The sequence below is a fragment of the Kitasatospora sp. NPDC042419 genome (assembly GCF_056437345.1).
In genome coordinates this window covers 111,490-166,567 of the sequence record NZ_JBWKAW010000007.1, presented here as the reverse complement: position 1 = coordinate 166,567, position 55,078 = coordinate 111,490, and the positions used below count along the sequence as shown (strand labels likewise).

The window sequence follows — 55,078 nt, the reverse complement described above, 5'->3', positions numbered from 1 at the left end:
CAGTATCGCGCACAGCAACGGCCGGGGCCGCGACTCTTGAGAGTCGCGGCCCCGGTCTTTTCGCGTGCTCGCGGACGCCGAGGGACCGCTGCGGATCCGCCGCCCCCGGGGGACCGGAGGGGTTTCAGGACACAGAAGAGCCGCGTACGGTCGCCCTCACCGACGGCCGTACGCGGCATCTCCTCCTGCCGGGGTGCTCTGCGCACCGCTCTCGCCCGTCCGCGTGTCAACGCGGCCGCGGCCTCCCCGGCGGCACCGGCTCCCCGTCCCCAGGGGATCCCGTGCCCGTTCCTCGGGCCGGCCCGGAGGCCGGCCGTTCCCAGTGGGTGGATCAGTGGCTGATCAGATCGGCGACCGCCTGGGCCTGGGTCGCCATCTGCTCCCAGCCCCCGAACAGGATGGCCAGCAGCACCGCGCAGGGCAGTGCCATGGCCACCGCCACGGCCGGGTGCCTGGTGGGCTCCGCGGCCTGGGGCTGAGTGAAGGCCGGCCGACGGCGTCGGGAGGTGGATCCCGTGAGCTGCGCTGCCATGCCCTGACTCCTGATTCGTGAGCGATTTTCCGGTGAAGTGGACGCGGTGGACGGCTTACCTCGGGGGACGAGCTCCCCGTCCACCGCTGAGGACAACGCTATGGCCCGAGGGGGTCGGCGGACGTCATGCCGTCGTACTGTTCTCCGGGCCTCCCGGAGGATGACGCCCGGACCTGAGGACTACTACCGCAGGGGGAGACGCCCTCCACCGCACCCCCGGGGGAACCCTGAGGGGCGACCCCGAGAAACGTTTCGGCGACCCGTCACCCCGGGGTCAGTCCAAGATCGGACAATCGGACGATGGCTTGAGGTGTTGCGTATCAGCACACCGCAGCGGGCAGTCCGTAAGCTGTGCCGGACAGGAACTGACGATGCCCCAACCGACGGGGCCTCACCCACGGTCTGACGGGGAACGAAGATGGCGATGATGCGGCTGAGGCGTGAGGACCCCCGCATCGTCGGGCCGTACCGCCTGCACCGGCGGCTGGGAGCCGGCGGGATGGGAGTGGTCTACCTCGGGTCGGACCGCCGGGGGCAGCGCGTCGCACTCAAGCTGATCCGGGCCGAACTCGCCGAGGACATCGAGTTCCGCACCCGCTTCGCCCGCGAGATCTCCGCCGCCTCCAAGATCCGGGGCGGCTGCACCGCCCGCGTCATGGGCTCCGACATCGAGGCCGACCGGCCCTGGCTGGCCACCGCGTACGTCCCCGGGCCGTCGCTGTACAAGCGGGTCGGCGACGACGGACCGCTGAGCTGGCCCGAGGCCGCCCGGATCGGCGCCGCGCTGGCCGACGGACTGGTCAAGGTGCACGAGGCCGGGGTCGTCCACCGGGACCTCAAGCCGTCCAACATCCTGCTCTCGCCGCGCGGCCCGCGCATCATCGACTTCGGCATCGCCTGGTCCCGCGGGGCCAGCACCCTCACCCACGTCGGCACCGCGGTCGGCTCCCCCGGCTTCCTGGCGCCCGAGCAGGTCCGGGGGGCCGCCGTCACGCCCGCGACCGACGTGTTCGCCTTCGGGGCGACGCTCGCGTACGCGCTCACCGGGGACACCCCGTTCGGTTCGGGGGCCTCCTCGGAGGTCATGCTCTACCGGGTCGTGCACGAGGAGCCCGACCTCTCCGCCGTACCGCCGCAGCTCGCGCCGCTGATCCGCGCCTGCCTCGCCAAGGAGCCCGCCGAACGGCCCGGCGCGGCCGCCCTGCACGAGCGGCTGAGCGAACTCGCCGCGCGCGGCACCACCGCGGGCGGCACGCCCGGCGGGCCCGGCGGGCCCTTCGGCCGGAGCAGGGGCCCGGCCGACGGCGGCGCGGCACGCGACGGAGCGGCGGAACGGAGCACGGCGGAGCCCGGCGGCGCAGCCGCGGCCCGCTCCGTCGGAGCGGCCGGACCGGTCCCCGCACGGAGCGCCGAAGGACGGCCCGGGGCCGCCGCCCGGCCCGGAGCCGGAGCACGCCCGGCCGGTACCGTCCCGCCGGGCCCGCCGGCCGCCGCCCCGCGCGGCGTTCCGGCCCCCGGCCGGGCACCGGACCCGGCGGCCGCGCGCGCCCGGGCCGCGGCCGTGGGCCGGCCCGCCGGACAGCCCGGGGGCGCGCAGCGGCGCGGAGCCCCCGGACAGGGCGCACAGGCCGCCACCGCCCCCCTCCCCCGCCCCGACGCGGCCCAGGCCACCCGGCCGATGCGCGAGCGCCAGCAGACCCCGCCGCCCGGCCGCCCCGGCGCCCCCGCCGGGGCACGCGAGCGGGAGCAGCGGCCGGGACAGCCACGCGGGCGGGCCCAGGACCGGCAGCACACGCCCGTACCGGGCGGCCGTCCGGGAGCGGCCCGGCAGCGACTGCTGCGGCAGCGGCTCGTGGTCTTCGTCACCGTGACGGTGGGCGTCGCGCTGGCCATCGCCGCGGCACAGGGGTGCGAGAACCGGGAGAACCAGGGGCTGCGGCCACCGGCTCCCGCCTCGGCCCCGGCCGCCCCGGGAGCGGGCGAGCAGCCGGCAGACGGTCAGGCAGCGGGCGGCCAGGCGGCCGGCGGGCAGCCGGCGGGTACGGCGGCGGCCCCGCCGACCGCAGGCGGCTCGGGGCTCTCGGCCGACGGCATCACCCAGTCGTCCACGCCGCTCGCCGCCGCGGCGCGCGCGAGCGCGGCAGCCGGCGACAGCGCACTCGCACCCCCGCAGGGAGCGGGTCCGGCCGTGGACTGGCCGAACCGCGCCTACACCGATCCCGCCAGCGGGGCGGCCATCACCCTGCGCGACGGACGCTCCGCGGGAGCGGGACCCCAGGTCGTCCTGAGCGCCGTACTCCCCGCGCGGTACAAGGGGGCGCCGGCGGCCCTGGTGGTGCTGCGCCGGTCGGAGGGCTCGGTGCCGGTCGACCTCGTGCAGCTGTTCTCCTTCAACGGGGACGCGCCGGTGGCGCTGGCCTCCCGGTCGTCCGCCGCGGATCCGCAGGCGACGGCCACCTGGCGGCTGGAGAACGGCGCGCTGGTCCGGGAGGAGCGGGCCGCCCAGTCGGGTTCGGCCGCCTCGACCCGCTACACGGTGCGCGCGGACGGCACGCTGGAGGAGTCCTGGCCCGGCTCCGGCTCGACCACGCCGGCCGTCACCCCGCCCCCGGCGGCAGCGCCCGCTCCCCCCACCGCTCCGCCCACCGCCCCGGTGGGCTGACGCGGGAAGCTGGGAGCTGGGAGCGGGACCGGCTGCCCCCGCTGCGCGCCTGCGGCCCGGCTCGGGGTCCGGACGGCGTACGGGGCCTTGGCGGCCCGGAGCCCGTTTTCGAGTCGGAGGACGGGACGGGTACCCGGGCCAGGTGCTCGGGTCGGGTGCTCGGGCCAGGTGCTCGGGTCGGGGACGACGGCCGGGGACGGGGTACCGCCCAAGGGCCGGGACCGGGACCGACCGGGTGCACAGGAAGTCGGACCGGCCGACTTCCTGTGCGTCGCGTACCGCGGGCGTCAGGCGGCCGTGACGGCGTAGAAGGCGACGGCCGCGGCGGCGCCGACGTTGAGCGAGTCGATGCCGTGGGCCATCGGGATGCGGACGGCGTGGTCGGCGGCCGCGATGGCGCCCCGCGTGAGGCCGTCACCCTCGGCACCGAGCATCAGGGCGGCCTTGGCCAGACGGTGGGGCGCCAGAGCGGCGAGGTCGACGGCGTCCTCGGCCGGGGTGAGGGCCAGCAGGCTGAAACCCGCGGCGCGGACCGTGTCCAGAGCGGTCGGCCAGGGGTCCAGGCGGGCGTACGGCACGGCGAAGACGGCACCCATCGAGACCTTGACCGCGCGCCGGTAGAGCGGGTCGGCGCAGTCGGGCGAGAGCAGGACGGCGTCCATGCCGAGCGCCGCGGCGCTGCGGAAGATCGCGCCGAGGTTGGTGTGGTCGACCAGGCCTTCGAGGACGGCCACCCGGCGGGCGCCGGCCAGCAGCCCGGCGGCGTCCGGCAGCGGCTTGCGCTCCATCGAGGCGAGGGCTCCCCGGTGGACGTGGTAGCCGGTGACGGCCTCGGCCAGCGCGGGCTCGACGAGGTGGACGGGGGCGTCGGCGTCCGCGATGAGGTCGGCCATCACGTCCAGCCACTTGGCGGTCAGCAGCATCGACCGCATCCGGTAGCCGGCGGCGAGGGCGCGGCGGATGACCTTCTCGCCCTCGGCGATGAAGAGACCCTCGGCGGGTTCGCGGCGACGGCGGAGTTCGACGTCGGTCAGGCCGGTGTAGTCGGCGAGGCGCGGGTCGGCGGGGTCGGTGATGGTGCTGGGTTCGGACACCCTGCGATCTTGCCAAGCCGGGCCGGGGAAGGCCAAACGGCCCAAGGGTCGAGGGTGGTTGCCCTTGGCCCCCTGCCAGGCGGAGTGCAAATATGACGTATGGCCCGATTTCCGGGCCGATCATGGGCTCCGTCGGCCGCTGGTGCATCCGGTTCCACCACCTCCTCCCGATCCACCGGTACCGCCGGCTCCGCCGGTGGGCGCCCACACGGTCGGCACCAGCACTCCCGAGCAGCCCGGTCCGGGCCGGCGAAGAGCCGGTCGGTGGCGGGGCAGGTGTTCGCGCTGCAGGTCGTGGTGGTGCTGCTGCTGGTGGCGGCCGCCGTGATCGCGCTGGTCGTGCAGTCCCGCAACGACGCCCGGCAGGAGGCGACCAACAGATCGGTCGCGGTCGCCCAGACCTTCGCCAACTCCCCCGGCATCGTCGAGGCGCTCCGCTCCCCCGACCCCACCGCGATCCTGCAGCCCAAGGCGCAGTCGGTCGCGGTCAACTCCGGGGTGGACTTCGTCGTCGTCCTCGACACCGCCGGCATCCGCTACACCCACCCCAACCCGGCCCGGATCGGCCAGAAGTTCGTGGGGAACTACGAGCCCGCCCTCCAGGGACAGGTCGTGGTCGAGCAGGTGGTCGGCACGATCGGACCACTGGTGCAGGCGATCGTCCCGGTGCACGCGCCGGACGGCCAGGTCGTCGGGATGGTGTCCGCCGGCATCACGATCGCCAACGTGAGCAGCGCGAGCGAACGGCAGCTGCCCGTGGTCCTCGGCGCGGCGGGGATCGCGCTCGGCCTGGCCACCTGCGGGACGGCGCTCGTCAGCCGACGGCTCCGGCGGCAGACCCACGGCCTCGGCCCCGCCGAGATGACCCGCATGTACGAGCACCACGCGGCCGTGCTGCACGCGGTCCGCGAGGGTGTGCTGATCGTCGGCGGCGACGGGCGCCTGCTGCTCTGCAACGACGAGGCCCGACGGCTGCTGGACCTGCCGGCGGACGCCGAGGGCCGCCCGGTCGCCGAGCTGGGGCTGGACCGCGCGCCCGAGGAGCTGCTCACCGCCGGGCGGGCGGTCACCGACGAGGTGGTCCTCTCCGGCGAGCGGCTGCTCGCGGTGAACGTCCGGCCGACCGACCAGGACGGCGGGCCGCCCGGCTCGGTCGCGACGCTGCGCGACTCCACCGAGCTGATGGCGCTGACCGGGCGGGCGGAGGTCGCGCAGCGGCGGCTGCGCCTGCTGTACGACGCCGGGGTGGCGGTGGGCAGCACGCTGGACGTGACGCGCACGGCGGAGGAGCTGGCGCAGGTCGCGGTGGGCCGCTTCGCGGACTACGTCACGATCGACCTGGCCGACCAGGTGCTGGAGGGCGAGGAGCCACCGCCCGGTCCGGCGCTGGGGCGGATGCGCCGGGCGGCGTTCGCCGCCGTCCGGGACGGCTCGCCGTTCTACCCGGTGGGCACCGTGCTCGACGTGGTGCCGTCGACGCCGCTGGCGGGCGCCCTGCACAGCGGTCTGCCCGCGATCGAGCCGCGGCTGGCGGAGGCCTCCGCGTGGCGGGAGCAGGATCCCGAGCGGGCGGCGCAGGTGCTGGCGTACGGGGTGCACTCGCTGGTGCGGGTGCCGGTGAAGGCGCGCGGGGTGCTGCTGGGCGTGGCCCGGTTCTGGCGGGCGGAGCGGACCGACGCGTTCGAGGAGGACGACCTGGCGCTGGCCGAGGAGCTGGTCGCGCACGCGGCCGTCTGCATCGACAACGCGCGCCGGTACACCCGCGAGCACGCGATGGCGGTGACCCTGCAGCACAGCCTGCTGCCGCGGAGCCTTCCGGCGCAGAACGCGCTGGACGTCGCGCACCGGTACCTGCCCGCGCAGGCCGGGGTGGGCGGGGACTGGTTCGACGTGATCCCGCTCCCGGGCGCACGGGTGGCGCTGGTGGTCGGCGACGTGGTGGGGCACGGGCTGCACGCGGCGGCGACCATGGGGCGGCTGCGGACGGCGATCCACAACTTCTCCACCCTCGACCTGCCGCCGGACGAGCTGCTCGGGCACCTGGACGAGCTGGTCAACCGGATCGACCAGGAGGAGTCGGCGACCGGCGGATCGGCGGCGGTGACGGGTGCCACCTGCCTGTACCTGATCTACGACCCGGTGTCGCGGCGGTGCACGCTCGCCAGTGCGGGACACCCGCCGCCGGCCCTGATCGCGCCGGACGGTCGGGTGGTGTTCCCCGAGCTGCCCACCGGGCCGCCGCTGGGCCTCGCGGTGCTGCCCTTCGAGACCGTGGAGCTGGAGGTCGAGGAGGCCAGCCGGCTGGTGCTCTACACGGACGGGCTGGTCGAGGACCGCGAGCGGGACATCGACGTGGGGCTGGAGCTGCTGCGGACCGCGCTCACCGGGCCGCCCCGGACGCCGGAGCAGACCTGCGCGGACGTGCTGGGGGCGATGCTGCCGGCGCGGCCGCAGGACGACATCGCGCTGCTCGTCGCGCGGACCCACGTGCTGCCGGACGACCAGGTCGCGGAGTGGGACGTGCCCTCGGACCCGGCGGCGGTGGGCGGGGTGCGGGCTGCGGTGGCGGAGCGGCTGGAGGAGTGGGGGCTGGAGGAGGCGGCGTTCGTCACCGAGCTGATCCTGAGCGAGCTGGTGACCAACGCGATCCGGTACGGGACGGGGCCGATCCGGGTGCGGCTGCTCCGCGACCGGGCGCTGATCTGCGAGGTGTCGGACACCAGCAGCACCTCCCCGCACCTGAAGTACGCGGCCACCACGGACGAGGGCGGGCGCGGCCTCTTCCTGGTCGCCCAGTTCGCCGACCGCTGGGGCACCCGCTACACGGCCACCGGGAAGGTGATCTGGACGGAGCAGCCGCTGGAGTAGCGGGTGGGTGTGGGCGGGTGCTCTGTTGTGTTGTGCGCTTTGCAAAGCAAGTTCTTGCTTTGCAAAGCGAGCAACCGAGCACCGGGGAGCCTTTGAGCTGGTGGTATGCAGCGCACTTTGCAAACACCGGGTGTTTGCAAAGTGCGCTGCAAGGTTCGCTCAGGGAGGAGGGCGAAGCTCAGGGGTGAGGGCGGACGGGCTCAGGCGCCGGGCGAGGTGGCGGGGGTCAGGACGTTGACGACGTCGCCGATCACGATGACCGCCGGGGGCTTGATCTGCTCGGCCTCGACGGTGGCGGCGACCGTGGCGAGGGTGGCGTCCACGCGGCGCTGAGCAGCGGTGGTGCCCTCCTGGACGACGGCCACCGGGGTGTCGGCGGACCGCCCGCCCTCGATCAACCGGGCCGCGATCGCACCGATCTTGTCGACGGCCATCAGCAGCACCAGCGTGCCGGTCATCCCGGCGAGCGCCTCCCAATTGGTCAGCGAGCGCTCGTCGTCCGGCCCGACGTGGCCGGAGACCACCGTGAACTCGTGCGTCATCCCCCGGTGGGTGACCGGCACGCCGACCGCCGCCGGCACGCTGATCGAGCTGGAGATCCCGGGGACCACCGTCACCGGCAGCCCGGCCTCCGCACACGCGAGCAGCTCCTCGCCGCCGCGCCCGAACACGTACGGGTCGCCGCCCTTCAGCCGGACCACGAACTTGCCGGCCTTGGCGTGCTCGACAAGCGTCCGGTTGATGGCCTCCTGGGCCATGAAACGGCCGTACGGGATCTTCGAGGCGTCGATCACCTCGACGTGCTCCGGCAGCTCGGCGAGCAGCTCGCGCGGGGCCAGCCGGTCCGCCACCACCACGTCCGCGTCGGCGAGCAGCCGACGGCCGCGGACGGTGATCAGGTCCGGGTCGCCCGGGCCGCCGCCGACCAGGGCCACGCCCGCGCCGTGCGCACGGTACTGGCGGGCGGCGAGGGAGCCGTCCCGCAGCCCCTCCACGATCGAGTCGCGCAGGGCGGCGGAGTGGCGCGGGTCACCGGTGAGGACGGCGACGGTCGCACCCGCGTCGCGCCCGCTGGCGGGCGTCCAGGCGGTGGCCGCCGCCGCGTCGTCGCTGCGGGCGCAGAAGACCCTCCCGCGCTCGGCCTCGGCGCTGACGGCGGCGTTCACCGCGGGGTCGTCGGTGGCGACCAGCGCGTACCAGGTGTCGGCGAGGTCCCCGTCCCGGTAGCGCCGCTCGTGCCAGGTCAGCTCACCCGCGTCGGCCATCGCCTGGACCGCCGGTGTGGTGGCGGGGGATATCAGGTGCACGTCCGCACCGGTGGCGAGCAGGGCGGGCAGCCGCCGCTGGGCGACGTGTCCGCCGCCGACCACGACCACGCGGCGGCCGGCGAGCAGCAGGCCGACCGGGTACGGGGTGCGGCCCTCGGTGCTGGGGTGGGGGGTGGGCGCGGTCATCGGCGGTGCTCCTGGATCGGGTGAGGGTGGTGTGGGGGTACGCCGCCGCACCGCCCCGCGTACCGGCGCGCCCTCGGGCCGGTACACGGAGCGGTGCGGACAGGCATCAGGCCTTCTCGGTGACCCCGGCGGAGTCGAACGTGGCTACATCGTGCATCGCCCGGGCCGCACTCTGCACCAGCGGCAGGGCCAGCAGGGCACCGGTGCCCTCGCCGAGCCGCAGGTCGAGGTCGATCAGCGGCCGCAGGCCCAGCTTGGTCAGCGCGGCCTGGTGGCCGGGCTCGGCCGAGCGGTGGCCGGCGATGCAGGCCGCCAGCACCTCGGGGGCGATCGCCTTCGCGGCGAGCGCGGCCGAACCGGCGATGACGCCGTCCAGGATCACCGGGGTGCGCAGCGAGGCGGCGCCGAGCAGGAAGCCGGCGATGGCCGCGTGCTCCAGGCCGCCGACGGCGGCGAGGACGCCGATCGGGTCGGCCGGGTCCGGCTGGTGCAGGGCCAGCGCGGCGCGGATGACCTCGATCTTGCGGGCGTGCGTCTCGTCGTCGATGCCGGTGCCGCGCCCGGTGACCTCGGCCGGGTCCAGGCCGGTGAAGACCGAGATCAGGGCGGCGGAGGCGGTGGTGTTGGCGATGCCCATGTCGCCGGTGACCAGTGCCTTGTTGCCGGCCGCGACGAGGTCGCGGGCGGTCTCGATGCCGACCTCGATGGCCTTGAGGGCCTCCTCGCGGGTCATCGCCGGGCCCTTGGTCATGTCGTCGGTGCCCGGCTTGACCTTGCGCGGCAGCAGGCCCGTGGTGCGGCCCTGCTGGATCGCGTCCGGCAGTTCGGCGGCGACGCCGACGTCGACGACGCAGACCTCGGTGCCGATCTGCCGTGCGAAGGCGTTGACGACCGCTCCCCCGGCCAGGAAGTTGCCGACCATCTGGGCGGTCACCTCCTGCGGCCAGGGGCTGACGCCCTGGGCGTGCACGCCGTGGTCGCCGGCGAAGACCGCGACGCAGGCGGGCTCCGGGATCGGCGGCGGGCACTTGCGGGACAGGCCGGAGAGCTGGGCGGAGATGATCTCCAGCATGCCGAGCGAGCCGGCCGGCTTGGTCATCCGCTTCTGGCGGTCCCAGGCCTCGCCGAGCGCCTTGGCGTCCAGCGGGCGGATGCCGCGCAGGGTCTCGGAGAGCACGCTGTGCGGCTCCTCGCCGGGGAGCGCGCGGTTGCCGTACTGCTCCTCGTGGACCACCCAGGACAGCGGGCGCTTCTTGGCCCAGCCCTGCTGCTGGAGCTCGGGCTCGTCCGGGAAGGCGTCGACGAAGCCGACGCACAGGTAGGCGACGACCTCCAGGTGCTCGGGCAGGCCGAGCTCGCGGACCAGCTCCTCCTCGTCGAAGAAGCTCACCCAGCCGACGCCGAGGCCCTCGGCGCGGGCGGCCAGCCAGAGGTTCTCGACCGCGAGGGCGGACGAGTACGGGGCCATCTGCGGCTGGGTGTGCCGGCCGAGGGTGTGGCGGCCGCCGCGGGTGCGGTCGGCGGTGACCACGATGTTGACGGGCGTTTCGAGGATCGCCTCGATCTTGATTTCCTTGAACTGCTTCGCGCGGCCCTTGGGGAGCGAGTCGGCGTACGCCTCGCGCTGGCGCTCGGCCAGTTCGTGCATCTTGCGGCGGGTCTTGGCGGAGCGGATGACCACGAAGTCCCAGGGCTGGGAGTAGCCGACGCTGGGTGCGGTGTGGGCGGCCTCCAGGACGCGGATCAGCACCTCGTGCGGGATCGGGTCCGGGCGGAAGCCGTTGCGGATGTCCCGGCGCTCGCGGATGACCTGGTGGACGGCCTCGCGGCCGGCCTCGTCGTAGCCGGGGGCGGCCGGGCCGCGCGGCTCGGCGGGCTCGGCCGGTTCGGCGCCCTCGGCGGCGGCGATCGCCTCGGCGGTCCCGGCGGTCCCGGCGGCCTCGTCGGGGGTGGCGGTGGGGTCGGGGGTGGCGGTGCCGGCCTCGGCCTGCTCCTCGGCGGCGGCGCTCGTGGGGGCCTGCTCCTCGGCGGCGGCCTCGGCAGGCACGGCCTCGGTGACCTGCTGCTGCTCGGCGGCCGGCGGCTCGGTCGCGGGAGCCTCGGCGGTGGGTGCCTCGGCGGTGGGTGCCTCGGCGGCGGATCCCTCCGGCGCGGTCTGCTGCTCGGCCTCGACGGGAGCCTCGGCTTCCGGGGCCGGGAGCGCGGCCTGCTCGGCGGCGTCGGTCGCGGGGGCCTGCTCCTCGACGGCGGCGGCCTCGGCAGGCGCGGCGGGCGCAACTGCCTCGGTCGGCGCGACCGCGTCGGCCGGGGCGGTGTCCGGCACCGCGACGGGCTGGCCGGACGGCATCTCACCGGTGCCCGCGGCGGTCGCGGCGGCCTCCGGGGTCTCGACGGGCGCGTCGGCGGGCGTACCGACGGTCCCGGGCGCGTCGGCCGTCGGCTCGGCGACGGCCGGCTCGACAACAACAGCCTGCTCGGTGGCCTCGGCGGCCTCGGGGGCCTGGACGACGGCCTCGGCCTCGGGCTGCGCGGCGGGCGCTATGGGGGCGGACTGCTGCGCCTCGTCCTCGGCGACGGCCGGAGCCGACTGCTCCACCGCCTCGACCTGCGGCAGGCCGTGCGGGGGCGGGGCGGCGAGGAAGGCGGAGATCCGGCGGGGCTGTCCGGTCGGGGCGGCGGGCTGCTCGCCGGCGGCCGGGGCCTCGGCGGCGACCGGCTCGGCCGCGGCCGGCTCGACGGCGACCGGCTGCTCGGCGGTCGGCTGCTCGGCGACCGCCGCGTCGGGGAGCGGGGCCTCGGCGGTCGCGGTCTCGGCCGGGACGGGCTGGGCGACGGCGCCCGTGGCCTCTCCCGGCACCGGCTCGGCGGGGGCTGCCACGGCGGCGGCCTCGACCTGGACGGCCTCGACCTGGACGGCCTCGACGACCGGGGCGACCTCGACCGGCGCGGGCTCGGCCGGCGCGGGCTCGACGGGCTGCGCGACCGGCGCGGGCTCGATCGGCTGCGCGGCGTTCTCCACGGGACGCGGCTGCGGCACGGCGTCCGGCACCGGCTGGACGTCCTCGGCCGCCACGGCCGCCACCGGAGGCACGGGCTGGGCGGGCTGCAGCGGCTGGGCCGGCACGAGGGGGACGGCCTGCGGCTCCGGCTGGACGGCGGCCGGGACCACCGGGATGCCGTGCGCGGGCGTGCCGCCCTGCGAGGGACCGCGGTCGGCGAGCGAGCGGACCGGGACCTGGCCGGTCATCAGGGACGGGTCCGGGATCGGCGGTCCGGCGTGCAGCGGGCGGCGCGGGGCCTGGGCGGCCGCGGCCTGCTCCGGGCTGTGCTGGACCGCGGCGGCCGGGCCGGCCGGCGCCTGGAACACGACCTGCGGCACACCGTGGGCCTGGTGGACGGCCGGGTCGGCGCCGAGCGGCGGCGGGTCCAGCGGCGGCCAGGACGGCTCGACCGGGGTGCCGGGCACGGCCTGCTGGTCGGCGGCGGGCGCGAGCGGCTCGCCCCACGAGCCCTGCGGGCCGGGCATGAGCAGGACGTCGTCCTCGTCGTCGAGCCCGTCCGGCTGGTCGGGCTGGTCGAGGAAGTGGAAGGCGGGGCGCGGGGCGCCGGGGTCGACGGCCCAGCCGTCGCCGACGGCGCCCGGGGCTCCGGTCCCGACGGGCGTGCCGGGGGCCTGGGCGAAGCCGGGCGCGCCGAACGGCTGGGCCTGGCCGGGGATGCCCTGCGGCGGGAGGACTCCCGCGCCGGGGGGCACCGCGCCGGGCGGGCCGGGGTTCGGCATCCCGGGGTTCGGGATCTGCTGCCCGGGGACCGCACCGTCCATCGCGACGCCCTGCACGGGTGCGACAGCCGCGACGCCCTCCGGGCCGCCGAGCGGGTCGGGCCCGGCGAGCAGGTGCTCCGGCAGTCCCTCGTTCGGGACGTGGCCGCCATCGGTCATGTCAAAGCTCCTTCCAGGCCGCTGCCGCGCCCTCGGCGACGCGATCACCGACCGCAGCGCCCATCCGCACGGGCCGGGCCTGCACCGGCCCGCCCCTCAACCACACATGGCCGCCGCGCCGAGGCGCTGCGGCCGAAGTCCTTCCGGCGCGCTGCGGCACCCCGGCCCGCGCACCACCCGCGAGGGGCGGCGCGTCATCTGAAACAACGACAAGCCGGGGCAACCGGCACGACCGCACCGGACCCTACGGCATTCTCCAGGTCCGGCGGGCGGCCCGTCGAATTGCCCACACTCCGAGCCGTACCGGCCTGCACCACGTCAAAAAGGCGACAAACCGACCGGATCGGGCGGGCTGCCGGACGCCGCAGCCGTCCCGGACGCCACACTACCGGCCCGGCGCCGCCGCCTCTCGAATCGGTGTCCGGATGCGACCTGGATCACCGTCGGACGGGCCGCGCCCGCCACCGGAGCGCGGTCGGAGGGGGTTCGGACCGGGCGCGGTCAACCCCCGGAAAGCCCCCGGGCAGCCCCGACAGCCACCGGAGCGGCGCTGGACCTCTCCGGGCGGTCCGACGGGCGGTCCGACGGGCAGTCCGGTGCCGGCCGGGGGCCGGGAAATCGGCACCCGGCCCCACCGGGATCGCCACCCGGCGGCACCCCGCCTTCACACGATCTGCTCGCCCCAGAGCAGGAAGGTGCCCGGATCGCCCACGCCGAGGCGGAGGCCGCGGCCGGGGTCCGCCGCCCCGGCGGAGGCCGCTGCGGCCGGTCCCGCGGCGGGTGCGGGCGCGGCGGGTGCGGGCGCTGCAGCCGACGGGGCGCCAGGTGCCGGGGCGGGAGCGAGCAGCGGCGCGGACTGGAGCAGTGCGCCGTCCGCCCGGTAGCCCGCCTCCGCGATCACCCGGCGCACCTCCTCGGCCTCGGCGAGCGTGCGGGCGACCGCCACGACCCGCTCGGGGCGGCGGGACAGCACGGCGCGCACCACGTCCGGTCCGCCGGTCTCGACCACCGCGGCGTCCGGTTCCGGCAGCCCGCCGAGCACCTCGGGGCCGTGGCCCTGCACGATCTCGACCTCGACGCCGTAGCGGCGGGCGTTGACGGCGAGCCGGGCGCAGGCGGCCCGGTCGGCCTCGACGGCGACGACGGCGGCGCCGAACCGGGCGGCCTCCACCGCGAGCTCGCCGCTGCCGGCGCCCACCGACCAGACCAGGTCGCCCGGGCGGGCACCCAGACGGGCCAGCACCAGGGCGCGGACGTGCGCCGGGAGCGTGTCGGGCGCGCCGGGCTCGTTCCCCGCGCGCCCGGCGCCCGTGTAGGCGTCGGGCGGGAGTGCCCAGCCGCGCTCCGCGCCGGGGAAGCCGACCGGGCGGCCGGCGAGCCAGCCGGCCGCCGCGGTGGCCGTGCCGGCCTGCGGCCCGCCGCCGGGGCCGCCCCCGCTGCTGCCGCCGATCACCAGCACCACGCTGGGGTCGCGCCAGACGTGGTCGGCGACCCGGTCGGAGGTGAGGACGGTGACGTCCTCGTCGGGTGTGCCGAGCGCCTCGCAGACCACGAAGGTGCGGTGCACGCCGCGGAGCATGAGGGCGAGTTCGCTGGGCCCGGCGCCGGGTGCGGTGAGCACGGCGACCTTCGGGTTGGCCCGGCAGACGTTGGCGGCGCGGCGCAGGCGGCCGCCGTGGGAGCTGACCACCTGGGCGTCCTCCCAGGGCATGCCGGCCCGGGCGAAGGCGGCGGCGACGGAGGAGACGGCGGGCAGGACCTCCAGTTCGAGGCCGTACTCGGGGTGGCGCAGGGTGCGCACCACGCCGAAGAAGCCGGGGTCGCCCTCGGCGATGACGACGGCCGCGCCGCGGTGCTCGGCGATCCGGCGGGCGGCGAGCTGGATGCTGCCGAGGGCGATGCGTTCGGCCGTGGGCGGCACCGGGAGGGCCTTGAGCTGGTAGGGGGCGCCGGCCACCAGGGTCGCTGCGGCGAGTGCCGCGGCGGCGGCCTCGGTCAGCGGTGTGCCGTCCCACCCGATGACCGTGATCCGGTCAGCCATCTGCGGCTGTTCTCCCTCGTCATCCGTGCGCCGACATGCCGCGCCCGCGTTCGGCGCCGGTGGAGAGGCTACCGGGTGTGATCCCCCCGGCGCCGACATCTCGCACACATGTCCGTCACCTGCGCGCGAAGGGGCAGCCCGGCCGGGCGGCGGCGGGACGGTGTTCGGGCCTCGTTCAGGCCGCGTTCGGGCACGGCGGTGGCTGGTGCGGCGGTGGCTGGTGCGGCGCTGCCGGGGGCGGCGGCGGCCCAGTGCGGCGGCGGCCCGCGGGCGCGGCGGCGGTCAGTCGCGCAGGACGTAGCGGTGGTCGCCGGGCCAGGCCTGGACCGCGTCGCCGTCGGGGTTCTCCATGTCCTCCGGCAGCAGGCTCCACAGGATGAGGTCGCTGCGGCTCTCCTGCACCACCTCGCCGGACTCGCCGCGCACTATCCACGCGCTGCGCAGCACGCCCTCGCTGATGCCGCCGATCTTCTGCGCGACCTGCTGGGCGGCGGTGTTGCCCGCGGCGGTGCGCATCTCCAGGCGGAGGAAGCCGCGGTCCTCGAAGAGCCACTGGGCGACGCCGAGGACGGCCTCGGGTGCGTAGCCCTCGCCGCGGGCCCAGGCGGCGGTGACGTAGGCGATCTCGGTGGAACGCAGCCGCCAGTCGGTGTTGCGCAGTTCGACGAGGCCGACGAGCCGCTGGGTGAGGTGCTCGGTGACGGCGAAGACGATGCCCCGGCCGGCGGCGCGGTGGGCGGGGGCGAGGCTGCGGGCCAGGTCGGCGGCGTAGGACTCGGTGAAGGGGTGCGGGAGGTCGGTCCAGGCCAGGACGAGTTCGTCGGCCATCATGGTGGCCAGGCCGGGGGCGTCGTCCTCCGCAAGCGGGCGCAGCAGCAGCCGTTCGGTGCTGATGGCGGTCTCGGGGAAGCTCGCTGCCATGCCGTCTCTCCTCGCCGGGTCGTGGACACACCGTACGCCTCGCCGGTGCCCGGGTGTCACGCGGTGCGCGGACCGCACGACGGTACGTCAGTTCCGGGTCTGTCGGGCCGTCACTGGTGCATACTGCCCGACCGGGCCCCCGCCAGGGTGCGGCGGGGGCCCGGTGCGGGTCCGGCGGGACGGGTCGGGCGCGGTTCGGCGCGCCGGCGTCGGAACGCCGGGATCAGAACGCCGGGATGACGGATCCGTTGAAGGTCGTCTGGATGTACTGCTTGACCTCGGGCGAGTGGAGCAGCTCGGCGAGCTTCTTGACCCGCGGGTCGTTCTCCTTGCCCTGCTTGACGGCCAGGATGTTGGCGTAGGGGTTGCCCTCGGCCTTCTCCAGGATCAGCGCGTCGGTGGCGGGCTTGAGGCCGGAGTCGAGCGCGTAGTTGCCGTTGATCACGGCGGCGTCGAGGTCGTCGATGGAGCGGGGCAGCTGGGCGGCCTCCAGCTCCTTCCACTTGAGGTTCTTCGGGTTGGCGGTGACGTCGGCGGGGGTGGCGCCGGTGCCGACGCCGGCCTTGAGGGTGATCAGGTTGTTGTCGGCGAGCAGCTTGAGCGCGCGGCCCTCGTTGGTGGCGTCGTTCGGCAGGCCGACGGTGGCGCCGTCCTTGAGTTCGCCGATGGCCTTGACCTTCTTGGAGTACACACCCAGGGGCTCCAGGTGGACCGTCTCGACGGAGACGATCTGGGTGTTGTGCTTCTTGTTGAAGTCCTCCAGGTACGGCACGTGCTGGAAGTAGTTGGCGTCGGCCGAGCCGTCCTGCACCGCGGTGTTGGGGGTCACGTAGTCGGTGACCTCCTTGATGGTGAGCTTGAGGCCGGCCTTCTCCGCGAGGTTGTCCTTGACGTACTTGAGGATCTGGCCGTGCGGGGTGGGGCTGGCGACGACGGTGAGCGCGGCGTTCGGGTCGGAGGACGCCGAGTCGCCGTTGCTGCCGCAGGCGGCGAGCGAGAGGGCGATGCCGGCGGTGGCGAGGACGCTGGTGAACTTCAGGGCGTTGCGCACGAAAAGTGCCTTTCTGCGTGATACGGGGAGCCGGGTCCGGGTTCGGACGTCGGGAGGTCAGGGGGCGACGAGGTCCTCGTCGGGGTCGGCCGGGGCGGCGGGGGCGCCGCCGCGCGGGCCGAGCAGGCGGATCCGGCCGCCGGTGCGTCCGCGGTTGGCGAGGGCGCGGACGCACCAGTCGCCGATCAGCTGGACGATGGTCACGATGATCACCAGTTCCGCGACGATGATCCACATGAAGGCGGTCTCGAAGCGGAAGTAGCCGTAGTTGATGGCGAGGGTGCCGAGGCCGCCGCCGCCGACCACGCCGGCCATCGCGGAGTAGCTGATCAGGGTGATGACGGTGGTGGTGACGGAGGCGACGAGGCCGGGCAGGGCTTCGGGGATCAGCGTCTTGCGGACGATGGTCCAGGTGGAGCCGCCCATGGCCTGGACGGCCTCGACGAGGCCGCGGTCGACTTCGCGGACGGAGGTCTCGACCAGGCGGGCGAAGAAGGGGATCGCGCCGATGGTGAGCGGCACGGTGGCGGCTTCCCAGCCTATGGAGGTGCCGACGAGCCAGCGGGTGAAGGAGATCAGGGCGATCATCAGGATGATGAACGGCACCGAGCGGACGACGTTCACGACGGCGCCGAGGATCTTGTTGACCGGCCGGTTCTGCAGCAGGCCGCCCTTGTCGGTGAGGACGAGGAGCACGCCCAGCGGGAGGCCGAGGAGCACGGTGCCGACGGTGGAGACGCCGACCATCTGGAGGGTTTCCCAGGTGGCGGGCCACATCAGTTCCTGCATCTGGTCCCAGGTCATGCCGTCGCTCCGTTCGCCGTCTCGATCACGTCCACCTGCAGGCCCTGTTCGCGCAGGAAGCCGATCGGCACCACGTTGTCCGTCCGGGAGCCGGGGAGTTCGACCCGCATCCGGCCGACCATCCGGCCGGCGATGGTCTCGACGGCGGCACCGAGGATGTTGATGTCGATCTGGTAGGTGCGGGCGAGCTGGGAGACGAACGGGCGGGCGGAGCTGTCGCCCTGGAAGGTGATCTCCAGCACGGTGCTGCCGGGGTGGCCGGTGCCGAACTCGCTGAGCGGGAAGAGTTCGCGGGCGAGCTCGGAGCCGGGCTTGGCGAGCAGGTCGGTGAGTTCGCCGGATTCGACGACGCGGCCGCCGCGCATCAGGGCGGCGGAGTCGCAGACGGACTTGATGACGTCCATCTCGTGGGTGATCAGCAGGACGGTGAGGCCGAGCTGCTGGTTGAGGTCGCGCAGCAGCTTGAGGATCGAGCGGGTGGTCTCGGGGTCGAGCGCGGAGGTGGCTTCGTCGGAGAGCAGCACCTTGGGATCGCCGGCGAGGGCGCGGGCGATGCCGACGCGCTGCTTCTGGCCGCCGGAGAGCTGGCCGGGGTAGCTGCGGGCCTTGTCGCCGAGGCCGACGAGGTCGAGCAGTTCGGCGGCCTTGCGGCGGCGCTCGGTGCGGTCCAGGCCGATGATCTCCAAGGGGAGTTCGACGTTCTGCTGGACGGTCCGGGAGGCGAGCAGGTTGAAGTGCTGGAAGACCATGCCGATCCGGCGGCGGGCCTCGCGCAGGTCCTTGCCGGCGTTGTTCTCGCCGCCGGGGAGGGCGGTGAGTTCGACGCCGTCCACGGTGACGGTCCCGGAGCTGGGGCGCTCCAGCATGTTGACGCAGCGGATGAGGGTCGACTTGCCGGCACCGCTGGTGCCGACGACTCCGTAGACCTCGCCGGGGCGGACGTGGAGGTCGACGCCGGCGAGGGCGGTCACCTCGCGGCCGCGGGAGCGGTAGACCTTGGTGAGGTCCGTGGTGGTGATCACAGCTGCTTCCGTGGGTCGGGGGCGGGCGGCGTGCGGCCGCCGGACCGGGTTGCGGTCGGCGACGTGGACGGCGTTGCGCCAGGGGGGTCCGGACCTGCCACCCCTTGATCGTCGCCGCTGGACGGCCGGGCCGCGCGACGGCGTGGCCCCTACGTGTCAACGGTGACGGCCACCCGCCCGTGGGTGGGCAGGCGGATGGGAGGGGGTGGTGACGGCAGGCTGGGCTCGCTCACTCGGACGGGAGCGGCCTGGTCTCGCTTCGGGGCGCGAGGTGCGGTCCCCCGGCCGGTGGCGAGGGGGAGGGAACGGTGGCCCTCAGCGGTGACACATTCGACGGCACATGGCACGCTCACCTGCCGGCAGGGTGCCGGTGGGGGTCCATTTCGTCGTCGCAGTCATGTGAGCCAGTAAATCAGATGGGTCGATTTGGTCCCAACTATTTGGACCTGATGTCCGCAATGCGGACACATACGGCTCTCACCTGCGGAAACGTCGACCGGCGCCGCCTTCGGATGACCGAATGATGGCGGCGCCGGATCGGGAGGAGGTGCGGGCGGAGGGTCAGGCGGTGGCGGCGAGCGCGGTCACGGCGGGCTTCTCCAGGCGGACCAGGCTGAGCCGGCCGCTGATCTGCTCCACGGCGGTCTGCCGGTAGCCCTGGCGGGCGTAGAGGCGGAGGTTGCCCAGGCTGCGGTGGCCGGTGAAGAGCCGGTACGAGGTGACGGCGCCGTCCTCGGCGAGGAGGCGCTCCAGCGCCTCCAGCAGACGGCCGCCGAGGCCGTGCCGCTGCATCCGGGGGTGGACGACCAGGCGCCCTATCCGTCCGACGCCGTCGGGGCCGAGCCGGCCGCGAACGGTTCCGACGATCTCGCCGCCGAGGCGGGCGACCAGGACGTGCTGTTCGGTCAGTTCGCCGCGCAGGCTCTCCAGGGTCTGCGTCAGGGGCTCGATGGCCCAGTCGCCGTAGAGCTCGGCTTCGCTCTGGTAGCCGAGGTACTGGAGCTTGAGGATCTGCTCCGCGTCCTCCGCCTCGGCGGTCGAGATGATCACGCTCATGCCCATGTGCGGGGGCCTCCCCATCGTTGTGCCCGGCGCGCGAACGTGAGGGTGTCGCACCGGATGCCCTGCCGGAGATGTCCCGGCCGGGGATCTTCCCGAGCCGGGGGTGGCGCACGAACGTACCAGCCGCGCGGCCCTGGTGGGGCCCGCGCCGCCGGCGGCGTGCTCACGGTCAGTATCCAAGTGACCGCGCCGCCGTCAAGAGCTACGTTCGCCAGCGCCTTACCCGCGCGTCAGCCGCCCTCAACCTTCCGGCCGCCGGACGTGGCGAGGGTCACGCCCGGCGGGGCCCGGGCGGACGCGGACGGGAAGGCGGAGGCGGTGGCCGGACGTGGCGGGGGTCACGCCTGGCGGGCGGGCTCGCGGGCGGACTCGCGGGCGGACACCGGGCGGCCGGGCCCGGGGCCGGGCTCGGGGGCGACCGGGCCTCGGGCGGGGGTCCGGGGCCCGCGGCGGGTCAGGCGTAGCGCTCGGCGTGGAGGCGGGCGCGGAGGCAGGCGAGGCACCGGGAGCGGGTGGGCCCGATGGAGCCGCGGGGCATGCCGAGGCGTTCGGAGAGTTCGCGGTAGGTCGGCGGCGGGTCCTCGACGAGGGCGGCGACCAGTTGCGGGCAGCGGCCGGGCAGGGCGGCCACCGCCTCCCGGACGAGGCGGCGCCGCAGCTCGGCGAGGACCTCGTCCTCGGCGGAGGGGACGAGCGGGAGGTCGGTGCACATACCGTGGATGACCGGGTGCGGGCCGGGCCGGTTACGCCCTGCCGGTCGCGTCCACGCGAAAGGGGCGCGACGGTCGGACCGTCGCGCCCCTCCCCCGGACCGGTGACCGGGTGTCAGCCCTCGACCCACTCCTGCTGGGCCGCGAGGTCCGACTTGACCTCGGCCAGCTGGACCGCGACGGCACTGGGGGCGGTGCCGCCCCGGCCGTTGCGCGAGGCGATCGCGCCGTGGACGCTGAGCACCGAGCGGACCTCGGGCGTCAGGTGGCCGGAGATGGCGGCGAACTGCTCGTCCGTCAGGTCGGCGAGTTCGATGCCGTGGGCCTCGCACTCCTTGACGCAGGCGCCGGCCACCTCGTGCGCGACCCGGAACGGCACGCCCTGCTTGACCAGCCACTCGGCGATGTCGGTGGCGAGCGAGAAGCCGGCCGGGGCGAGCTCCTCCAGCCGCTCCCGGTGCACGGTGAGGGTGGCCATCATGCCGGTGAAGGCGGGCAGCAGCACCTCCAGCGTGTCGCAGGAGTCGAAGACCGGCTCCTTGTCCTCCTGGAGGTCCCGGTTGTAGGCGAGCGGGAGCGCCTTGAGGGTGGCGAGCAGGCCGGTGAGGTTGCCGATCAGCCGGCCGGACTTGCCGCGGGCGAGTTCGGCGATGTCCGGGTTCTTCTTCTGCGGCATGATCGACGAGCCGGTGGAGAAGGCGTCGTGCAGCGTGATGAAGCCGAACTCCTTGGTGTTCCAGATGATCACCTCCTCCGCGATCCGGGAGAGGTTGATCCCGATCATCGCGGTGACGAAGGCGAACTCGGCGACGAAGTCCCGCGAGGCGGTGCCGTCGATGGAGTTGCCGACCGAGCCGCGTTCGAAGCCGAGGTCGGCGGCGACGGCCTCCGGGTCGAGGCCGAGCGAGGAGCCGGCCAGCGCGCCCGAGCCGTACGGGGAGACGGCGGTGCGGGTGTCCCACTGGCGCAGCCGCTCGGCGTCCCGGCCGAGGGCCTGCACGTGCGCGAGGACGTGGTGGGCGAAGAGGACGGGCTGGGCGTGCTGGAGGTGGGTGCGGCCCGGCATGGCGGTGTCGGGGTGGGCCTCGGCGAGGCCGACCAGGGCGTGCTGGAGGTCGAGGACCAGCCCGCCGATGATCTTCGCGTGGTCCCGCAGGTACATCCGGAAGAGGGTGGCGATCTGGTCGTTGCGCGAGCGCCCGGCCCGCAGCTTGCCGCCCAGGTCGGGGCCGAGCCGCTCCAGCAGGCCGCGCTCCAGGGCGGTGTGGACGTCCTCGTCGGCGATGGTGCCGGTGAAGGTGCCGGCCCGGACGTCGGCGAGCAGCCGGTCGAGCCCGTCGAGCATGCCGGCGAGCTCCTCGTCGGAGAGCAGGCCGGCCTTGTGCAGGACGCGGGCGTGGGCCTTGGAGCCGGCGATGTCGTACGGCGCGAGGCGCCAGTCGAAGTGCACCGAGGCGGAGAGCTTGGCCAGCGCCTCGGACGGGCCGTCGGCGAAGCGGGCGCCCCAGAGGCGGACGTCGCCACCGGAGGCGGTCTGGTCGGCTGGCATCGCACGGGCTCCTTTGCACGGGAGGGTTCGGGGGTGGCCCGGGGGTCGTCCGGGAGGGGTCGTTCGGGAGGGGTCGCCCGGGAGGGCGGGGTGGCCCCGGCCGCGGGGGTGGGCGCGGCCGGGGCCGGGGGAGGCGGCTTCTCAGCCGAGGTCGCGCCGGGCGGCGATCTTCGAGGACAGCCCGAAGATCTCGATGAAGCCCTTGGACATCGACTGGTCGAAGGTGTCGCCGGTGTCGTAGGTGGCGAGGTTGAAGTCGTACAGCGACTGGTCGGACTTCCGGCCGTTGACGACGGCCCGGCCGCCGTGCAGCACCATCCGGATCTCGCCGGAGACGTGCTGGTTGGCCTCGTTGACGAAGCCGTCCAGGGCGCGCTTGAGCGGGGAGAACCAGAGGCCGTCGTAGACCAGCTCGGCCCAGCGCTGCTCGACCTGCCGCTTGTAGCGGGCCAGCTCGCGCTCGACGGTGACGTTCTCCAGCGCCTGGTGGGCGGTGATCAGGGCGATCGCGCCGGGGGCCTCGTAGATCTCCCGGGACTTGATGCCGACGAGCCGGTCCTCGACCATGTCGAGCCGTCCGACGCCCTGGGCGCCGGCCCGCCTGTTGAGCTCCTCGATGGCCTGCAGGACGGTCACCTTGCGGCCGTCGACGGCGACCGGGACGCCGGCGTCGAAGGTGATGACCACCTCGTCGGCCTCGCGCGGGGTGGCCGGGTTCTGGGTGTACTCGTAGACGTCCTCGATCGGGGCGTTCCAGATGTCCTCCAGGAAGCCGGTCTCGACGGCCCGCCCGAAGACGTTCTGGTCGATCGAGTACGGGGACTTCTTGGTGGTGGCGATCGGCAGGCCCTTGGCCTCGGCGAAGGCGATGGCCTTGTCCCGGGTCATCGCGTAGTCGCGGACCGGGGCGATGCACTTCAGGCCGGGGGCCAGCGAGTTGATGCCGACCTCGAACCGGACCTGGTCGTTGCCCTTGCCGGTGCAGCCGTGGGCGACGGTGGTGGCGCCGTGCTTCTGCGCGGCGGCGACCAGGTGCTTGACGATGACCGGCCGGGAGAGGGCGGAGACCAGGGGGTACTCGCCCTGGTAGAGGGCGTTGGCCTTGAGGGCCGGGAGGCAGTACTCGTCGGCGAACTCGTCGCGGGCGTCCGCGACCTCGGCCTCGACGGCACCGCAGTCCAGCGCCCGCTGGCGGATGACGTCCAGGTCCTCGCCGCCCTGGCCGACGTCGACGGCGACGGCGATGACCTCGGCGCCCGTCTCCTCGGCGATCCAGCCGATGCAGACGGACGTGTCCAGACCGCCCGAGTAGGCGAGTACGACGCGCTCGGTCACGGCTTTCTCCTTCACAACTGTGCGAACAGGCTTACGGCGATAGGCATAAGTATGCACTACTCCGTATGAAACTCAAAACGCTCACCGGGAGCGTCCTCGGACGGGGTCTCGCGGGGCTCCGCGGACGGCCCGTGGCGCGTGCGCGGATACGACTGTGGGCCCGGGGAGACCGGGCCCACAGGAGGGGGTGTCGCTACTGGGCCTTCGCCTGGGCCAGCTGCATCAGGTGGTCGGCGAGGGCCTGGCCGCCGGCCGGGTCCCGGCTGATCAGCAGCACGGTGTCGTCGCCGGCGATGGTCCCGATGATCTCGAAGACCTCCGCCTGGTCGATCGCCGAGGCGAGGAACTGGGCGGCGCCCGGCGGGGTGCGCAGCACGACGAGGTTGCCGGAGGCGGTGGCGGAGACCATGAGCTCGCCGGCCAGTCGGGCCATCCGGCCCTCGGTGGCGGACTCCCCCATCGGTGCGCGGGGGGTGCGGTCGCCGCCCTCGGCCGGGACGGCGTAGATGAGCGCGCCGTCCCGGTTGCGGATCTTCACCGCGCCCAGCTCGTCCAGGTCCCGGGAGAGGGTGGCCTGGGTGACCACCAGTCCGTCGTCGGCGAGCAGCTTGGCGAGCTGGCTCTGCGAGCGCACGGGCTGGCGGGTGAGCAGGTCCACGATTCGCCGGTGGCGCGCGGTGCGGGTCTGCGGGACCTGCGGCGTCGGGCCGGCGGCGGGCTGGCCGGAGAGGGGAACGGTCATGTGATTATTCTCCTGGACTACGCGCGGTTCGCATCGTCCGGGGCGCTCTCACGGACCGCCCGGAGGACGGCCGGCAGGGCGGCGAGGAAGGCGTCCGCCTCCTGTTCGGTGAGCACCAGCGGCGGGGCGAGCCGGATCGCGTCCGGGACGGCGGCGTTGACGAGGAAGCCGGCTTCCTGGAGTCCGGCCTGGACCTTCGCCGAGACCGGTTCGGTGAGGACGATGCCGAGCAGCAGTCCGGCGCCTCGCACGTGCGAGACGAGCGGGTCGCCGATCGCCTCGACGCCGTGCCGCAGCCGGTCGCCGGTCTTGCGGACCTGCTCCAGCAGGCCCTCGGACTCGATGGTGTCCAGGACCGCGAGGGCGGCGGCGGCGACCACCGGGTTGCCGCCGAAGGTGGTGCCGTGCTGGCCGGGGGTGAGCAGGTCGGCGGCCGGCCCGAAGGCGAGCACGGCGCCGATCGGCAGGCCGCCGCCGAGCGCCTTGGCGAGCGTGACGACGTCCGGCTCGACGCCCTCGACGGCCTGGTGGGCGTACCAGTGGCCGGTGCGGCCGATGCCGGTCTGGATCTCGTCCAGGACGAGCAGGGTGCCGGTGGCGCGGGTGATCTCGCGGGCGGCGGTGAGGTAGCCGTCCGGCAGCGGGACGGCGCCGTTCTCGCCCTGGATCGGCTCCAGGAAGACGGCGGCGGTCTCGGTGGTGACGGCCGCGCGCAGTGCCTCGACGTCGCCGAACGGGACGTGGGTGACGTCGCCGGGCAGCGGCAGGAACGGCGTCTGCTTGGCGGGCTGGCCGGTGAGGGCGAGGGCGCCCATGGTGCGGCCGTGGAAGGCGCCCTCCAGGGCGACGACGTGGGTGCGGCCGGTCCGGCGGCCGATCTTGAAGGCGGCCTCGTTGGCCTCGGCGCCGGAGTTGCAGAAGAAGACCCGGCCCGGGCGGCCGTCGAGGGCGAGCAGCCGCTCGGCGAGGGCGATGGTCGGCTCGGCCATGAAGAGGTTGGAGACGTGGCCGAGGGTGGCGATCTGCCGGCTGACGGCCTCGACGACCGCCGGGTGGGCGGTACCGAGGGCGTTGACGGCGATGCCGCCGAGCAGGTCGGTGTACTCCTTGCCGTCCGCGTCCCACAGCTTGCTGCCCTCACCGCGCGCCAGCGGGATCCGGGGGGTGCCGTAGTTGTCGGTGAACGCGTGCTGCCACCGGTCGGTGAGCTGTTCGTTGGAAATCATGCCAGTCCCCCGGTCACGGTCGGTTCGTCGTCCGGCACGACCATCGTGCCGATGCCCTCGTCGGTGAAGATCTCCAGCAGCAGGCTGTGCGCCACCCGGCCGTCCAGCACGCGGGCGGTCCCGACGCCGGAGCGGACGGCGCGCAGGCAGCCCTCCATCTTGGGGAGCATGCCGGTGGCCAGGCCGGGCAGCAACTCGTCCAGTTCGCTCGCGCTGAGCTGGCTGATCACGTCGTCGGAGTTCGGCCAGTCGACGTAGAGGCCCTCGACGTCGGTGAGGACGACGAGCATCTCGGCGCCGAGCGCGACCGCGAGGGCGGAGGCGGCGGTGTCGGCGTTGATGTTGTAGACGTGGCCGTCGGTGCCGCGGGCGATCGAGGAGATCACCGGGATGCGGCCGTCGGCGATGAGCGCCTTCACCGCGCCCGCCTCGATGTTGACGATGTCGCCGACCAGGCCGATGTCGACCTGCTCGCCGTCGACGACGGCGTACCGCTTGACGGCGGTCATGGTGTGGGCGTCCTCGCCGGTCATGCCGACCGCGAAGGGGCCGTGGCTGTTGAGCAGGCCGACCAGCTCGCGCTGGACCTGGCCGGCCAGCACCATCCGGACCACGTCCATGGTCTCGGGGGTGGTGACCCGCAGGCCGTTGGTGAAGGAGGACTCCAGACCGAGCCGGTCGAGCTGGGCGCTGATCTGCGGGCCGCCGCCGTGCACCACGACGGGGTGGAGGCCGGCGTAGCGGAGGAAGACGACGTCCTGGGCGAAGGCGGCCTTGAGCTCGTCGTCCACCATGGCGTTGCCGCCGAACTTGATGACGACGGTCTTGCCGTGGAAGCGCTCCAGCCACGGCAGTGCCTCGATGAGCGTCATGGCCTTGGGCAACGCGGTGTTGTTGCGGGCCTGTTCGCCCTTGGGTGCGATCTGCACGTTTTCTGTCCCCGGCTCAGGTAGCAGGTCTCAGGTGGAGTAGGCGCTGTTCTCGTGCACGTAGTCGGCGGTGAGGTCGTTGGTCCACAGGGTGGCGGTGGCCTCGCCGGCGTTGAGGTCGGCGGTGATGACGACCTCTCGGCCGGTCATGTCGACGAGATCGCGGTCCTCTCCGACGCTGCCGTCGCGGCAGACCCAGACGCCGTTGATGGCGACGTCGAGCCGGTCCGGGTCGAAGGCGGCGCTGGTGGTGCCGATCGCGGCCAGCACGCGGCCCCAGTTCGGGTCCTGGCCGTGGATGGCGCACTTGAGGAGGTTGTTGCGGCCGATCGTGCGGGCCACCTCGACGGCCTCGTCCTCGGTGGCGGCGCCGGTGACGTCGATCCGGATGTCCTTGCTCGCGCCCTCGGCGTCGCCGATGAGCTGGCGGGCGAGGTCGGCGCAGACGGTGCGGACGGCCTCGTCGAACTCGGCGCGGTCCGGGGCGGTGCCGGAGGCGCCGGAGGCGAGCAGCAGCACGGTGTCGTTGGTGGACATGCAGCCGTCGGAGTCGATCCGGTCGAAGGTGGTGCGGGTGGCGCCGCGCAGCGCCGCGTCCAGGGCGGCGGCGTCCAGGTCGGCGTCGGTGGTGAGGACGACCAGCATGGTGGCCAGGGAGGGGGCGAGCATGCCGGCGCCCTTGGCCATGCCGCCGACGGTCCAGCCGGCGGGGCTGGTGACCTGGGCCGTCTTGTGGACGGTGTCGGTGGTCTTGATGGCGATCGCGGCGGCCTCGCCGCCGGTGGCGGTCAGCTCGGCGGCGGCGGTGGTGACGCCGGGGAGCAGGAGGTCCATCGGGAGGCGGACGCCGATCAGGCCGGTGGAGGCGACGGCGACCTCGCCGGCGTTGACCTTGAGCTCCTCGGCGACCTTCTCGGCGGTGGCGTGGGTGTCCTGGAAGCCGAGCGGGCCGGTGCAGGCGTTGGCGCCGCCGGAGTTGAGGACGACGGCGGAGACCGCGCCGCCCTTGAGGACCTGCTCGGACCAGAGCACGGGGGCGGCCTTGACGCGGTTGGCGGTGAAGACGCCGGCGGCGGCGAGCGAGGGGCCGTCGTTGACGACCAGGGCGAGGTCGGGGGTGCCGGAGGCCTTGATGCCGGCGGTGACGCCGGCGGCGCGGAAGCCCTTGGCCGCGGTCACTCCGAGGTTCTGGTGGTCGGTCACGGTGCGACTCCGTTCACGGGAAGGCCCAGCTCCTCGGGCAGGCCCAGGGCGATGTTCATGCTCTGCACCGCGCCGCCGGCGGTGCCCTTGACCAGGTTGTCGATCGCGCTGATCGCGATGATCCGCCCGGCGGTCGCGTCCAGGGCGACCTGGACGAGGGCGGCGTTGGAGCCGTAGACGCTGCTGGTCTGCGGCCACTGCCCCTCGGGCAGCAGGCGGACGAACGGCTCGTCGGCGAACGCCTCGGCGTAGGCGGCGCGCAGGCTCTCGGCCGTCACGCCGGGCTTCGCCTTGGCGGAGCAGGTGGCGAGGATGCCGCGCGGCATCGGGACGAGGGTGGGGGTGAAGGAGACGGTGACCGGCTCGCCCGCGAGCGGGGTGAGGTTCTGGGACATCTCCGGGGTGTGCCGGTGGACGCCGCCGACGCCGTACGCGCTGACGTTGCCCATGACCTCGCTGCCGAGCAGGTGGGTCTTGGCGGCCTTGCCGGCGCCGGAGGTGCCGGAGGCGGCGACGATGACGGCCTCGGGCTCGGCGAGTCCGGCCGCGTACGCGGGGAACAGGGCGAGCGACACGGCGGTCGGGTAGCAGCCGGGGACGGCGATGCGGTTGCTGCCCTTGAGCGCGGCGCGGTGGCCGGGAAGTTCGGGCAGCCCGTAGGGCCAGGTGCCGGCGTGCGCGGAGCCGTAGAACTGCTCCCAGTCGGCGGCGGCCTTGAGCCGGAAGTCGGCGCCGCAGTCGACGACCAGGACGTTCCCGCCGAGTTCCTCGGCGACGGCGGCGGACTGGCCGTGCGGCAGGGCCAGGAAGACCACGTCGTGGTCGGCCAGCACCTCGGTGGTGGTGGGTTCCAGGATCCGGTCGGCGAGCGGCAGCAGGTGCGGCTGCAGCAGGCCCAGTCTGGTGCCGGCGTTCGAGCCGCCGGTGAGCGCCCCGATCTCCACCTCCGGGTGGCCGAGCAGCAGGCGCAGCACCTCACCGCCCGCGTATCCGCTCGCGCCGGCGACGGCGACTCGCAATGCCATGGCATTCCCTCCTTCGTCGTGGCATGAATATACGCAGCACGGAACATCCATGCAAGAGAGTGGGATGAGGGGTGCCCCGCCCCCACGTCCGAGGACGGGGTGTTCCGGCCGCGCGGGCGGCCTTCCGCCCGTCGTCGACGATCAGCTTAGGCTAGCCTTACCTGACGAGGAAACGGCCGACATCGGGGCGCCGGCGGCCCGGCATCGGCCCGGTGTCGGCCCGGCGCCCGCCCGTTCACCGGCGGACGGCCCGCAGCACGACGAACTTCGGGTTCCCCGCGACGATCTGGCAGTTGCCGAACAGGCGGCGCAGCTTGACGTGGTAGCCGAGGTGCCGGTTGCCGACCACCCAGAGTTCGCCGCCCGGCCGCAGGGCGCGGCGCGCGCCGGTGAACATCCGCCACGCCGTCGCGTCGGTGGTGGCCTGGTGGGAGTGGAACGGCGGATTGTTGAGCACGAGGTCCACCGAACCGGGCGGCACGGCCTCGGCGTCCAGCGCGTCGGCGGTCAGGAACTCGGCGGGGGCCTGCGGGCCGAGGCCGGCGCGGAAGGTCTCCTCCGCCGAGGCCACCGCCTGGTGGGACTCGTCGACGAAGACCAGCTCGGCACCCGGCGCGGCCAGGGCGGCGGCGGTGCCGACCACGCCGTTGCCGCAGCCGAGGTCGACGACGCGCTGACCCGGCCCCGCGGTCGGGAGGTGGGCGAGGAAGAAACGGGTGCCGATGTCGAGGCGGTCCGCGCAGAACGTGCCCGCGTGGTTGACCACGGTACGGCCGGCGGCCGGGCCGATGTCGGCGGGCAGCGCGTAGCGGTGCGGCCAGGGGTTGGGGCCGGGGTCGAGCGACCGGTCCGGGGTGCAGAAGATCAGCCGGGCCTTGCGGACCGCCAGCGAGGTCCGGGTCGGGCCGAGGATGCGCTCGAAGAGCCGCAGGGTCGAGGTGTGGATCTCGGTGGCCATGCCCGTGCCGATCACCACGGTGTCCTGGTGAACGGCCGGGGCGAGGCGGTGCAGCTGGTCTTCCAGCAGCGCGAGGCTCTTGGGGACGCGGACCAGCAGGACGTCGATCCGCTCGGGCGGGGTGTCCCGGGTGGTGAGCAGCCGGACGGCGGCGGGGTCGGCGCCGGCCCGGGCGAGGTTGGTGCGGGTGGCCCGCTGGGCGAGGTACGAGTCGCTGATCTGGGCGGGGGCGTACCCGGCGAGGGCGGTGGCCAGGGCGCCCCAGCGGTCGCCGAGGACGGTGACGGCGCGGCCGGTGAGGTCGGTGGCCGCGCCCTGGGCGGAGTCGGCCTCGCCGGCCAGGTGCCGCAGCAGGTACTCGTCGGCGGCGTCCCAGGCGCGCAGCCGCTCGCGCGGGTCCTCCGGGTGGCGGGTGAGGTCGAGGCTGCCCCAGGGGGTGGCGAAGGGGGTCGCGGCGGCGGGTGTCGGGAGGCGGTTCATCGTGGCCCAGGCTAGCCGACGGGCGCGCCGGGCCGCCGGGCTGCGGCGGGGCCGGGGGCCGGGGCTGCGGGCGGGCGCCAGGGGCCAGCGCTGCGGACGCCGGGGCCGGTGGTCCGGGCGGCTCGGCCGGTGGCCGGGCGCGCACGAGGGTGGCGGCCGATACTGGAAGGGCCCGAGGGAAGGGGCACAGCCATGGACTGGAAGCTCGAAGTGGTGGTGGTCCCGGTGTCGGACGTGGACCGGGCCAAGGTGTTCTACGAGGAACGGGCCGGATTCACCGTCGACCACGACACCCGGATCCGGGACGGCGTACGGGTCGTGCAGCTGACGCCACCCGGCTCCGGTTGCTCGATCGTGGTGGGCACCGGGGTGACCGAGGCGCCTCCCGGCTCGCTGAAGGGGCTCCAGCTGGTGGTGCCGGACATCGACCGGGCCCACGCCGAGCTGGTCACCCGGGGCGTGGAGGTCAGCCCCGTCCAGCACTTCGAGGACGGGACCCGGGTGGACGGGCGCGGCGGGGAGTGGAACTCGTTCGTCTTCTTCAACGACCCGGACGGCAACGGCTGGGCCGTCCAGGAGGCGCCCGCCCGGCGCTAGGGCGTGCGGCGGGGTGTCCGGCGGGGCTTGCAGCGGGCGCCGTCGGCCCGGCGGCCGGTGGGGCCGCACCGGCGCCCTCGGTAGGCTCGGGGGATGGTCGAAGACGTGGGAAGCGTCCGGGTGGACAGCTGGATCTGGTCGGTACGGCTCGCGAAGACGCGGTCGGCGGCGGCGGACGCCTGCAAGGCCGGGCACGTCCGGGTCAACGGCGACCGGGCCAAGCCGGCCCAGTCGCTCAAGCCCGGCGACGAGGTGCGGATCCGCCAGGAGGGACACGAGCGGATCGTCGTGGTGCGCAAGCTGATCCGCAAGCGGGTCGGCGCGGAGGTCGCGGCGGAGTGCCTAGTGGACAACAGCCCGCCGAGGCCGCCGCGCGAGCAGGCGGCCGTGCCCGGCCTGCGCGACCGGGGAGCCGGGCGGCCCACCAAGCGGGACCGCCGCGACATGAACCAGCTGCGCGGGCGGTAGGACGGGAGTGGCGGCCGGGGCGTCGCGCCGCCCCGGCGAGCGGCCCCGGGCCGTCCGGCACCCGGGCGGCCGACCGGTCAGGCGGCCAGGGTGTCGGTCCGGACCTGGGTGAGGAAGGTGTCCAGGTTCGCCAGCGTGCGGGCGATCTGGTCCTCCAGCGGGAGCGACTCGTCGGGCCGGCTCACCAGCGCGGACTTCTTCAGACCGCGCAGGTAGAGCGAACAGGCCAGATCGGCACAGATGTACGTGCCGACGGTGTTCCCCTCCCGCCCGGCCGCACCGGCGCGCCGGGCGGTGAGCAGCGCGACGCCGGAGCCCGCGTGGGCGGTGACGCAGAGCGAACAGACGTTGGTCTTGGTCAGGCTGCGCCGGAACGACGGCACCCGCAGCGTCACTCCGACCAGCTCGCCGCCGTGCTCGGCCACCAGGTAGCCGCGGTCGGGTGCGCCCTGGTCCCGCCAGCCGAGGAAGTCCAGGTTCTCCCAGGGGAGTTCGGCCAGGCCCCGGGGGAGGTTGAGCCGACGTGCCTCGCCCTTGGAGCAGTTGACGAAGGACGCGCGGATGTCGGTCTCGTTGAGGGGTCGCATGCTTCGCAAGCTAACACCGGACGCTCGGCACCGTCGCCTGGTTTTCCGTCCGGCAACCGCCGGACCTGCGGATGTCCGGGCTCCGGGCCGTCGGCCACGAGCCGGCGGCGGCGGTCCGGCCGGGCCGCGGCACCGCCGTCCCGGGCCGGCCCGGCTACCCGGCGGGTCGGCGGGCGGGCGCTCCGACGGGGTGGGTGATCGGATCGGCCCGGCGCCTCAGCGCTTGAAGGCGACGCCGGCGTAGGCGGAGACGTCCTGCCAGCCCTCCGGCAGCTCGGAGGTGCGGATGTGACCGGACTCCGGGCGCCAGAGCGGGAGTTGGACCAGGCCGGGGCCGGCGAACTCGAAGTCGCCGAAGAACGGCTCGACGGCGGCGCGCGGGCGAAGCACCAGGGGTGCGCTGGCGCTGCGGTAGATCCGGGCGCCCTCGGCGGCGCTCTCCCGAGACGCGAAGTCGGGGCTGCCGTGGGAGAGGATCAGCACGCTGCCGGGGGCGAGCGCGTCGCGCAGGGTGCGGACGATCCCTTCGGCGCCGTCCTCGTCCCGGATGAAGTGCAGGACGGCGACCAGCATCAGGGCGACCGGCTCGCCGAGGTCGACGGCGGCGCGCAGGCCGGGGTGGTCGAGGATCGCCCCGGGTTCGCGCAGGTCCCCCTCGATGACGGAGGTGTGGCCGGCCGGGTGGCTGGCCAGCAGGGCGCGGGCGTGGGTGGCCACGATCGGGTCGTTGTCGACGTAGACGACGCGGGCGTCCGGGGCGACCCGTTGGGCGATCTCGTTGGTGGAGCCGACGGCCGGGATGCCGGTGCCGATGTCGAGGAACTGCCGGATGCCCCGTCCGGCGGCGAACTCGACGGCGCGGCCGAGGAATTCGCGGTTGGTGCGGGCCAGCAGCGGCAGCGCCGGGTAGGCGGCGATGGCGGCCTCGGCGGCCTTCCGGTCGACCTCGAAGTTGTCCTTGCCGCCGAGGTAGTAGTCGTACATCCGGGCGGTGTGCGGGACGCCGGTGTCCAGCTCGGTCGGGGGCTGCCAGTCGTCGGCGCGCGCCCACTCCCAGTCGGTCCCGATCCCGCTACTCGTCGCCGTGGTGTCCTCGGTCATCTGCCGCCCCCTGTCGTTCCCTGCGTTCGGCGTCGGCGGGTGCCGGCGCCGTCCCCCGTACCGGGTGCGGCAGGCCCGGTGTGCCGTGCCCCCACCGCCCGGTGCGCCGCGATCGTAGCCGACGACGGGCCCACGAAACAGCGGGAGTTCAGGTTTCCGCAGCATTCGAACAATGGTGTGTGTGCACGTCAATGAGTGCGCGGTGGATCGCCCTGCCGGTCGCCGCGGGACGGGGCGCTCTCTATGCTGGCTGCCGATGACTGCCGATCGGCGCACCGTCCTGCGCACCACCGCCAAGCTGGCCGCTCTCACCGCCGTCGGCGGGCTGTTCACCGCCTGTGGCAGCAACGGCTCCCGTCGTGCGGATCCGGGGGCGCTCGCCGTCCGCCCGGGCACGGTCGACCCGTCGGGCACCGTCGACCCGGCCTGGCCCGGCGGGGAGGGGCCGGCGGTCTCCCCCGGGGCCGGTGCCACACCCGCCGAGCCGTCCGCGCCGACCTCGCCGTCCGCGCCGGATTCGGCCGTCCCGTCGCCCGCCGCCGGCCCGGTGGCCGCCACCGCGCCGCCCGTCGCGCCGGTGCTCCCGCCGCTGGCACCCGGCACCCCCGTCGAGGTGGCGTACGGGCCGCGCACCGGCCGGAACGTCGCGCTGACCTTCCACGGCAGCGGCGATCCGCGGCTGGCCACCGCCCTGCTGGAGACCGCCGAGCGGCGCGGCGTCGGCCTCACCGTGCTGGCCGTCGGCAGCTGGCTGGACCAGCAGCCGCAGATGGCCCGGCGGATCCTGGACGGCGGCCACGAACTCGGCAACCACACCCAGAACCACCAGGACATCTCCACGATGACGCCCGACCGGGCGCGCGCCGAGATCGCCCAGTGCGCGGAGCGGCTGCAGCGGCTGACCGGCTCGATCGGCCGCTGGTTCCGCCCGTCCGCCGCCCAGTACGCCACCCCGATGGTGCGCGAGCAGGCGAAGGCCGTCGGGTACGAGCACGTGCTCGCCTTCGACGTGGACCCGCGCGACTACAGCGACCCGAGCGCGGCCGAGTTGCAGCGCCGGGTGCTCGGTTCGGTGCGCGGCGGCTCGGTGGTCGCCCTGCACCTGGGCCACCAGTGCACGGTGGACGCGCTGCCCGCGATCCTCGACGGCCTCGCCAAGGCCGGGCTGACGCCGGTCACCGCCAGCCGCCTCTGCGCGTAGGCACGCGCCCGGTGCGCGCGGACCGGACGGGCCGGGCGCACCGGGAACGCCGGGCGGACCGGCAACGGCTGACCGGGCGGGCCGGGCGCCGTCGCGAGGGCTCCCCGGCGGCCTCCGTCCCGGCCGCCCGCCGGCGCGTGCCATGCTTCCCGGATGCGCTACATCATCATCGGGGCGGGTGCGGTGGGCGGCACGATCGGTGCCCGGCTGCACGAGGGCGGGCACGAGGTGGTCCTGGTGGCGCGCGGCGCGCACCTGGCCGCGCTGCGGGAGGCCGGCCTCCGGTTCGGCACCCCGGAGGGCGCCCGGACGCTGCCGATACCCGCGGTCGGCGGGCCCGACGAGCTGGAGCTGCGCCCGGACGACGTGCTGGTCCTCGCCGTGAAGACCCAGGACAGCGCCGCCCTGCTCGCCGCGTGGGCTCCCCGCCCGGTGGCCGGCGGCGGTACGGCCGGCGAGCGGCTGCCGCTGGTCTGCGCGCAGAACGGCGTGGAGAACGAGCGGCTGGCGCTGCGGCTGTTCCGCGAGGTGCTGGGCATGTGCGTCTGGATGCCGTCCACCCACCTGGAGCCGGGCCGGGTGAGCGCCAACGGGACCCCGGTCAGCGGGGTGCTGCGGCTCGGGGGCTACCCGGCCGGCACCGGCGGCGGGCGGGCCGCGGCGGTCGCCGCCGACCTCGCCGGGTCCGGCTTCAGCGCGCCGGTGGAGGCCGACGTGATGCGCTGGAAGTACACCAAGCTGCTCGGCAACCTGGCCAACGCGCTGGACGCGGTGGCCGGGCGGATCGAGGGCGGCCCGCTGGGCGTACTGCGCGACCGGGTGACGGCCGAGGGCGCCGCGGTGCTGGCCGCCGCCGGCATCCCCCACCACGACCCGGCCGAACAGGTCCGGCAGGCCCGGGAGGCGCTGCGGCTCGAACCGGTCGCGGGCGAGGGGCGTACCGGTTCCTCGTCCTGGCAGAGCCTGGCGCGCGGCACCGGGTCGATCGAGGCCGACCACCTGAACGGCGAGATCGTGCTGCTGGCCCGGCTGCACGGGGTGGCGGCGCCGCTCAACGAGGCGCTCCGGCGGCTGGCCGGCGGGTTCGCCCGGGCCGGGCGGGCGCCGGGCTCGCTCACCGGGGAGGAACTGGAGGCGCTCGCCGCGCTCTGAGCCGCGGGCCCGGCGGCCGCCGGGGCACGGGGCCGCCGGGGCACGGGGCCGCCGGGGCACGGGACCGGGACCGGCCGGGAGGCCGCAGCCGGCCGGGGCGGCGGCGAGGTCCGAACCGCGGCGGTCAGCCCATCGGGTCGTCCGGCCCGTACGGGCGGAGCCGGAGCGTGCGGGCGTCCGCCTCGCGGATCTCCGCGGCACGGTTGACCAGGACCTCCAGGTCGTCCCGTCCGGCGTGGATGAACCGCCCGTGCAGCCCGTCGAAGCGGCCGCGGGCGGCGTCCACGGTGACGGCGACCATGTACGCGATGGAGCCCCACTCCTTGGTGTCCCGGAACATCGGCATGCCGGCGGTCATGTCGGTGGCGACCGCGCCGGGGCTGATGTCGAGGACGACGACGTGGTGCTCGGCGAGCGAGTCGGCGAGGTTGTCGGAGAGCTTCAGCAGCGCGCCCTTGGAGGTGCTGTACGCGGTGTAGGTGCCGTCGGGGCGCAGCGCGAAGCCGGAGTTGAGGTTGATCACGCGCCCGGTCCGGCGCCGGACCATGCCCGGCAGGACGCAGCGCAGCAGGTTGTAGGGGCCGCGCAGGTTGACCTCGACGACCTGCCACCACTGGTTGGCGTCGGTCTCCCAGAGCGGGACCTCGGCGCGGTCGACCTGGCCGGCGTTGTTGACCAGGAGGTCGACGGGGCCGAGGTCGCGTTCGACGACGCGGACGGCCTCCCGGACGGAGCCGGGCCGGGTGACGTCGGCGGTGACGGCGACGCCGCGCGCGCCGTGCCGGACGCATTCCTTGAGGGTCTCGGTGAGGGTCTCGTGGGTGCGGCCGACCAGCCCGACGGCCATGCCCTCGGCGGCGAGGCCGATGGCGATCTCCCGGCCGATCCCCCGGCCGGCGCCGGTGACCAGGGCGACCTGCCCTCTGAGCGATCCCGTCGGCATCCCCGTGCTCCCTTCGCCTGCGTGCAGACCGTCCCGCATTCTGTCCGGCCGGGGGCGGGGCGGCTCCGGGGCGCACGCAGGACGCGGGCGGGCTCACCCGTCCGGCGCAGCCGCCGGGCGGTCGCTGGGCGGCGCGCGGGGCGGGGCGCGGGGCGGCCGGTCCGACCCCGGGGAGGGGATGACCTACTGGCCGGTACGGAGTAGTAACGTCGTCGGGGCGGTGCACCGGTGCACACCTACCGTGCACCCGCCCCGCTGGACAACAGCTTGCTGGACCACCTGTCGCTGGGCGATCCCCAGCACCACCGAAGGGCAACTGAGTGAGTGACATCGCGCGTGTCGGAGTGATCGGCTGCGGCCTGATGGGGTCGGGCATCGCGGAGGTGTTCGCCCGGGCGGGGCTGGACGTCCTGGTCGCGGAGGCCACCGGGGAGGCGCTGGAGCTCGGCCGCACCCGGCTGACCAACTCGCTGGACACCGCCGTCAAGCGGGGCAAGCTCACGCCCGAGGAGCACGACGAGGCGCTGGGCCGCCTCTCCTTCACCGTGGACCTGGCGGACTTCGCCGACCGCGACCTGGTGGTCGAGGCGGTGGCCGAGCGCGAGGACGTCAAGGTCAAGATCTTCCAGACCCTCGACCAGGTGGTCGAGCGCCGGGACGCGATCCTCGCCTCCAACACCTCGTCGATCCCGATCGTGAAGCTGGCCGCGGCCACCTCCCGCCCGGAGCAGGTGATCGGCCTGCACTTCTTCAACCCGGCGCCGGTGCAGAAGCTGGTCGAGGTGATCCCGACCCTGACCACGTCCGCGACCACCACGGAGCGGACCGAGGCGTTCGCCACCGGGGCGCTCGGCAAGGAGCCGATCCGCGCCCGCGACCGGGCCGGGTTCGTGGTGAACGCCCTGCTGGTGCCGTACCTGCTGTCCGCGGTCCGGATGTTCGAGTCGGGTGTGGCGACCGCGTCCGACATCGACAAGGGCATGGAGGCGGGCTGCGCCCACCCGATGGGCCCGCTGCGGCTGTGCGACCTGATCGGTCTGGACACCATCGTCTCGATCGCCGAGTCGATGTACGACGAGTACAAGGAGCCGCTGTACGCCGCTCCCCCGCTGCTGTCCCGGATGGTGGACGCCGGTCTGCTCGGCCGCAAGTCCGGCCGCGGCTTCTACGACTACACCGCCACCGCCTGACCCGCGGCGGGGCGGGCACGTGAGGGGGCTGGCACGTGACGGGGAGGCCACGTGAGGGGGAGGGCACGTGACGGGGCCCGGGAGCGGTATCCAGCTCCCGGGCCCCTGAGGTGCCACCCAATTGCTCTGCACCGGCACGTTTAAGGGTGTGGGTCAGTTTTACAGCGTTGCTCTGCCATTGAAGCTACCGCGCCACGGAGAGGCGCAGACGGGAGTCGAACCCGCAACCCACGCTGTAGCACACACCCGGTCGATCCGGCGCTCGGCGGCGAATGCTGAGACTTGAGCGAGAGTCTGAGTTTCACAGGGGCTGCCTCTGCCAAGTTGGGCCACCCCGGCGTGTGGTGCCGGGGGGAGGACTCGAACCTCCACGTCTCCCCTGATGTCAGCTTCAACATCAGTGTCAGCTTGCGCTCTTCGCGCCACCCCCGCTCTCACGCGGGGGCGATCTAGGGGCTACCCGAACAGGTAGCCGAACACGGCGTCGCCGACCCTGCGGTCGGTGACCTCGGCGCCGTTGGCCTCCTCGCGGGCGAACTGGACGGCCTGCTGGAGCTTCTCGACCCGCTCCAGGAGCTCGTTCACCCGCCGGGCCGGGAGGGCGCCGGAGAACTTCACGGTCGTCCAGTAGCCGATGGCGATGTCCTCGTAGTACACCTCGACCTGCGCCGGGTGCTTCTCGGTCGCCTCGGCCTTCACGTGGTTGCGCGGGACCTTCTTGGTGCGGATGGTGCGCACCGCCTCGGTCTTCCAGGAGTCCGTGGAGGCGTCGTGGTTCCAGGCCTCGGCGGCGTCCAGCACCGGCAGCTTGCGGACGAAGGTCCGCAGGTCGGTGAGCTGCTTCTCCAGGAAGAGCAGGTAGGTGACCGGGACGTCGGGGACCAGCGTCCGCCCGTCGACCACGACGTCGGCGCGGGCGGTGGTGTTGGCCCAGTCCTTGGTCGCGGTGACGTCGAACAGCCGGGTCAGGGTCGCGGCGGTCGCCCGCAGGACGTCCTCGGTCTTCACCTGGACGCGGGTGGACTCGGGGGGCAGCTGCTCGCCCTCCTCGTCCTTGGGCTGGTAGGTCCGGGAGATGCCGGCCAGCAACGCGGGCTTCTGCAGGTCCTGGTGGGACTGCGTCAGTTCCTGGAAGGACTTGGACTTGACGCCCTTTTCGACGGCGATGATCTGGTTCAGCTTGGACACGTCCCGGACGCTACCAGTACGCCTGTTCGACCGTCATCCGATTTCCCGGCCGGCCGCGGGGCCCGGGGGGAGCGGGCTCCCGCGGCTCGGCGGGTGGGGGTCAGCTGTTGATGGCGTAGCTGTCGCCGTAGACCTTCCACTTCAGGGGCGGGTTGAGGTCGAAGTTCCTGGCGTTGAGGAAGACCAGCTGCGCGGTGTCGACGCGGCTGGTGTCGGAGTGGGCGTCCTCCTGCTTCATGACGACCTTGCGGGCGTCCAGGAAGGCCTTGAGGTAGGTGGCCTCGTCGCCGCCCTGGGCGGGGGTCCTGGCCTTCTTCATCGCGGCCTTGCGGATGCCGCCGAAGCTGTCGGAGCTGGTGCCGGGGCCGTGCATGACGATGGCGTCGTAGTAGACGAACTGGCCGAGCGCGCGCAGGCCGTCGGACTTGGCCTGGTTGACGGACGGGTTGAAGTAGACGCGGTCGCGCTCGTCGTTCTGGGCCTGCTGGAAGACGGTGTCCTTGGCGGCGGTCGCCCAGTCGCGCTCGAAGGCGGAGCCGAGGCCGGCGTGCGACTCGGTGCCGTTGACCTTGCGCAGCGCGGGGAGGTACTTGGCGAGGATGTTGCCGGGCTTGACGTCGGTGTAGTGCTCGACGAGTTCGAGCATGTCACCGGTGCCGGAACAGAAGCCGATGATGCCGGCGGTGTAGCCGCGGCCGTCCTCGATGTCCTCGATGTACTTGTACTGGGACTTCCAGTCGAGCGAGGAGTTCTCGGCGCTGGACACCAGCTGCATCGCGATGTCCTTCTTGTGCGGGTCGTCCAGGCCGACGGGGTTGATCCGGGCGGCGGCCGCGGGCGCGGCTCCCGCGGCGTGGCCGACCCCGGCGGCCGCCACCGTGGCCGGGGCGGCGACCAGGAGGGCGGCGAGGGCGATCCCCGCGGTGCGGTGCTTGAGGCGCATCTGACGCTCCGTTTCCTCGGCCCGGGCAGGGGGTACCCGGGCACCATGGGAGTTAGGAAACTTTCCTAACTAAGAGATAGCGCCCACCGGAGCACGTCCGCAAGGGCTTTGACGGAATCACTTCAAACCGCCCGGCCCGGGAACCCCCGCGAGGGCCGGGTCCGGGCGGAACGCCCCGGGCGGGCGGGGGCGCGCGACCCGGGACGCGCGCCCCCGCGGCCCGAGTCCGCCCCCGCCCCGCCCCCAAGCCCACCCCCGAGCCCCTCCCCGGTCATGCCCCCGGTCATGCCGAAGGGCCCCCGCCCGGACGGGAGACGTCCGGGCGGGGGCCCTTCGGGCGGGCGCGGATCAGGCGCCGCGCAGCACCGCCCCGGTGCGGGCGACGGCCTCGGCGACGGCCCCCTCGCGGGCGGCGGTCGCCTCGTCGGCGGTCAGCGTCCGGTCCGCGGCGCGGAACCGCAGCGCGTACGCCAGCGACTTCCGGCCCTCGCCGACCTGCTCGCCGGTGAAGACGTCGAACAGCCGGATGGCCTCCAGCAGCTCACCGGCGCCCGACCGCAGCGCGGCCTCCACGTCGGCGGCCGGCACGGCGGCGTCGACGATCAGCGCGACGTCCTGGGTGGCCACCGGGAAGCCGGAGACCGCCGGGCCGGAGACCCGCTCGGCGCCGTCGGCGGTCAGCAGGTCGAGGTCGAGCTCCATCGCCGAGGTCCGCTCGGGCAGGCCCAGCGACTTGACGACGCGCGGGTGCAGCTCGCCGGCGTGGCCGACCACCCGGTCCGTCCCGGCGACGACCAGCTCGGCGCAGCGGCCCGGGTGCCAGGGCAGCAGCTGCCCCTGGCGCACGGTCAGCTCGACACCGGCGGCGCGGGCCACCGTGCGGGCCGCCTCGACGGCGTCCGCCCAGGAGGCCCCGGCGCCCTTGCCCCACCAGCCGGACGGCAGCCGCTCGCCGGCCAGCGCGACGGCGACCCGGCGCGGCTGGTGCGGCAGCGCGGCGTCCAGCGCGGCCAGCTCCTCGTCGCTGGGGCGGCGGTCGACGGCCGGGCGCGGCGCGACGGACAGCTCGTCCTTGGGCAGGAAGACCGTGCCGGTCTCGAAGACCGCCAGGTCGGTGTTGCCGCGGCCGACGTTGCGGCGCAGCGCCCCGAGCAGGCCCGGCAGCAGCGTGGTGCGCAGCGCCGGCTCCTCGTCGTTGAGCGGGTTGACGAGCTTGACCGTGCGGCGGCGGCGGTCGTCCTTCTCCAGGCCGAGCCCGTCGAAGGCGGCCTCGCCGACGAACGGGTAGTTGTTGACCTCGACGTAGCCGGCGCCGGCCAGCGCCACGCCGACCCGGCGGTGGATCCGCTGGGCCTCGGTCAGGCCCTTGCCCGGCGGCACGGTGGGCATCCGGGCGGGCACGTTGTCGTAGCCCTCCAGCCGGATGACCTCCTCGGCGAGGTCGTACGGGTCGGTGAGGTCGGGGCGCCAGGTCGGCGGGGTGACCTCCAGGACGTCGGCGCCCGCGACCGAGCAGCCGATCTCCTGCAGGCGCCGGGTGACGGTCTCGCGGCCGTACCCGGTGCCGGCGACGCGGTCGGGCAGGTCGGCGGCGATGGTGATGGTGCGCACCGGGTGCGGGGCGGCGATGTCGGTGACACCGGCCTCGGCGGTGCCGCCGGCGATCAGCACGAGCAGGTCGACGGCGCGCTGGGCGGCGGCGCGGGCGGCCTCCGGGTCGACGCCGCGCTCGAAGCGCTTGGACGCCTCGGAGGGCAGCTTGTGCCGCTTGGCGCCGCGGGCGATGGCGACCGGGTCGAAGTGCGCCGCCTCGATGATCACCTCGGTGGTGCCCGGGCCCGCGGCCGGGTCGAGGATCTCGGTGGAGGCGCCGCCCATGACGCCGGCCAGGCCGATCGGGCCGCTGTTGTCGCAGATCAGCAGGTCCTCGGGGGACAGCGCGCGCTTGACGCCGTCCAGCGTGGTGAGGGTCTCGCCCTGCTCCGCGCGGCGGACGGTGATCGGGCCGTCGACGCGCTGCTTGTCGTAGGCGTGGAGCGGCTGGCCGACCTCCAGCATCACGTAGTTGGTGATGTCGACGGCCAGCGAGATCGGGCGGATGCCCGACTTCTGCAGGCGGCGCTGGAGCCAGATCGGGGACTTGGCGGCCGGGTCGAGGCCGATCACGGTGCGGGCGACGAACCGGTCGCAGCCGGCCGGGTCGGCGACCTTCACCAGGTAGCCGAAGGAGTTGGCCGGCGGCACGTCGAGCAGCGCCGGGTCGGCCAGCGGCAGCCCGTACGCGGCGGCGGCCTCGCGGGCGACGCCGCGCATGGACAGGCAGTAGCCGCGGTCCGGGGTGACGGCGATGTCGAGCACCTCGTCGACGAGCTGGAGCAGCTCGATGGCGTCGGTGCCGGGCTCGTACTCCGGCGGGAGCACGATGATGCCGTCGTGGTCGTCGCCCATGCCCAGCTCGCGGGCGGAGCAGATCATGCCGGCCGAGGTGTGGCCGTAGGTCTGGCGGGCGGCGATCGGGAACGGGCCGGGCAGCACGGCGCCCGGGAGCACCACGACGACCTTGTCGCCGACGGCGAAGTTGGTCGCGCCGCAGACGATCTCCTGCGGGGCGCCGGTGCCGTTGGCGTCGCCGACGTTGACGAAGCAGTGCCGGATCGGCTTCTTGAAGCCGGTCAGCTCCTCGATGGAGAGCACCTCGCCGACCACCAGCGGGCCCTTGAGGTCGCCGCCGAGCTGCTCGACGGTCTCGACCTCCAGGCCGGCCCGGACCAGGCGCTCGGCCACGTCACGGCCGGTCTCGCCGGCCGGCAGGTCGACGTACTCGCGCAGCCAGGAAAGCGGGACGCGCATCAGATCTCCATCCCGAACGGGAGGGTGAAACGCACGTCACCCTCGACCATGTCGCGCATGTCGGCGACGTTGTGACGGTTCATCAGGATCCGCTCCAGGCCCAGGCCGAAGGCGAACCCGCTGTAGCGGTTGGGGTCGACGCCGCAGGCGACCAGCACCCGGGGGTTGACGACGCCGCAGCCGCCGAGCTCGATCCAGCCCTCGGAGCCGCAGGTCCGGCAGGGCTTGTCGGGGTTGCCGACCGACTCGCCGTGGCAGACGAAGCACTGCAGGTCGATCTCGGCGCTCGGCTCGGTGAACGGGAAGTACGAGGGCCGCCAGCGCAGCTCCAGGCCGTCGCCGATCAGGGTCGAGACCAGCTGCTCGATGGTGCCCTTGAGGTCGGCGAAGGTGATGCCCTCGTCGACGGCGAGGCCCTCGACCTGGCGGAAGACCGGGGTGTGGGTGGCGTCCAGCTCGTCGGTCCGGTAGACCCGGCCGGGGCAGACGACGTACACGGGGGGCTCGCGGTCGAGCATGGTGCGCGCCTGGACCGGGGAGGTCTGGGTGCGCAGCACCACGCCGGAGTCGGCGGAGCCGTCCGGGGCCTGGACGAAGAAGGTGTCCTGCATGGACCGGGCCGGGTGGTCCGGGCCGAGGTTGAGCGCGTCGAAGTTGAGCCACTCGGCCTCGACCTCGGGGCCCTCGGCGACCTGGTAGCCCATCGCGACGAAGGTGTCCTCGATGCGCTCGGCCAGCGTGGTCAGCGGGTGGCGGGCGCCGCGCGGGGTGCGGTCGTACGGCAGCGTGACGTCCACCGCCTCCTCGACCAGCACGCGGGCGTCGCGCTCCGCCTCCAGCTCGGTCTGCCGCTTGGCGAGCGCCTGGTTGACGGCGCCCCGGGCCTGGCCGATCAGCTTGCCGGCGGCGGCCTTGGCGTGCGGGGGCAGGGCGCCGATCTCGCGGTTGGCGAGGGAGAGCGCGGAACGGTCGCCGGTGTGGGCGACCTTGGCCTGCTTCAGCTCGTCGAGGCTGGTGGCGGCGGCGAACGCGGCGACGGCCTCGTCCCGGGCCGCCTCCACCACCTCGGGCTTGAGGGCCTCGACCTCGACCGGGTCGTACGACTTGTTGGGTGCCGACATCTCTATCTTTCCCGTGCTCCTGCTCGTCCGTGCTCAGGTAAGGGGGGCTCGCTCCCTCCTGGCCCGCCAGCGGGCAGGAGGGTCCCATCGCGTCACGCCCGTCGTGGCCGGGGCGCGGGCAGCCCGCTCTCCGGGCGGGGCGATCCGGGGGATCTCCGCGCGGGGAGGATGGGGTGTCCGCGGCACGACCGCGCAGGGCGTCCCACAACGCCAAAGGTCGAGTGTAGTCGCAGCGCGTGGCGCGGCTGCCGTGAAGCCCGTCCGGGGGCCGTTCCCAGCGTGGTCCGCCGGTCGTTCAGCTCTCTCTCAGAGCATGAAGTCGGGCACCCCGGAGGGCAGGATAAATCGGAACCGGGCACCGCCGCCGGGCGCGCGGTCGACGCGGATCGAGCCGCCGTGGGCCTCCACGATGCCCTTGACGATGTAGAGGCCGAGGCCGGTGCCGCCGCGCTTGGAGCCGCGCCAGAAGCGGGTGAAGACGCGCGGCATCGAGTCCTCGGGGATGCCGCTGCCTTCGTCGCTCACGGTGACCGCTGTGCCTTCCACGATGCGGGGCGGGGTGCCGGGGCGCTCCCAGACGGGTGCCTCGACGACCTCCTTGGCCGGTGCCACCTCGATGGTGACAGTCCCCTCGCCGTGGCGCACGGCATTTTCCAGCAGGTTGGCGAGCACCTGGTCGACCTTGTCCGGGTCGGCCCACAGGACGGTCAGCGGCTCGGCGACGCGGATGTCGAAGCGGTCCTCGGGGATGCCGGTGGCGACCTTCCGCTCGACGTGCCGGCGGACGGCGGCGGCCAGGTCGACCACCTGCTTGCGCAGTTCCAGCCGTCCGGCGTCGATCCGGGAGATGTCCAGCAGTTCGGCGATCAGCCGGGTGACCCGGTCGGCGTCGGCGTCGACGGTCTCCAGCATCAGCCGCTTCTGCCCGTCGGTGAACCGCTCCCACTTGGCCAGCAGGGTCGCGGTGAACCCCTTGACGCTCGTCAGCGGCGAGCGGAGTTCGTGGGCGACGGTGGCGATCAGCTCGGCGTGGCTGCGTTCGGTGCGGCGGCGCGCCTCGGTGCCGCGCAGGGCGATCACCAGCCGCTCCAGCGGCCCCTGCGGGAGCGCGCGGACGTACCGGGCGGAGACCAGCACCTCGCGGCCGCCGGGGAGCAGCAGGTTGCGCTCCGGCTGGCTGGTCCGGATGGCCAGGCCGCCGTACGGGTCGGTCAGCTGCCACCAGCGGCGTCCGTCGAGGTCCTCCAGCGGGAGGGCGTCCTCCAGCGCGCTGCCGAGGGCGGCCTGCGGGAGGATGCCGGTCAGCCGGGCGGCGGCGCGGTTGAAGCGGACCACCCGGCCCAGGGCGTCGGCGACCACCAGGCCGTCCGGCAGGTCGTCCGGGTCGAGCTCTGGCCCGCTGCCGACCATGGGTGTCCTCCCCGATTACCCACCGTGTCTTTCCCCCCACCGAGGCAGACCCTAGCGTCTCGCAGCGCCCGGTCATAGGGTCCGCGACGACTTGTGGGGGCGGCTACCCCGCCGCGCGGCACCCGCCGGGCGAGCGCTGGGCCCGGGCGGAGGCGTAGAGGCAGACCGCGGCGGCGGTGGCCAGGTTGAGGCTCTCGGCGTGCCCGTGGATCGGTACGCGCACCACCTCGTCGGCGAGCGCGCGGGTCTCCTCCGGGAGCCCCCACGCCTCGTTGCCGAACACCCATGCGCCGGGCGCGCCGAGGGTGCCCTCGTCGAGCTCCTGGTCGAGGTCGCGCTCCCCCGCGCCGTCGGCGGCGAGCACCCGGACGCCGGCGTCCCGCAGCCGCCCGATGGCCTCCTCGACCGGCACGCCGACCGCGACCGGCAGGTGGAACAGGCTGCCGACCGAGGCCCGCACGGCCTTCGGGTTGTACAGGTCCACCGAGGCGTCGGTGAGCACCACGGCGTCGGCGCCGGCCGCGTCGGCGGTGCGCAGCACGGTGCCGGCGTTCCCGGGGTCCCGGACGTGGGCGAGCACGGCGACGAGCTGGGGGCGGGCGGCGAGCACCTCGTCGAACGGCGTGTCGATGAACCGGCAGAGCGCGACGATGCCCTGCGGGGTCACGGTGTCGCAGATCCCGGCGATGACCTCGTCGGTGGCGGTGAGCACCGGCAGGCCCTCGGCGAGGGCGGCGTCGACGATCCCCGCGTGCCGTTCGGCGGCCTCCGGGGTGGCGTACACCTCGACGACGGCGTGCTCGCCCGAGTCCGGCAGCCGCCCGAACGCGATCGCCTCACGGACGGCCTGCGGGCCCTCGGCGAGGAAGCGGCGTTCCTTGCCCCGCTGGTTCCGCTTGGCGAGGCGCCGGGCGGCGACCACGCGGGGCGAGCGCAGGGAGGTCAGCAAGGGGGTGTCGGTGCTCGGCATGATCTCGTCTCTGTGCGGACTCTGTGCGGACCGGTGGCGGTCGGAACGCAAAACCGGACCCGCAGGATCGAGCCTGCGGGTCCGGTCAGCTCAACTCAACTGATCCAGGAAGATCAGGCGGCGTCGGCGGCGGCCTTCGGGGCGTTCACGTCGGCCGGCAGCGCCTTCTGGGCCACCTCGACCAGGGTGGCGAACGCGCCCGGGTCGTTGACGGCGAGGTCGGCAAGCATCTTGCGGTCGATCTCGACGCTGGCGGCCTTCAGGCCCTGCACGAAGCGGTTGTAGGTGATGCCGTTGGCACGGGCCGCAGCGTTGATGCGCTGGATCCACAGCTGACGGAAGTCGCCCTTGCGCTTCTTGCGGTCGTTGAAGTTGTAGACCAGCGAGTGGGTGACCTGCTCCTTGGCCTTGCGGTACAGGCGCGAGCGCTGGCCGCGGTAGCCGCTGGCGCGCTCCAGGATGACCCGGCGCTTCTTGTGGGCGTTGACTGCCCGCTTGACGCGTGCCACTTGATTACTCCTTGGGTTGGACCACGGACTACTTCACGTGGTCCGTCATTCGAATGGGTCGGGAAGGATCAGCTGCCCCGCACGCGGCTCGCGCCGGGCGGGAGGGCGATCACTTGCCGAGAAGCTTCTTGATCTTCTTGGCGTCAGCGGGGGCCAGCTCGACGGTGCCGGCCAGCTTGCGGGTCAGCGTCGAGGGCTTGTGCTCCAGGAGGTGGCGGCGGCCGGCGCGCTCGCGCAGGACCTTGCCGGAGCCACTGATCTTGAAGCGCTTGCTGGCGCCACTGTGCGTCTTCTGCTTCGGCATTTCGCCGTATCTCCTCGTCGGTCCGTCCACGCCCGCGCGGTGTGCGCCGCGCGGGCGTGAAGGATGGATCTGCGGTGACCGGGCGGGGCGCCCCGTCTCCGTGGTGGCCGGTCTCCCGGACAGCCCTCGCCGGTGAAGGCTCAGGCGCCCTGGGAGGCCTCGGCCGGCTGCTCGACCTCGGCGGGGGCCTCGACGTCGGCGTCGTCGGCCTCGTCGATCTCGTCGGCCTCCGCCTCGGCGGCGGCGTTCTCTGCCTCAAGCGCTGCGTCGTCGTCGTCGGCCGCGGCGGCGTCCGGGCCGGTGGTCCGGCCCTGACGCTCGGCCTTGCGGGCGTCGGCGAGCGCGCGGGCCTCGGCCATCGCCTCGGTCTTCTTCTTGTGCGGGCCGAGAACCATGATCATGTTACGGCCGTCCTGCTTCGGCGAGGACTCGACGAAGCCCAGGTCCTGGACGTCGTCGGCGAGCCGCTGAAGCAGTCGGAAGCCCAGCTCGGGGCGGGACTGCTCACGACCGCGGAACATGATCGTGATCTTGACCTTGTCGCCCTGCTTGAGGAACCGGACGACGTGACCCTTCTTGGTGTCATAGTCGTGCGGGTCGATCTTCGGCCGGAGCTTCATCTCCTTGATGACCGTGTGCGCCTGGTTCTTGCGCGCCTCACGGGCCTTCATGGCCGACTCGTACTTGAACTTGCCGTAGTCCATGAGCTTGCACACCGGCGGCCGGGCGGTCGCCGCGACCTCGACCAGGTCGAGGTCGTACTCCTGCGCGAGCTCCAGCGCCTTGGCAAGCGGCACGATGCCGACCTGCTCGCCGCTGGGACCGACGAGTCGCACCTCGGGGACGCGAATCCGGTCGTTGATGCGGGGCTCGGTGCTGATGGGGCCTCCTCGGTTGCACCTTCTGCGATGCGGCCGTCGGACGGCGGTCGCACGTAGTGGACTCGACCACTGGGCGGGGCTTCATTCGTGCTGCGCTGCCTGACTTGCTGGTAGGCACTGCATGCACCGCGACACGAAAAAAGCCCCGCTCGGTACAAGCGGGGCTCCACACAACCGGGGGCGACGCCCGGTGAGGGGCGCTGCGGGCGACTCGGCGCCTGGGCGCCCGTCGCGGACCGGACCCGTCGACCGCGAGGCCGATCGGGTGGGAGACTTTCGCGGTTGCCCTCTCGGGCCTCCTGTGGTGGAGCCTCCACTTGCTGGCCCGACGCCCGTGAGGACGTCTGGCCGGTCAGTCTCGAATCATACAGCGCCGCGGTGCAGAACACTATTCCGCCCCTCCGCGCCACCCCTTGTACGCTCCCTCTGTACGGAGACCGGCACGACGGAACGAGCCCCCCTTGAGCAGCGAGCCCACCCAGAACCCCGCCGCGGACGACGAGGCGATCGGCTTCGACGACCTCACCCGGGACATCGCCGAGGTCCCCGCCGTCGAGGTGATCACCACCGTCGCGGTGCACCTGATGAGCGCCGCCGCCGTCAAGTGCGGCCTCGCCGAGGGCGGCGAGAAGGACAAGGACCTCGACGAGGCCCGCAAGCTGATCACCGCGCTGGCCGGCCTGGTCACCGCCGGTGCCCCGGAGATCAGCAACTTCCACGCCGCGCCGCTGCGGGACGGCCTGCGCTCGCTCCAGCTGGCCTTCCGCGAGGCCTCCCTCGTCCCGGACGCCCCGGGCTCCGGCCCGGGCGAGAAGTTCACCGGCCCGGTCTACGCCTGAGCCCTACGCCCGACCCCTGAGCCCTGAGCCCTCGCGCCGCACGGCGGCGGCAACGCGGTGACGGCAGTGCGGTGACGGCAGTGCGGTGGCCCCCTCGGAACCGGGTTCCGAGGGGGCCACCGCGTTGGATCGCGGGGCCCGGCCGGCGGTAGCCGCCGGACGCCTGCGGCCCGGCGGGTTCCCGACTGCCGACCGGCGGCTACCGCTGGTAGAGCGGTTCCCCCGGCAGCCCGGCGTCCGCGGGCAGCACCGCCAGGCTCAGGCCCCGGTCGAGCCGGACCCGCAGCACCGGGTCGGCGGCGACCGCCCGCCCGACCCGCTGGGCGGCCTCCTGCACCCCGGCCTGGTCCAGCCCCTCGTCCAGCACCACCGCGAGCAGGCCGTCCGCGTCCTGGTACGGCGCCAGCAGACCGCGCACCACCGCGGGCTCGGCGGCGAGCAGCGCCCGGACCGCCTCCCGCACCTCGGGATCGGCCACCGGCGGCAGGTACGGCCGGTTCTCCGCCAGCGCCCGCAGCCGGGCGCCGGACAGCTGGTAGGCGACCGGGCCCGCCGGGTCGATCAGCAGGGTGTCGGCGCGCTCGGAGAAGGCGACCATCGCGGCCTGCGGGGCGGCCACCGGCGCCGGGCGGGCGTCGGCGCGCCAGCGGGCCAGGGTCTCCAGCGAGGTGAAGGCCGGCAGGGCGCGGCGGCCGTCGGCGGCCTCGACCACGGGGACGGCCATGTCGCTGGTCTTCTCGTGCCGGTGCCCGTGCTCGTCCAGCTCCACCTCGCCGAGGATCGCCACGATCGGCACCATCAGCCGGGTGGGCGCGAGCGCTGCGAGCACCTGCGGCTCGGCCGTGCGGTCCTGCGACCAGCGGGCGAGCGCGGCGGCCAGCGCAGGGTCGGCGGCACCGTCGTCGGCGGCGAATCCGGGGTTGGGGATGTTCTTGCGGTCCACCCGGCCGACCCTATGCCACCGCGCGGGCCCCGCCCACGGACCGAAGGTCCCCACGCGCGCGTCCGACACACCCCCTTCCAACCCCTACCGGCCGGTAGCGCGGTGTGGCAGTCTGCGGCCATGGCCACCCTCGAAGCTGCTGCCCGCGCCGCCGCCGCGTCCTCCCCGGCGGCCGACCGCGCCCGGTACGACCGGGCCACCGCCCACCTGGACGGCCCGGTGGCCGTCGTCGACCTGGCGGCGTTCGACGCCAACGCCGCCGACCTGGTGCGCCGGGCGGCGGGCAAACCGATCCGGGTGGCCAGCAAGTCGGTGCGCTGCCGGGCCCTGCTGGAGCGGGCGCTGGCCACCGACGGCTTCGCCGGGGTGATGAGCTTCACCCTCGCCGAGTCGCTCTGGCTGGCGCGCTCGGGCCTGCGCGACGTCCTGCTCGCCTACCCCTCCACCGACCGGGCGGGCTTCGCCGAGCTGACGGCCGACCCGGAGCTGGCCGCCGCCGTCACCGTGCTGCTGGACGACCCGGCCCAGCTGGACCTGGTCGACGCGGCGCGGACCGGCTCCGCCGAGGTGCGGGTCTGCCTGGAACTGGACACCGCGCTGCACCTGCTGGGCGGGCGGGTCCGGGTCGGGGCCCGGCGCTCGCCGCTGCGCTCCCCCGAGGACCTGGCCGCCTTCGCCGAACTGGTCCAGCGCCGCCGGGGCTTCCGGGTGGTCGGACTGATGGCGTACGAGGGGCACGTCGCCGGGGTGGGCGACGCGGTGCCCGGGCGGCCGGTCCGCTCCCGGCTGATCCGGCTGATGCAGTCCACGGCCCGCGCCGAGCTGGCCGGGCGGCGGGCGGAGGCGGTCCGGCTGCTGCGCCGGGTCGCGGACCTGGAGTTCGTCAACGGCGGCGGCACCGGAAGCGTCGAGTCGACGGCGGCGGAGCGTGCGGTGACCGAGGTGGCGGCCGGCTCCGGGCTGTACCAGCCGCGCCTCTTCGACAACTACCGGGCGTTCCAGGGCCGGCCGGCCGCGCTGTTCGGCCAGCCGGTGGTGCGCCGGCCCGGCGTCGGCGTGGTGACGGTGCTCGGCGGCGGTTACCCGGCGTCGGGGGCGGCCGGGCCGGACCGCTCCCCCGTGCCGTACCTGCCGTCGGGGCTGCGCTACGACCCGATGGAGGGCGCGGGCGAGGTGCAGACCCCGCTGCTCGGCTCCGCCGCGGACGACCTGCTGATCGGGGACCGGGTCTGGTTCCGGCACGCCAAGGCCGGCGAACTGTGCGAGCGGTTCTCCGAGTTGCACCTCGTCGAGGGGGACTCGGTGGTGGACACCGTGCCGACCTACCGGGGGGAGCGGCAGACCTTCCTCTGAGTCGGCCCCACGCACCGTCCACGCACCGTCGACCCGCGGCCGGCCTGCCGCCGACCCCTCACCGGCCCGCCACCGACGCACCGCCGACCCACTGCCGACCCACCGGCCACCCGCGTGGGCGGCGAACCTTGGCCGCACCTTAAGAAGGCCCGATGGGATGCCTAACTCCGGCGTCCGATCGGGCCTTTGTGCTGCTCGCAGGGCTACAGTCCGTCAAAAAGTGGCCCACAACGGCCTATTGCCAGCTGGTCTAGTCCAATCATACGCTCAGCTCAGGGGCCGGCGCGCCGGGTCGGCGGGCCCCTCGGACAGACGTGTCCGGCACTCCCCCACATCTTCGGCCCGGGAACACGGTCAAGGAGTCCCCACCCCATGTCCATGAAGCGAACCGTCATGTCCGTCGGCGTCATCGGCGCCGCGGTCCTCACCGTCTCGGTCACCGGCATCGGCACCGCGGGCGCGCACGGTACCGTCACCAACCCGGTCAGCCGGGTCGCGGCCTGCTACGCGGAGGGCCCGGAGACCCCCAAGTCGCAGATCTGCAAGGACCTCGTCGCCCTCAGCGGCACCCAGCCGCTGTACGACTGGAACGAGGTCAACCTCGCCAACGCCGCCGGCAACCACCAGGCGCTGATCCCGGACGGCAAGCTCTGCTCCGCCGGCCGCGACAAGTACAAGGCCCTCGACCTGCCGCGCGCCGACTGGCCGGCCACCGCGGTCACCGCCGGCAAGGTCGACTTCAAGTTCCGGGTCACCGCCGCGCACCAGGGCAACCAGACCATCTACATCACCAAGCAGAGCTGGGACCCGACCAAGCCGCTGAAGTGGTCCGACCTCGACGCGGTCCCGGTCGCCCAGGTGCCGACCAGCCGGACCTCCGACAACGGCTACTACAACTACAGCGGCACCCTGCCGCAGCGCACCGGCCGCCAGCTGCTCTACATGGTCTGGCAGCGCACCGACAGCCCCGAGGCCTTCTACAGCTGCTCCGACGTCGACTTCGGCAAGTCGGCGGTGGCCGGCCAGGCCGCCGCGCTCACCGCGCAGGCCCCCGCCGCGCCGAGCGAGGAGCAGATCTCCGCGGGCCTGGCCAAGTCCACCGTGGCCCACCACGGGCACGGCGGCAACGCCAACGAGCCGGCCGGCGCGGTCGTACCGACCAACAGTGCCGCGGTGGGCGGCGGCTCGGCCACCGGCCCGCTGCTGCTCGCCGGTGCCGCCGCGGTCGGCGTCGGCTGGGCGGGCATGGTGCTCCGGCGCCGTCGGGTCGAGGCTGTTCGACACGACGGCTGATTGCCGGATGCCGGGGCCGGACCGCCCTACCCCCGTGAGGTCCCGGCCCCGGCGATGTTCCACCACGCCGTGAACGGCGGCGGCCCGCCCGGAGTGTTCCGGGCGGGCCGCCGCCGTGCGTGAGCGGAGTGGTGCGCGGTCCGTGCGGACGGGCGCTGGGTGCGCGGGGCCGCGGCTCGTCGTCCCCGCGTCGTCCCCGTGTCGTCGGCCTGCCGGGCCCGGTGCGGGTCCGGCACGGTCCCGGTGCGGGTCCGGCAGGCCGGCGGTCAGGTCGTCGCGGTGCCGGCGCCACCGTCGTCGGGCCCGCCGGGGAAGCCCGGGATGGCCGGCAGCTTGCCGCTGTAGTCGTCGATGCCCTTCACGATGGTGTCCATCAGCGACACCTCCGGCGCCTTGGCGGTGATGTCGAAGCCGAGGTGCACCGAGACCAGCGACTTGCCGTCGGCGGACGGGAAGACCACGGTCTGCACGTAGCCGTCGTTGCCCTTCGCCGCGTCGACCTTCCAGCGGACCAGGTAGCCGTCCCGGCCGTCGACCTTCACCGCCTCGGACTTCAGCTCCTCGTGCGAGACGATCTCGTTGTACGAGTCCTTGGCCGCCTTCTCGATGTCGGCCTTGGCGGCCGTCTGGACGTCGGTGCCGCCGCCGGCGATCCGGCCCGTGTTGGCACCGCCGAGCGAGCAGGAGCCGCCGCCCTCGCACTCGTACTGGCCGATGCTGAGCGCGGCGAAGCCGTCCCGGGTGGTGCCGCCCTCCCAGCCGGACGGGACGGGCAGGACGAGGCGGTTCACCACGTCGACGGCCTTGTCGCCGCCCTTGGCGGTGCCGCCGCCCTGGCCTCCGCTACCGCCGTTGCCGCCGTTGCCGCCCTTGCTGTCACCCCCGCCGCCGTTGCCCTTGCCGTTCCCGTTCCCGTTCCCGTTGCCGTTCCCGTTGTTGCCGTTGTCACCGTTCCCCCGGCCCTGGTCCCCGGGGCCGCCGAAGTCCGGCAGGCCCCGCCACGGGCCCCCGCCGTAGGTCCCGTCCTGCGGGACGGGCCGGGCCGACCGGCGCTCTTCCCCGTGGTCGTCCATCGCCAGGTAGGTGATGCCCGACCCGGCGCCCAGCCCGAGCAGGGCCGCCACCGTCGCGGCGACGACCAGCTTGGACGGCCGGCGCCGCCGCTTCGGGGGCGGCGGCACGGGCGAGCCGTAGGCGGTGCCGAAGGGGGGCGGCTCCGGGTAGCGGACCGACGGCCCGCCCTCCAGCACCTCCCCCTCCAGCACCCGGGTCTCGGCGGTCGCGTCCGACCCCGGAGCACCGCCCGCCGGGGGCTCCGGCGGCGTCGGCGCGTCCGAGGGTGCGGGCCGGGTGCTGGCCGTCCAGCCCGTGCCGTCCCACCAGCGCTGCGGTCGCGGATCGCTGGTGATGTCCTTCGGGTCCGGGTACCACCCGGCGGGAATCTGCTCGCTCACGACAGAGAATCTAAAGGGAACCGGATAAACGCGATATCAGCTGGACACCGAATTCCCGGCATTTTCCATGAGATTACGGTGAGAAGCGGCGCGGGCCGGATCGGGCGGGCCCGCGCACCGTCCGGACGGCCGTCCCCGGCGGCCTCCGTCCGGTCCCCGCCGTGCGCGGCGGGGACCGGACGGAGGCCGGACGGAAGCCGGACGGGAAGCCCGGTCGCGGGCCCTCGGAGCCGCTACAGCGGGGTCACGTAGGCCCCCGAGATCCCGCCGTCGACCAGGAACTCGCTCGCCGTGATGAAGGAGGAGTCGTCGCTGGCGAGGAAGGCCACCGCGGCGGCGATCTCCTCCGGCCGGGCGAAGCGGCCGAGCGGGATGTGCACCAGCCGCCGGGCCGCCCGCTCCGGGTCCTTGGCGAACAGTTCCCGGAGCATCGCGGTGTCCACCGGCCCGGGCGAGAGCGCGTTGACCCGGATCCCCTCCCGGGCGAACTGCACGCCCAGCTCACGCGACATCGCCAGCACCCCGCCCTTGGAGGCGGTGTAGGAGATCTGCGAGGTCGCCGCGCCCATCCGGGCCACGAAGCTGGCGGTGTTGATGATCGACCCGCGCCCGTGCCTCCGCATGTAGGGCAGCGCGGCCTTGCAGCAGAGGTAGACCGAGGTCAGGTTGACCTCCTGGACCTTGCGCCACATGTCCAGCCCGGTGGTCAGGATGGAGTCGTCCTCCGGCGGGGAGATGCCCGCGTTGTTGAACGCGACGTCCACGCTGCCGTACGTCTCGTAGGCCTCGTCGAACAGCGCCTCGACCATGTACGGGTCGGTGACGTCGGTGTGCACGAACAGGCCGCCGACCTCCTGCGCGGCCGCCTTGCCGGTGGCCTCGTCGAGGTCGGCGCAGACCACCCGCGCTCCCTCGGAGGCGAGCCGGCGCGCGGTGGCCAGGCCGATGCCGCTGCCGGCCCCGGTGATCACGGCGGTACGGCCGACCAGCCGCCGGCAGACCGGGGCGTCGGACTCCTGGGCGTCCTGGGACTTCCGGGTCACGGTGTGCTCCTACTCCTCGGTCCGGATGAAGACGTTCTTGGTCTCGGTGAAGTGGGCCAGCGCGTCCGGCCCGAGCTCCCGGCCGACGCCGGACTCCCCGAATCCGCCGAACGGCGTCCAGTAGCGCACCGAGGAGTGCGAGTTGACGGAGAGGTTGCCCGCCGCGACGCCCCGGGCCAGGCGCAGCGCCCGGCCGACGTCCCTGGTCCAGATCGAGCCGGAGAGGCCGTAGCGGGTGGCGTTGGCGAGCCGCAGGGCGTCCTCCTCGTCCTCGAAGGGCAGCACGACGGCGACCGGGCCGAAGATCTCCTCGGTGACCGCGGGCACCTGCGGGTCGGTCGGCGCCAGCACCGTCGGCGGGTACCAGAAGCCGGGGCCGTCCGGCACGGTGCCGCGGGCCAGCACCGGCAGGTCGGGGGTGACGTACGACGCCACCCGGCGGACCTGGGCGGCCGAGATCAGCGGGCCGAGCTGGGTCCGCGGGTCGGTCGGGTCCCCGGTGCGGACCGCTTCGACGGCGGGCAGCAGCAGGGCGAGGAAGTCGTCGTAGGCCTCGCGCTGGACCAGGATCCGGCTGCGGGCGCAGCAGTCCTGGCCGCTGTTGTCGAGGAAGGACATCGGGTCGGCGGCGCCCGCGAGGTCGGCGTCGGCGAAGACGATGTTGGGGCTCTTGCCGCCGAGTTCGAGGGTGACCCGCTTGGCCCGGGCCGCGCAGCGGGCGGCGACCTCCTTGCCGACGGCGGTCGAGCCGGTGAAGACGATCTTGCGGACGGCCGGGTGGTCGACCAGGGCCCTGCCGGTGGTCGGGCCGGCGCCCGGGACGACCTGGAACAGGCCCTCGGGCAGCCCGGCGGCGAGGGCGAGTTCGGCCAGCCGCAGCGCGGTGAGCGGGGTGGCCTCGGCGGGCTTGAGCAGGACGGCGTTCCCGGCGGCGAGGGCGGGCGCGAAGCCCCAGGCGGCGATCGGCATCGGGGAGTTCCACGGCGCGATCACCCCGACCACGCCGATCGGCTCGTGGAAGGTGACGTCCAGGCCGCCGGCCACCGGGATCTGCCGCCCGGTCAGCCGCTCCACGCCGCCGGCCGCGTACTCCAGCAGGTCGCGGACGTTGCCCGCCTCCCAGCGGGCGG

At 74.3% G+C, this 55,078-nt stretch carries 45 protein-coding genes (1 of these 45 cut by a window edge); 10 read left to right on the top strand and 35 right to left on the bottom strand.

The window, feature by feature from the left end; translation table 11 throughout:
- Positions 1 to 331 precede the first annotated feature (331 nt).
- Complete coding sequence (locus AC067J_RS16750; RefSeq protein ID WP_478299804.1) at positions 332 to 532, bottom strand: hypothetical protein; 201 nt, start codon at positions 530 to 532, stop codon at positions 332 to 334.
- A gap of 418 nt (positions 533 to 950) precedes the next feature.
- On the opposite strand from AC067J_RS16750, the gene AC067J_RS16745 reads away from it, so the two are divergent.
- The gene (locus AC067J_RS16745) at positions 951 to 3,194 is read left to right on the top strand and encodes a serine/threonine-protein kinase (RefSeq protein WP_478299802.1); all 2,244 of its coding nucleotides are present in this window, start codon (positions 951 to 953) and stop codon (positions 3,192 to 3,194) included.
- 287 nt (positions 3,195 to 3,481) lie between these two features.
- On the opposite strand, the gene AC067J_RS16740 is transcribed toward AC067J_RS16745, so the two are convergent.
- Positions 3,482 to 4,288, bottom strand: coding sequence for a TrmH family RNA methyltransferase (locus tag AC067J_RS16740; protein ID WP_478299800.1), 807 nt, complete (start codon positions 4,286 to 4,288; stop codon positions 3,482 to 3,484).
- Between the two features lie 99 nt (positions 4,289 to 4,387).
- Here AC067J_RS16740 and AC067J_RS16735 point away from each other — a divergent pair, with 99 nt between their 5' ends.
- Positions 4,388 to 7,156: a SpoIIE family protein phosphatase gene (locus AC067J_RS16735; protein WP_478299798.1), complete on the top strand. Its 2,769-nt coding sequence runs from the start codon at positions 4,388 to 4,390 to the stop codon at positions 7,154 to 7,156.
- A 200-nt stretch (positions 7,157 to 7,356) separates the two neighbouring features.
- Here AC067J_RS16735 and cobA read toward each other — a convergent pair whose 3' ends face one another.
- The 17 genes from cobA to AC067J_RS16650 form a co-directional block, all read right to left on the bottom strand.
- Positions 7,357 to 8,610: a uroporphyrinogen-III C-methyltransferase gene (cobA, locus tag AC067J_RS16730; RefSeq protein WP_478299796.1), complete on the bottom strand. Its 1,254-nt coding sequence runs from the start codon at positions 8,608 to 8,610 to the stop codon at positions 7,357 to 7,359.
- A gap of 106 nt (positions 8,611 to 8,716) precedes the next feature.
- A complete protein-coding gene (cobT, locus tag AC067J_RS16725; protein WP_478299794.1) occupies positions 8,717 to 12,550 on the bottom strand; it encodes a nicotinate-nucleotide--dimethylbenzimidazole phosphoribosyltransferase in 3,834 nt (1,277 codons plus the stop codon).
- A gap of 664 nt (positions 12,551 to 13,214) precedes the next feature.
- Positions 13,215 to 14,591, bottom strand: a complete 1,377-nt coding sequence (gene cbiE, locus AC067J_RS16720; RefSeq protein ID WP_478299793.1) for a precorrin-6y C5,15-methyltransferase (decarboxylating) subunit CbiE — start codon at positions 14,589 to 14,591, stop codon at positions 13,215 to 13,217.
- Positions 14,592 to 14,873: 282 nt separating this feature from the next.
- Positions 14,874 to 15,512, bottom strand: a complete 639-nt coding sequence (locus tag AC067J_RS16715; protein WP_478299791.1) for a GNAT family N-acetyltransferase — start codon at positions 15,510 to 15,512, stop codon at positions 14,874 to 14,876.
- Between the two features lie 223 nt (positions 15,513 to 15,735).
- Complete coding sequence (locus tag AC067J_RS16710) at positions 15,736 to 16,563, bottom strand: MetQ/NlpA family ABC transporter substrate-binding protein (protein WP_478299789.1); 828 nt, start codon at positions 16,561 to 16,563, stop codon at positions 15,736 to 15,738.
- Between the two features lie 57 nt (positions 16,564 to 16,620).
- Positions 16,621 to 17,367 carry a methionine ABC transporter permease gene (locus AC067J_RS16705; RefSeq protein ID WP_478299788.1) on the bottom strand — a complete coding sequence of 249 codons (747 nt, stop codon included), beginning with the start codon at positions 17,365 to 17,367 and terminating at the stop codon, positions 16,621 to 16,623.
- The gene (locus tag AC067J_RS16700) at positions 17,364 to 18,389 is read right to left on the bottom strand and encodes a methionine ABC transporter ATP-binding protein (RefSeq protein ID WP_478299786.1); all 1,026 of its coding nucleotides are present in this window, start codon (positions 18,387 to 18,389) and stop codon (positions 17,364 to 17,366) included. The genes AC067J_RS16705 and AC067J_RS16700 overlap by 4 nt, the downstream gene beginning before the upstream one ends.
- A 561-nt stretch (positions 18,390 to 18,950) precedes the next feature.
- Positions 18,951 to 19,451 (bottom strand): GNAT family N-acetyltransferase, encoded by a 501-nt coding sequence (locus AC067J_RS16695; protein ID WP_478299784.1) that lies wholly within the window; start codon positions 19,449 to 19,451, stop codon positions 18,951 to 18,953.
- A gap of 454 nt (positions 19,452 to 19,905) precedes the next feature.
- The gene (locus AC067J_RS16690; protein ID WP_478299782.1) at positions 19,906 to 20,163 is read right to left on the bottom strand and encodes an RNA polymerase sigma factor; all 258 of its coding nucleotides are present in this window, start codon (positions 20,161 to 20,163) and stop codon (positions 19,906 to 19,908) included.
- Positions 20,164 to 20,276: 113 nt separating this feature from the next.
- Entirely contained in the window at positions 20,277 to 21,710 is a 1,434-nt protein-coding gene (gene argH / locus AC067J_RS16685) for an argininosuccinate lyase (protein WP_478299780.1), read from the bottom strand.
- A 141-nt stretch (positions 21,711 to 21,851) separates the two neighbouring features.
- The gene (locus AC067J_RS16680) at positions 21,852 to 23,045 is read right to left on the bottom strand and encodes an argininosuccinate synthase (protein ID WP_478299778.1); all 1,194 of its coding nucleotides are present in this window, start codon (positions 23,043 to 23,045) and stop codon (positions 21,852 to 21,854) included.
- A 193-nt stretch (positions 23,046 to 23,238) separates the two neighbouring features.
- Positions 23,239 to 23,787 (bottom strand): arginine repressor, encoded by a 549-nt coding sequence (locus tag AC067J_RS16675; protein WP_478299776.1) that lies wholly within the window; start codon positions 23,785 to 23,787, stop codon positions 23,239 to 23,241.
- A 17-nt stretch (positions 23,788 to 23,804) separates the two neighbouring features.
- Positions 23,805 to 25,013 carry an acetylornithine transaminase gene (locus AC067J_RS16670; RefSeq protein WP_478299774.1) on the bottom strand — a complete coding sequence of 403 codons (1,209 nt, stop codon included), beginning with the start codon at positions 25,011 to 25,013 and terminating at the stop codon, positions 23,805 to 23,807.
- Positions 25,010 to 25,885 (bottom strand): acetylglutamate kinase, encoded by an 876-nt coding sequence (argB, locus tag AC067J_RS16665; RefSeq protein ID WP_478300095.1) that lies wholly within the window; start codon positions 25,883 to 25,885, stop codon positions 25,010 to 25,012. The genes AC067J_RS16670 and argB overlap by 4 nt, the downstream gene beginning before the upstream one ends.
- Positions 25,886 to 25,972: 87 nt before the next feature.
- A complete protein-coding gene (gene argJ / locus AC067J_RS16660) occupies positions 25,973 to 27,145 on the bottom strand; it encodes a bifunctional glutamate N-acetyltransferase/amino-acid acetyltransferase ArgJ (RefSeq protein WP_478299773.1) in 1,173 nt (390 codons plus the stop codon).
- Positions 27,142 to 28,170: an N-acetyl-gamma-glutamyl-phosphate reductase gene (gene argC, locus AC067J_RS16655; RefSeq protein ID WP_478299771.1), complete on the bottom strand. Its 1,029-nt coding sequence runs from the start codon at positions 28,168 to 28,170 to the stop codon at positions 27,142 to 27,144. The genes argJ and argC overlap by 4 nt, the downstream gene beginning before the upstream one ends.
- A 235-nt stretch (positions 28,171 to 28,405) precedes the next feature.
- The gene (locus AC067J_RS16650) at positions 28,406 to 29,608 is read right to left on the bottom strand and encodes a methyltransferase (protein WP_478299769.1); all 1,203 of its coding nucleotides are present in this window, start codon (positions 29,606 to 29,608) and stop codon (positions 28,406 to 28,408) included.
- A gap of 192 nt (positions 29,609 to 29,800) precedes the next feature.
- Here AC067J_RS16650 and AC067J_RS16645 point away from each other — a divergent pair, with 192 nt between their 5' ends.
- A complete protein-coding gene (locus AC067J_RS16645) occupies positions 29,801 to 30,205 on the top strand; it encodes a VOC family protein (RefSeq protein ID WP_478299767.1) in 405 nt (134 codons plus the stop codon).
- Between the two features lie 93 nt (positions 30,206 to 30,298).
- Positions 30,299 to 30,673, top strand: a complete 375-nt coding sequence (locus AC067J_RS16640) for an RNA-binding S4 domain-containing protein (protein WP_478299765.1) — start codon at positions 30,299 to 30,301, stop codon at positions 30,671 to 30,673.
- A gap of 77 nt (positions 30,674 to 30,750) precedes the next feature.
- On the opposite strand, the gene AC067J_RS16635 is transcribed toward AC067J_RS16640, so the two are convergent.
- Both AC067J_RS16635 and AC067J_RS16630 read right to left on the bottom strand, forming a co-directional pair.
- On the bottom strand, positions 30,751 to 31,260 hold the full coding sequence (locus AC067J_RS16635; RefSeq protein WP_478299763.1) for an FBP domain-containing protein: 510 nt from the start codon (positions 31,258 to 31,260) through the stop codon (positions 30,751 to 30,753).
- 216 nt (positions 31,261 to 31,476) lie between these two features.
- Positions 31,477 to 32,361, bottom strand: coding sequence for an SAM-dependent methyltransferase (locus AC067J_RS16630; RefSeq protein ID WP_478299761.1), 885 nt, complete (start codon positions 32,359 to 32,361; stop codon positions 31,477 to 31,479).
- 256 nt (positions 32,362 to 32,617) lie between these two features.
- Between AC067J_RS16630 and AC067J_RS16625 the strand changes: the two genes are divergently transcribed.
- Both AC067J_RS16625 and AC067J_RS16620 read left to right on the top strand, forming a co-directional pair.
- Positions 32,618 to 33,562 carry a polysaccharide deacetylase family protein gene (locus AC067J_RS16625; protein WP_478299759.1) on the top strand — a complete coding sequence of 315 codons (945 nt, stop codon included), beginning with the start codon at positions 32,618 to 32,620 and terminating at the stop codon, positions 33,560 to 33,562.
- A gap of 153 nt (positions 33,563 to 33,715) precedes the next feature.
- Positions 33,716 to 34,714 (top strand): ketopantoate reductase family protein, encoded by a 999-nt coding sequence (locus AC067J_RS16620; protein ID WP_478299757.1) that lies wholly within the window; start codon positions 33,716 to 33,718, stop codon positions 34,712 to 34,714.
- 124 nt (positions 34,715 to 34,838) lie between these two features.
- Here AC067J_RS16620 and AC067J_RS16615 read toward each other — a convergent pair whose 3' ends face one another.
- Entirely contained in the window at positions 34,839 to 35,657 is an 819-nt protein-coding gene (locus tag AC067J_RS16615; RefSeq protein ID WP_478299755.1) for an SDR family NAD(P)-dependent oxidoreductase, read from the bottom strand.
- A gap of 320 nt (positions 35,658 to 35,977) precedes the next feature.
- Between AC067J_RS16615 and AC067J_RS16610 the strand changes: the two genes are divergently transcribed.
- A complete protein-coding gene (locus AC067J_RS16610) occupies positions 35,978 to 36,847 on the top strand; it encodes a 3-hydroxybutyryl-CoA dehydrogenase (protein WP_478299754.1) in 870 nt (289 codons plus the stop codon).
- A gap of 456 nt (positions 36,848 to 37,303) precedes the next feature.
- Here AC067J_RS16610 and AC067J_RS16605 read toward each other — a convergent pair whose 3' ends face one another.
- From AC067J_RS16605 to infC, 9 genes are all read right to left on the bottom strand, one after another.
- Complete coding sequence (locus AC067J_RS16605; RefSeq protein WP_478299753.1) at positions 37,304 to 38,035, bottom strand: DUF7873 family protein; 732 nt, start codon at positions 38,033 to 38,035, stop codon at positions 37,304 to 37,306.
- A gap of 100 nt (positions 38,036 to 38,135) precedes the next feature.
- On the bottom strand, positions 38,136 to 38,978 hold the full coding sequence (locus AC067J_RS16600; RefSeq protein ID WP_478299751.1) for a chitosanase: 843 nt from the start codon (positions 38,976 to 38,978) through the stop codon (positions 38,136 to 38,138).
- Between the two features lie 348 nt (positions 38,979 to 39,326).
- On the bottom strand, positions 39,327 to 41,828 hold the full coding sequence (gene pheT / locus AC067J_RS16595) for a phenylalanine--tRNA ligase subunit beta (RefSeq protein ID WP_478299750.1): 2,502 nt from the start codon (positions 41,826 to 41,828) through the stop codon (positions 39,327 to 39,329).
- Positions 41,828 to 42,949, bottom strand: a complete 1,122-nt coding sequence (gene pheS / locus AC067J_RS16590; protein ID WP_478299748.1) for a phenylalanine--tRNA ligase subunit alpha — start codon at positions 42,947 to 42,949, stop codon at positions 41,828 to 41,830. Before pheS ends, pheT begins: the two co-directional genes overlap by 1 nt.
- Positions 42,950 to 43,255: 306 nt before the next feature.
- Positions 43,256 to 44,359, bottom strand: a complete 1,104-nt coding sequence (locus AC067J_RS16585; RefSeq protein ID WP_478299746.1) for a sensor histidine kinase — start codon at positions 44,357 to 44,359, stop codon at positions 43,256 to 43,258.
- A 103-nt stretch (positions 44,360 to 44,462) separates the two neighbouring features.
- Positions 44,463 to 45,329, bottom strand: coding sequence for a TrmH family RNA methyltransferase (locus AC067J_RS16580; RefSeq protein ID WP_478299743.1), 867 nt, complete (start codon positions 45,327 to 45,329; stop codon positions 44,463 to 44,465).
- A 113-nt stretch (positions 45,330 to 45,442) separates the two neighbouring features.
- Complete coding sequence (gene rplT, locus AC067J_RS16575) at positions 45,443 to 45,838, bottom strand: 50S ribosomal protein L20 (protein WP_327675850.1); 396 nt, start codon at positions 45,836 to 45,838, stop codon at positions 45,443 to 45,445.
- A 109-nt stretch (positions 45,839 to 45,947) separates the two neighbouring features.
- Positions 45,948 to 46,142 carry a 50S ribosomal protein L35 gene (gene rpmI, locus AC067J_RS16570; RefSeq protein ID WP_030055648.1) on the bottom strand — a complete coding sequence of 65 codons (195 nt, stop codon included), beginning with the start codon at positions 46,140 to 46,142 and terminating at the stop codon, positions 45,948 to 45,950.
- Between the two features lie 140 nt (positions 46,143 to 46,282).
- A complete protein-coding gene (gene infC / locus AC067J_RS16565) occupies positions 46,283 to 47,023 on the bottom strand; it encodes a translation initiation factor IF-3 (RefSeq protein ID WP_478300093.1) in 741 nt (246 codons plus the stop codon).
- Between the two features lie 461 nt (positions 47,024 to 47,484).
- On the opposite strand from infC, the gene AC067J_RS16560 reads away from it, so the two are divergent.
- Positions 47,485 to 47,862 carry a DUF1844 domain-containing protein gene (locus AC067J_RS16560; protein WP_478299742.1) on the top strand — a complete coding sequence of 126 codons (378 nt, stop codon included), beginning with the start codon at positions 47,485 to 47,487 and terminating at the stop codon, positions 47,860 to 47,862.
- 199 nt (positions 47,863 to 48,061) lie between these two features.
- On the opposite strand, the gene AC067J_RS16555 is transcribed toward AC067J_RS16560, so the two are convergent.
- Entirely contained in the window at positions 48,062 to 48,805 is a 744-nt protein-coding gene (locus AC067J_RS16555) for an SseB family protein (RefSeq protein WP_478299740.1), read from the bottom strand.
- A 120-nt stretch (positions 48,806 to 48,925) separates the two neighbouring features.
- Here AC067J_RS16555 and AC067J_RS16550 point away from each other — a divergent pair, with 120 nt between their 5' ends.
- Complete coding sequence (locus AC067J_RS16550; RefSeq protein WP_478299738.1) at positions 48,926 to 50,158, top strand: amino acid deaminase/aldolase; 1,233 nt, start codon at positions 48,926 to 48,928, stop codon at positions 50,156 to 50,158.
- 372 nt (positions 50,159 to 50,530) lie between these two features.
- Positions 50,531 to 51,451, top strand: a complete 921-nt coding sequence (locus AC067J_RS16545) for a lytic polysaccharide monooxygenase auxiliary activity family 9 protein (protein ID WP_478299736.1) — start codon at positions 50,531 to 50,533, stop codon at positions 51,449 to 51,451.
- Positions 51,452 to 51,717: 266 nt separating this feature from the next.
- On the opposite strand, the gene AC067J_RS16540 is transcribed toward AC067J_RS16545, so the two are convergent.
- The 3 genes from AC067J_RS16540 to AC067J_RS16530 all read right to left on the bottom strand — a co-directional run.
- Positions 51,718 to 52,905, bottom strand: coding sequence for a DUF2510 domain-containing protein (locus tag AC067J_RS16540; RefSeq protein ID WP_478299734.1), 1,188 nt, complete (start codon positions 52,903 to 52,905; stop codon positions 51,718 to 51,720).
- A gap of 233 nt (positions 52,906 to 53,138) precedes the next feature.
- Positions 53,139 to 53,948: a 3-oxoacyl-ACP reductase gene (locus tag AC067J_RS16535; protein ID WP_478299732.1), complete on the bottom strand. Its 810-nt coding sequence runs from the start codon at positions 53,946 to 53,948 to the stop codon at positions 53,139 to 53,141.
- A 9-nt stretch (positions 53,949 to 53,957) separates the two neighbouring features.
- Positions 53,958 to 55,078 carry the 3' portion of an aldehyde dehydrogenase family protein gene (locus AC067J_RS16530; RefSeq protein ID WP_478300091.1) on the bottom strand. It continues 196 nt past the right edge of the window, so the window shows 1,121 of its 1,317 coding nt (coding positions 197-1,317); its start codon lies off the right edge, out of view; it ends in the stop codon at positions 53,958 to 53,960.

What these genes read in the sequence shown, in the direction of transcription:
- AC067J_RS16750 (WP_478299804.1), bottom strand. Translation starts at nt 532, where the DNA reads ATGGCAGCGCAGCTCACGGGATCCACCTCCCGACGCCGTCGGCCGGCC.
- AC067J_RS16745 (WP_478299802.1), top strand. Translation starts at nt 951, where the DNA reads ATGGCGATGATGCGGCTGAGGCGTGAGGACCCCCGCATCGTCGGGCCG.
- AC067J_RS16735 (WP_478299798.1), top strand. Translation starts at nt 4,388, where the DNA reads ATGGCCCGATTTCCGGGCCGATCATGGGCTCCGTCGGCCGCTGGTGCA.
- cobA (WP_478299796.1), bottom strand. Translation starts at nt 8,610, where the DNA reads ATGACCGCGCCCACCCCCCACCCCAGCACCGAGGGCCGCACCCCGTAC.
- cobT (WP_478299794.1), bottom strand. Translation starts at nt 12,550, where the DNA reads ATGACCGATGGCGGCCACGTCCCGAACGAGGGACTGCCGGAGCACCTG.
- cbiE (WP_478299793.1), bottom strand. Translation starts at nt 14,591, where the DNA reads ATGGCTGACCGGATCACGGTCATCGGGTGGGACGGCACACCGCTGACC.
- AC067J_RS16715 (WP_478299791.1), bottom strand. Translation starts at nt 15,512, where the DNA reads ATGGCAGCGAGCTTCCCCGAGACCGCCATCAGCACCGAACGGCTGCTG.
- AC067J_RS16705 (WP_478299788.1), bottom strand. Translation starts at nt 17,367, where the DNA reads ATGACCTGGGACCAGATGCAGGAACTGATGTGGCCCGCCACCTGGGAA.
- AC067J_RS16695 (WP_478299784.1), bottom strand. Translation starts at nt 19,451, where the DNA reads ATGGGCATGAGCGTGATCATCTCGACCGCCGAGGCGGAGGACGCGGAG.
- AC067J_RS16690 (WP_478299782.1), bottom strand. Translation starts at nt 20,163, where the DNA reads ATGTGCACCGACCTCCCGCTCGTCCCCTCCGCCGAGGACGAGGTCCTC.
- argH (WP_478299780.1), bottom strand. Translation starts at nt 21,710, where the DNA reads ATGCCAGCCGACCAGACCGCCTCCGGTGGCGACGTCCGCCTCTGGGGC.
- AC067J_RS16675 (WP_478299776.1), bottom strand. Translation starts at nt 23,787, where the DNA reads ATGACCGTTCCCCTCTCCGGCCAGCCCGCCGCCGGCCCGACGCCGCAG.
- AC067J_RS16670 (WP_478299774.1), bottom strand. Translation starts at nt 25,013, where the DNA reads ATGATTTCCAACGAACAGCTCACCGACCGGTGGCAGCACGCGTTCACC.
- argB (WP_478300095.1), bottom strand. Translation starts at nt 25,885, where the DNA reads ATGACGCTCATCGAGGCACTGCCGTGGCTGGAGCGCTTCCACGGCAAG.
- argC (WP_478299771.1), bottom strand. Translation starts at nt 28,170, where the DNA reads ATGGCATTGCGAGTCGCCGTCGCCGGCGCGAGCGGATACGCGGGCGGT.
- AC067J_RS16650 (WP_478299769.1), bottom strand. Translation starts at nt 29,608, where the DNA reads ATGAACCGCCTCCCGACACCCGCCGCCGCGACCCCCTTCGCCACCCCC.
- AC067J_RS16645 (WP_478299767.1), top strand. Translation starts at nt 29,801, where the DNA reads ATGGACTGGAAGCTCGAAGTGGTGGTGGTCCCGGTGTCGGACGTGGAC.
- AC067J_RS16640 (WP_478299765.1), top strand. Translation starts at nt 30,299, where the DNA reads ATGGTCGAAGACGTGGGAAGCGTCCGGGTGGACAGCTGGATCTGGTCG.
- AC067J_RS16635 (WP_478299763.1), bottom strand. Translation starts at nt 31,260, where the DNA reads ATGCGACCCCTCAACGAGACCGACATCCGCGCGTCCTTCGTCAACTGC.
- AC067J_RS16630 (WP_478299761.1), bottom strand. Translation starts at nt 32,361, where the DNA reads ATGACCGAGGACACCACGGCGACGAGTAGCGGGATCGGGACCGACTGG.
- AC067J_RS16625 (WP_478299759.1), top strand. Translation starts at nt 32,618, where the DNA reads ATGACTGCCGATCGGCGCACCGTCCTGCGCACCACCGCCAAGCTGGCC.
- AC067J_RS16620 (WP_478299757.1), top strand. Translation starts at nt 33,716, where the DNA reads ATGCGCTACATCATCATCGGGGCGGGTGCGGTGGGCGGCACGATCGGT.
- AC067J_RS16615 (WP_478299755.1), bottom strand. Translation starts at nt 35,657, where the DNA reads ATGCCGACGGGATCGCTCAGAGGGCAGGTCGCCCTGGTCACCGGCGCC.
- AC067J_RS16600 (WP_478299751.1), bottom strand. Translation starts at nt 38,978, where the DNA reads ATGCGCCTCAAGCACCGCACCGCGGGGATCGCCCTCGCCGCCCTCCTG.
- pheT (WP_478299750.1), bottom strand. Translation starts at nt 41,828, where the DNA reads ATGCGCGTCCCGCTTTCCTGGCTGCGCGAGTACGTCGACCTGCCGGCC.
- pheS (WP_478299748.1), bottom strand. Translation starts at nt 42,949, where the DNA reads ATGTCGGCACCCAACAAGTCGTACGACCCGGTCGAGGTCGAGGCCCTC.
- AC067J_RS16585 (WP_478299746.1), bottom strand. Translation starts at nt 44,359, where the DNA reads ATGGTCGGCAGCGGGCCAGAGCTCGACCCGGACGACCTGCCGGACGGC.
- AC067J_RS16580 (WP_478299743.1), bottom strand. Translation starts at nt 45,329, where the DNA reads ATGCCGAGCACCGACACCCCCTTGCTGACCTCCCTGCGCTCGCCCCGC.
- rpmI (WP_030055648.1), bottom strand. Translation starts at nt 46,142, where the DNA reads ATGCCGAAGCAGAAGACGCACAGTGGCGCCAGCAAGCGCTTCAAGATC.
- AC067J_RS16550 (WP_478299738.1), top strand. Translation starts at nt 48,926, where the DNA reads ATGGCCACCCTCGAAGCTGCTGCCCGCGCCGCCGCCGCGTCCTCCCCG.
- AC067J_RS16545 (WP_478299736.1), top strand. Translation starts at nt 50,531, where the DNA reads ATGTCCATGAAGCGAACCGTCATGTCCGTCGGCGTCATCGGCGCCGCG.